50 protein-coding genes (2 of these 50 running past the window's edge) are annotated in these 57,096 nt (G+C 66.5%); 13 read left to right on the top strand and 37 right to left on the bottom strand.

The window, feature by feature from the left end; translation table 11 throughout:
• The 6 genes from HZA32_04500 to HZA32_04475 all read right to left on the bottom strand — a co-directional run.
• A protein-coding gene (locus tag HZA32_04500; protein ID MBI5423321.1) for a DNA polymerase Y family protein crosses the window boundary here: on the bottom strand, positions 1–816 show its 5' portion. 735 nt of this gene lie to the left of the window's left edge; the window shows 816 of its 1,551 coding nt (coding positions 1–816); its start codon is at positions 814–816; its stop codon lies off the left edge, out of view.
• A gap of 3 nt (positions 817–819) precedes the next feature.
• On the bottom strand, positions 820–1,467 hold the full coding sequence (locus HZA32_04495; protein MBI5423320.1) for a hypothetical protein: 648 nt from the start codon (positions 1,465–1,467) through the stop codon (positions 820–822).
• A 320-nt stretch (positions 1,468–1,787) separates the two neighbouring features.
• Positions 1,788–2,408, bottom strand: coding sequence for a repressor LexA (gene lexA / locus HZA32_04490; protein ID MBI5423319.1), 621 nt, complete (start codon positions 2,406–2,408; stop codon positions 1,788–1,790).
• A 128-nt stretch (positions 2,409–2,536) separates the two neighbouring features.
• Positions 2,537–4,840 (bottom strand): hypothetical protein, encoded by a 2,304-nt coding sequence (locus HZA32_04485; protein MBI5423318.1) that lies wholly within the window; start codon positions 4,838–4,840, stop codon positions 2,537–2,539.
• Positions 4,837–6,246, bottom strand: coding sequence for a DUF1501 domain-containing protein (locus HZA32_04480; protein ID MBI5423317.1), 1,410 nt, complete (start codon positions 6,244–6,246; stop codon positions 4,837–4,839). The genes HZA32_04485 and HZA32_04480 overlap by 4 nt, the downstream gene beginning before the upstream one ends.
• Before the next feature lie 56 nt (positions 6,247–6,302).
• Positions 6,303–7,892: a DUF1553 domain-containing protein gene (locus HZA32_04475; GenBank protein ID MBI5423316.1), complete on the bottom strand. Its 1,590-nt coding sequence runs from the start codon at positions 7,890–7,892 to the stop codon at positions 6,303–6,305.
• Between the two features lie 210 nt (positions 7,893–8,102).
• Here HZA32_04475 and HZA32_04470 point away from each other — a divergent pair, with 210 nt between their 5' ends.
• Entirely contained in the window at positions 8,103–9,203 is a 1,101-nt protein-coding gene (locus HZA32_04470) for a hypothetical protein (protein ID MBI5423315.1), read from the top strand.
• Positions 9,204–9,376: 173 nt separating this feature from the next.
• Here HZA32_04470 and HZA32_04465 read toward each other — a convergent pair whose 3' ends face one another.
• Genes HZA32_04465 through sucC form a run of 3 tightly spaced genes read right to left on the bottom strand, consistent with a single transcriptional unit; the run spans position 9,377 to position 12,043 of the window.
• Positions 9,377–9,865: a hypothetical protein gene (locus HZA32_04465; GenBank protein MBI5423314.1), complete on the bottom strand. Its 489-nt coding sequence runs from the start codon at positions 9,863–9,865 to the stop codon at positions 9,377–9,379.
• 46 nt (positions 9,866–9,911) lie between these two features.
• Positions 9,912–10,835, bottom strand: coding sequence for a succinate--CoA ligase subunit alpha (gene sucD / locus HZA32_04460; protein MBI5423313.1), 924 nt, complete (start codon positions 10,833–10,835; stop codon positions 9,912–9,914).
• 26 nt (positions 10,836–10,861) lie between these two features.
• Positions 10,862–12,043 (bottom strand): ADP-forming succinate--CoA ligase subunit beta, encoded by a 1,182-nt coding sequence (gene sucC, locus HZA32_04455; protein ID MBI5423312.1) that lies wholly within the window; start codon positions 12,041–12,043, stop codon positions 10,862–10,864.
• 243 nt (positions 12,044–12,286) lie between these two features.
• Here sucC and HZA32_04450 point away from each other — a divergent pair, with 243 nt between their 5' ends.
• Positions 12,287–12,778, top strand: coding sequence for a hypothetical protein (locus HZA32_04450; protein MBI5423311.1), 492 nt, complete (start codon positions 12,287–12,289; stop codon positions 12,776–12,778).
• 253 nt (positions 12,779–13,031) lie between these two features.
• Here HZA32_04450 and rph read toward each other — a convergent pair whose 3' ends face one another.
• The 6 genes from rph to HZA32_04420 all read right to left on the bottom strand — a co-directional run bounded on the left by rph (position 13,032) and on the right by HZA32_04420 (position 17,521).
• Positions 13,032–13,781 (bottom strand): ribonuclease PH, encoded by a 750-nt coding sequence (gene rph / locus HZA32_04445; GenBank protein MBI5423310.1) that lies wholly within the window; start codon positions 13,779–13,781, stop codon positions 13,032–13,034.
• Positions 13,782–13,935: 154 nt separating this feature from the next.
• Positions 13,936–14,982, bottom strand: a complete 1,047-nt coding sequence (gene hprK / locus HZA32_04440; GenBank protein ID MBI5423309.1) for an HPr(Ser) kinase/phosphatase — start codon at positions 14,980–14,982, stop codon at positions 13,936–13,938.
• A 110-nt stretch (positions 14,983–15,092) separates the two neighbouring features.
• The gene (lptB, locus tag HZA32_04435) at positions 15,093–15,839 is read right to left on the bottom strand and encodes an LPS export ABC transporter ATP-binding protein (protein ID MBI5423308.1); all 747 of its coding nucleotides are present in this window, start codon (positions 15,837–15,839) and stop codon (positions 15,093–15,095) included.
• A 151-nt stretch (positions 15,840–15,990) separates the two neighbouring features.
• Positions 15,991–16,539, bottom strand: coding sequence for a hypothetical protein (locus tag HZA32_04430; GenBank protein MBI5423307.1), 549 nt, complete (start codon positions 16,537–16,539; stop codon positions 15,991–15,993).
• Positions 16,536–16,952, bottom strand: a complete 417-nt coding sequence (locus HZA32_04425; GenBank protein MBI5423306.1) for a hypothetical protein — start codon at positions 16,950–16,952, stop codon at positions 16,536–16,538. The genes HZA32_04430 and HZA32_04425 overlap by 4 nt, the downstream gene beginning before the upstream one ends.
• 107 nt (positions 16,953–17,059) lie before the next feature.
• A complete protein-coding gene (locus HZA32_04420) occupies positions 17,060–17,521 on the bottom strand; it encodes an HAD hydrolase family protein (protein MBI5423305.1) in 462 nt (153 codons plus the stop codon).
• 158 nt (positions 17,522–17,679) lie between these two features.
• Here HZA32_04420 and HZA32_04415 point away from each other — a divergent pair, with 158 nt between their 5' ends.
• A complete protein-coding gene (locus HZA32_04415; protein MBI5423304.1) occupies positions 17,680–19,659 on the top strand; it encodes a ClcB-like voltage-gated chloride channel protein in 1,980 nt (659 codons plus the stop codon).
• 27 nt (positions 19,660–19,686) lie between these two features.
• Here the strand turns inward: HZA32_04415 and HZA32_04410 are convergent, their stop codons facing one another.
• From HZA32_04410 to HZA32_04365, 10 genes are all read right to left on the bottom strand, one after another.
• Positions 19,687–20,103 (bottom strand): glyoxalase/bleomycin resistance/extradiol dioxygenase family protein, encoded by a 417-nt coding sequence (locus HZA32_04410; GenBank protein MBI5423303.1) that lies wholly within the window; start codon positions 20,101–20,103, stop codon positions 19,687–19,689.
• A 91-nt stretch (positions 20,104–20,194) separates the two neighbouring features.
• Positions 20,195–20,827, bottom strand: coding sequence for a hypothetical protein (locus tag HZA32_04405; GenBank protein ID MBI5423302.1), 633 nt, complete (start codon positions 20,825–20,827; stop codon positions 20,195–20,197).
• Between the two features lie 97 nt (positions 20,828–20,924).
• Entirely contained in the window at positions 20,925–21,341 is a 417-nt protein-coding gene (locus HZA32_04400) for a hypothetical protein (protein ID MBI5423301.1), read from the bottom strand.
• 16 nt (positions 21,342–21,357) lie between these two features.
• A complete protein-coding gene (locus HZA32_04395) occupies positions 21,358–21,954 on the bottom strand; it encodes a hypothetical protein (protein ID MBI5423300.1) in 597 nt (198 codons plus the stop codon).
• Positions 21,955–22,115: 161 nt separating this feature from the next.
• Positions 22,116–22,352 carry a hypothetical protein gene (locus HZA32_04390; protein MBI5423299.1) on the bottom strand — a complete coding sequence of 79 codons (237 nt, stop codon included), beginning with the start codon at positions 22,350–22,352 and terminating at the stop codon, positions 22,116–22,118.
• Positions 22,353–22,457: 105 nt separating this feature from the next.
• Positions 22,458–22,901, bottom strand: coding sequence for a hypothetical protein (locus tag HZA32_04385; GenBank protein ID MBI5423298.1), 444 nt, complete (start codon positions 22,899–22,901; stop codon positions 22,458–22,460).
• A gap of 296 nt (positions 22,902–23,197) precedes the next feature.
• The gene (locus HZA32_04380; GenBank protein MBI5423297.1) at positions 23,198–25,255 is read right to left on the bottom strand and encodes a transketolase; all 2,058 of its coding nucleotides are present in this window, start codon (positions 25,253–25,255) and stop codon (positions 23,198–23,200) included.
• Between the two features lie 272 nt (positions 25,256–25,527).
• Positions 25,528–28,236, bottom strand: a complete 2,709-nt coding sequence (locus HZA32_04375) for a PAS domain-containing protein (protein MBI5423296.1) — start codon at positions 28,234–28,236, stop codon at positions 25,528–25,530.
• A gap of 97 nt (positions 28,237–28,333) precedes the next feature.
• Positions 28,334–29,380: a ferrochelatase gene (gene hemH, locus HZA32_04370; protein MBI5423295.1), complete on the bottom strand. Its 1,047-nt coding sequence runs from the start codon at positions 29,378–29,380 to the stop codon at positions 28,334–28,336.
• Between the two features lie 381 nt (positions 29,381–29,761).
• A complete protein-coding gene (locus HZA32_04365) occupies positions 29,762–30,073 on the bottom strand; it encodes a hypothetical protein (GenBank protein ID MBI5423294.1) in 312 nt (103 codons plus the stop codon).
• Positions 30,074–30,192: 119 nt separating this feature from the next.
• On the opposite strand from HZA32_04365, the gene HZA32_04360 reads away from it, so the two are divergent.
• The 4 genes from HZA32_04360 (at position 30,193) to aspS (ending at position 36,414) form a co-directional block, all read left to right on the top strand.
• Complete coding sequence (locus HZA32_04360; GenBank protein MBI5423293.1) at positions 30,193–31,779, top strand: 2,3-bisphosphoglycerate-independent phosphoglycerate mutase; 1,587 nt, start codon at positions 30,193–30,195, stop codon at positions 31,777–31,779.
• A 194-nt stretch (positions 31,780–31,973) separates the two neighbouring features.
• Positions 31,974–33,680 (top strand): hypothetical protein, encoded by a 1,707-nt coding sequence (locus tag HZA32_04355; GenBank protein MBI5423292.1) that lies wholly within the window; start codon positions 31,974–31,976, stop codon positions 33,678–33,680.
• Positions 33,681–33,925: 245 nt separating this feature from the next.
• Positions 33,926–34,537 (top strand): class I SAM-dependent methyltransferase, encoded by a 612-nt coding sequence (locus HZA32_04350; protein ID MBI5423291.1) that lies wholly within the window; start codon positions 33,926–33,928, stop codon positions 34,535–34,537.
• A gap of 98 nt (positions 34,538–34,635) precedes the next feature.
• Positions 34,636–36,414 (top strand): aspartate--tRNA ligase, encoded by a 1,779-nt coding sequence (gene aspS, locus HZA32_04345; protein ID MBI5423290.1) that lies wholly within the window; start codon positions 34,636–34,638, stop codon positions 36,412–36,414.
• Positions 36,415–36,543: 129 nt separating this feature from the next.
• On the opposite strand, the gene HZA32_04340 is transcribed toward aspS, so the two are convergent.
• Together HZA32_04340 and HZA32_04335 are read right to left on the bottom strand one after the other, a co-directional pair.
• Positions 36,544–37,044, bottom strand: coding sequence for a purine-binding chemotaxis protein CheW (locus HZA32_04340; protein ID MBI5423289.1), 501 nt, complete (start codon positions 37,042–37,044; stop codon positions 36,544–36,546).
• 1 nt (position 37,045) lies between these two features.
• The gene (locus HZA32_04335) at positions 37,046–38,152 is read right to left on the bottom strand and encodes a hypothetical protein (GenBank protein ID MBI5423288.1); all 1,107 of its coding nucleotides are present in this window, start codon (positions 38,150–38,152) and stop codon (positions 37,046–37,048) included.
• 926 nt (positions 38,153–39,078) lie between these two features.
• On the opposite strand from HZA32_04335, the gene HZA32_04330 reads away from it, so the two are divergent.
• Positions 39,079–41,067 (top strand): immunoglobulin domain-containing protein, encoded by a 1,989-nt coding sequence (locus tag HZA32_04330; GenBank protein MBI5423287.1) that lies wholly within the window; start codon positions 39,079–39,081, stop codon positions 41,065–41,067.
• 53 nt (positions 41,068–41,120) lie between these two features.
• Here HZA32_04330 and HZA32_04325 read toward each other — a convergent pair whose 3' ends face one another.
• From HZA32_04325 to gatC, 6 genes are all read right to left on the bottom strand, one after another.
• Positions 41,121–42,665, bottom strand: a complete 1,545-nt coding sequence (locus HZA32_04325; protein MBI5423286.1) for an MCP four helix bundle domain-containing protein — start codon at positions 42,663–42,665, stop codon at positions 41,121–41,123.
• A 12-nt stretch (positions 42,666–42,677) separates the two neighbouring features.
• Positions 42,678–43,094 (bottom strand): hypothetical protein, encoded by a 417-nt coding sequence (locus HZA32_04320; protein MBI5423285.1) that lies wholly within the window; start codon positions 43,092–43,094, stop codon positions 42,678–42,680.
• A 38-nt stretch (positions 43,095–43,132) separates the two neighbouring features.
• Complete coding sequence (locus HZA32_04315) at positions 43,133–44,320, bottom strand: hypothetical protein (protein ID MBI5423284.1); 1,188 nt, start codon at positions 44,318–44,320, stop codon at positions 43,133–43,135.
• 255 nt (positions 44,321–44,575) lie between these two features.
• The gene (gene gatB, locus HZA32_04310; protein ID MBI5423283.1) at positions 44,576–46,021 is read right to left on the bottom strand and encodes an Asp-tRNA(Asn)/Glu-tRNA(Gln) amidotransferase subunit GatB; all 1,446 of its coding nucleotides are present in this window, start codon (positions 46,019–46,021) and stop codon (positions 44,576–44,578) included.
• A gap of 122 nt (positions 46,022–46,143) precedes the next feature.
• Positions 46,144–47,601, bottom strand: a complete 1,458-nt coding sequence (gatA, locus tag HZA32_04305) for an Asp-tRNA(Asn)/Glu-tRNA(Gln) amidotransferase subunit GatA (GenBank protein ID MBI5423282.1) — start codon at positions 47,599–47,601, stop codon at positions 46,144–46,146.
• A 5-nt stretch (positions 47,602–47,606) separates the two neighbouring features.
• Positions 47,607–47,897 (bottom strand): Asp-tRNA(Asn)/Glu-tRNA(Gln) amidotransferase subunit GatC, encoded by a 291-nt coding sequence (gene gatC / locus HZA32_04300; GenBank protein MBI5423281.1) that lies wholly within the window; start codon positions 47,895–47,897, stop codon positions 47,607–47,609.
• Between the two features lie 113 nt (positions 47,898–48,010).
• On the opposite strand from gatC, the gene HZA32_04295 reads away from it, so the two are divergent.
• The 4 genes from HZA32_04295 to HZA32_04280 all read left to right on the top strand — a co-directional run bounded on the left by HZA32_04295 (position 48,011) and on the right by HZA32_04280 (position 52,828).
• Complete coding sequence (locus HZA32_04295; protein ID MBI5423280.1) at positions 48,011–48,952, top strand: proline racemase family protein; 942 nt, start codon at positions 48,011–48,013, stop codon at positions 48,950–48,952.
• Positions 48,949–50,211, top strand: coding sequence for an FAD-dependent oxidoreductase (locus HZA32_04290; GenBank protein MBI5423279.1), 1,263 nt, complete (start codon positions 48,949–48,951; stop codon positions 50,209–50,211). The genes HZA32_04295 and HZA32_04290 overlap by 4 nt, the downstream gene beginning before the upstream one ends.
• Before the next feature lie 90 nt (positions 50,212–50,301).
• Positions 50,302–51,195 (top strand): dihydrodipicolinate synthase family protein, encoded by an 894-nt coding sequence (locus tag HZA32_04285; GenBank protein MBI5423278.1) that lies wholly within the window; start codon positions 50,302–50,304, stop codon positions 51,193–51,195.
• 40 nt (positions 51,196–51,235) lie between these two features.
• Positions 51,236–52,828 (top strand): aldehyde dehydrogenase (NADP(+)), encoded by a 1,593-nt coding sequence (locus tag HZA32_04280; protein ID MBI5423277.1) that lies wholly within the window; start codon positions 51,236–51,238, stop codon positions 52,826–52,828.
• Between the two features lie 137 nt (positions 52,829–52,965).
• On the opposite strand, the gene HZA32_04275 is transcribed toward HZA32_04280, so the two are convergent.
• Positions 52,966–53,466, bottom strand: a complete 501-nt coding sequence (locus HZA32_04275; protein MBI5423276.1) for a tetratricopeptide repeat protein — start codon at positions 53,464–53,466, stop codon at positions 52,966–52,968.
• Positions 53,467–53,537: 71 nt separating this feature from the next.
• Positions 53,538–55,484 (bottom strand): threonine--tRNA ligase, encoded by a 1,947-nt coding sequence (locus HZA32_04270; protein MBI5423275.1) that lies wholly within the window; start codon positions 55,482–55,484, stop codon positions 53,538–53,540.
• Between the two features lie 130 nt (positions 55,485–55,614).
• On the opposite strand from HZA32_04270, the gene tsaA reads away from it, so the two are divergent.
• Positions 55,615–56,295, top strand: coding sequence for a tRNA (N6-threonylcarbamoyladenosine(37)-N6)-methyltransferase TrmO (tsaA, locus tag HZA32_04265; protein ID MBI5423274.1), 681 nt, complete (start codon positions 55,615–55,617; stop codon positions 56,293–56,295).
• Positions 56,296–56,319: 24 nt separating this feature from the next.
• Here tsaA and HZA32_04260 read toward each other — a convergent pair whose 3' ends face one another.
• Together HZA32_04260 and HZA32_04255 are read right to left on the bottom strand one after the other, a co-directional pair.
• Positions 56,320–56,781 carry a transposase gene (locus HZA32_04260; GenBank protein ID MBI5423273.1) on the bottom strand — a complete coding sequence of 154 codons (462 nt, stop codon included), beginning with the start codon at positions 56,779–56,781 and terminating at the stop codon, positions 56,320–56,322.
• 115 nt (positions 56,782–56,896) lie between these two features.
• Positions 56,897–57,096, bottom strand: the final stretch of a protein-coding gene (locus HZA32_04255; GenBank protein MBI5423272.1) for a cysteine--tRNA ligase. The gene runs 1,216 nt beyond the window's last position; the window shows 200 of its 1,416 coding nt (coding positions 1,217–1,416); its start codon lies off the right edge, out of view; its stop codon occupies positions 56,897–56,899.

Raw genomic sequence — 57,096 nt, 5'->3', positions numbered from 1 at the left:
GTCCTCGAACTCCATCGCAGCGACGAACTCCTGCGGCGGAGGGACGAGATGCAGCGGACGCGGCTCGCCGCCGCGGGCGCGATCCCAGAGTGCGGTGCCGGCGGTGCCGAGGCGTCGGCCGAGGTCATCACGCGTGAGGCGCGTGAGATCGCCGAGCGTGCGCAGGCCCCAGGCGTGGAGGACGCCGGCGATTTCGGTGTCAGGTTCCGCGGTCGCGAGCGGGAGTGGACTGAGGAAGGAGGATTCGGCGGAGGGATTGGTCGGGATTTCGCAGATTGCAGCCTCTCGTTTTCGTTCCTCGTTCTCAATCCGGTGCGATTCGAGAGAACGAGAAGGAGCAAAAGAACGAGAACGATTCCGCGCGGCGTAGAGGGCGATCAGGGGCGTGCGCGCGAGGCCGGCGGTGCCGAAGAGGCCGAGCAGGGCGAGGCGTGCGAGTGCGGCTTCGCAGGCGGAAACACGGACAGAGGAAGAGAGGCCGCGGGCGTCGATTGTTACGATGCCGGGAGCGGTGGCTTCGACGTGCGGGGAGACCGTGAAGGCCGCGGCGAGCAGCGCGGCGCGCGCGTCGGCTTCGGCATCGGCGAGCGGCGAGCGGATGAGGAGGTCGGCGCAGCGTGCGATGGCTTGCGGAGCGCTCATGCCCGGCTCGACGCCGACGGCAAGGGCGGAGGCGTTGAGCATGAGCACGGCGGATTTTTTCGTGGTGCCGCTAAAGAGCGCGGCGGGACGGTCGCGGTAGGCGGTGGCCGTGGCGGACTCGGCGCGGAGAACCGCTTGCAGGGCGAAGCCGGCAAGGTGGAGGACGGCGAACATGGCTCAACCGGCCGCGGCGAGGGAGCGGCGCTGGCGTTGCAGGACGGGCGCGAGGGCGGCGGCGAGTGCGGCGCGTTCGCGGGCGAGTTCGTCGAGCGTGGCGGCGTGGTCGAGTTCGAGGCGGAGTTGCGCGCTCGGCACGCAGGCGGCGGGGGTGGCGACGACGAGCGCGAGATCGGCGGGCTCGACGGCGCGTTGGAGGCGATACCACGAGGTGGAGGGGACGCGGCGGAGTTCGCGCAGCGGCGCGTGGCGGAGATCGAGGAGGACGAGGCCGAAATTGGCGTCGCGGGCGAGGAGATCGGTCGCGGCGAGCGCTTCGGTGATGCCGCCGCAGCGTGCCCAGATCAGGTGCGCGAGCAGGTCGGCGGGAAAGGACGTGGCATCGAACTCGTCGAATGCGTCGATGAGTGCGGCGCGGGTTTGCGCGGCGCGCGTGGCGGCGAGGAGCTGGCCCCAGAGGAGAGAAATGCCGCAGCTCGGAGCGGCGCCGACGATCTCGGTGACGGCGCTCAGCGGCAGGCCGCCGCCGGTGGTTTCATCGATGGCCGGGATGCCCGTCGCCAGCGCACGGCCGGCGGCGCGCTGCGCCGTGGGGAAACGGGCGGCGAGCTGCTGGCGCAGGCGGGCGATTTGATCGGACGCGGACATCGGGCGGAGAGAAGGCGGTGGCGGCGCGCGGCGAGCTCATGCGGCGCCGCAGTGAGCGGCTGAAAGACGAGCGTGCGGAGTGGTCCACTGAAGACACTGAACACACGGAAGGCGCCGAAGCGTGGGCCAGATGGGCGAGGACGTGGCTGATGCCGCCGGCGAGTGTTTTTTTTGACCACGGATTACACTGATTATCACGGATGAGCCCGATGACTTCGCAGTGTGATCTGCTAATCCGAAATTATCCGTGCAATCCGTGGTGAGATAGACGTGCGAGCGCGACATGAGCGGAAGGGCGAGCGCGGAGGAAAGAGAAAGATTCAGGCGTGGCGGCGGAGGAGGCCGACCATCACGCCTTGGATGAGGAGTTCGGTGGCGGGGAGGAGGTCCGGATACTTTGGGTTTTCGGCGCGGAGAAAGGGGCGACCGCGTTGGACGAGGTAGCGCTTGAGCGTGGATTCGCCGTCGATGAGGGCGGCGACGATGTCGCGCGGACGCGGCTCGCGCGGGGTGAGGAAGACGAGGTCGCCGTCGAGGATCGAGGCGTCCTGCATCGAGTCGCCGCGCACGCGCAGGGCGAAGACGCGGCTGGTGGCGCGCAGGCCGAGCGAGGTGGCGTCGACGGCGACGTAGCTGTCGGGCTCCTGTTCGGCGGCAGTGGGCGAGCCGGCGGGGATGGTGCCGTAGAGCGGGATGTCGAGGAGCGCGGCGCGACGGCGATGGGCGGGCGTGGCGAAGGCGCGGGCTTTGCCGGCGATGCGTTCGAGGGCGCCCTTGGCTTCGAGCGCGCGGAGGTGGCGCGTGGCGGCGAAGGGACTGGCGAAGCCGAAATGCGCGCAGATCTCGCGCAGGCTCGGGTAGTGGCCGTGCTGGCGTTGGTGGGCGTGGACGAAGTCGAGGACCCTGCGCTGTCGGTCGGTGAGAGGCGTTGCGTCTGCCATAGTGTTCAGGTGAACACTACAGGCATCGGCGCGCAAGCGGCAGGAAAAATGTAAGTCGCTGAAAATTTTCCCGGGCCGGGTCTGGGTGGGACAGCGGGTGTCCGACGTGGGCGTGCGCGCGGTTCCGGTCAGCGTGCAGCGGTGACGTATTCGTAGGGCAAGGCGGGGGCTAGGCCGAGGGGGCGGGGTTTGGCGGCGTTCTTGGTGTCGGCTTTGGCGCTGCGATTGGCGCGCGTGCCGCTGATCGAAAAGATGAGGTTGCCCGCGCGCTGGCCGGCGGGCGGGAGTGATTCGGCGGTGAGCGTGAGCTCGAGCGTGCGGCCGCGCAGGCGCGAGGCGGTGATGGAGAGGCCGGGCGGCGGGTTGATGAGTTCGGCGGCGAGCGCGTCGTAGGCGGGGCTTGGCGGAGCGAGCTCGATTTTCACGGTGAGCGGTTGGGCGGGCGCGAGGCGGGCGATTTCCGGCGAGGCGATGCGCAGGCCGGGCGCGCGCGGTGTGATTTGGGCGAGCCACTGCGCGGCGGGCACGAGGTGGCGCCAGAGGAAGGCTTGCATTGTGTCGTCGCAAGCGGCTGCGGCGTGCGTGACCGAGCGGCCGGCGAGGGTGGCGGTGCCGTGGAGCGCGAGCGGGAGCGGCGCGCTGGGCGCGAGGCTGGGGTGAGCGCTGAGGGTGAGTTGCACGGAGTCGGCGCCGGCGGGGATGCGCGCGCCGCTGAGGCGGAGGCCGTTGTTCGGCGCGTCGAGGGCGAGGTCGATGGGGCCGTCGAAGCCGTCGTGGCGCAGCGCGAAGACGGTGACGAGCGCGCTGCCGCCGGCGGGAAGGTTCACGGCGGAAGGCGTGACGCGCAGCGCGAAATCGGGCGCCGCGGTGTGGACCGCGAGGCGGTAGCCGAATTCGGGGCCGCCGCGGTGCTGGGTGTCGGCGACGGTGAGTGTATAGACGCCATCGGCGGGCAGCGTGGTGGCGAGGCGCGAGTCAGCTTGGTGCGTGAGGAGGCCTTCGGCCTTGTCCTCGGTGTCGTCGTTGCGCGCGAGGTGGTGGCCGTCGGGCGCGTGGAGTTCGAGGAGCGAATCGAGCGGGGAGTCGAGGCGGCGCGCGAAGATTTCGGCGACGATTGGCTGGCCGGCGTGGCCGGTGAAGCGATAGGTGTCGCGCTCGTCGGGCGCGGCGATACGGCCGTTGGCAACGGTGGGCAGGGGAAGGAGAGGCGGCGGCGTGGCGGGTTGCGCGGGCTCGGTGATCTCGGGTGTGTCGCCGATGGCGAAGCGGATCTGGTTGGAGGGGTGAGCGTCGCGGCGGACGGAGAGGAGCATCGTGCCGGCGGGCGAGGTGGGCGCGGGCAATTCGAGCGTGGGGGCGGGGAGATTCCAGCCGGTGAGCGCGAGCGTGACGGGTTGGCCGCGCGGGGCGCCGAGGGGGAAGACGCTGCGGATGAAGGGCAATTCACCGAGGGTGACGCGGTAAACGAAATCCTCGCGGCCGCGGTAGATGGCGTCGTGGATTTCGAGTTCGTAGGTGCCGTCGGCGGGGATCTCGCAGCCGATGACGGGATCGGGGCGGAATTGAAAATCGTCGTTGAAGGCGATCTCGCGGCCGTGTGCGTCGCGGAGGTGGAGCACGGCTTGGAACCAGCCCGGCACGGCGTCGGCGAGGTAAGGGATGAGGGCGCGCGCGTGGAGGACGCAGGTGAGTTGCTGGCCGCGGCGGGCGGTGAAACGCAGGGTGTCGATTTCGCCGGGCAGGATCTGGCCGTTGACGATGGCGGGGAGCGTGACGTCGAGGGGCGCGCTGCGTTGGGTCGCGGTCTGTTGTGCGCCCTTGCGCTGGCCGGCGGAGGTGGCGGTGACGACGGGCGGAGTGATTTCGGGGAGCGTGCCGACTTCGAAGACGAGGGGATTCGAGAGGCCGGTGGTTGTGGCGAGGCGGAGTTCGCGGGCGCCGAGCGGAGCGTCGGCGGCGACAGTGAGCTCGAGTGTGACGGATTCGGCGAGCGCGGGCGTTTTGGGGTTCGGGTTACGGCGCGCGAGGGTGTCCTGGACTTCGGTGAGTTTCTTCGCGTCGGCGGCAGTGAACTGGTTGGGATGATAGCGGCGTTTGTTGCGGAGTTGCTCGGCTTGTTCGCGGAGGTCGACGGCCTCGCGTTGGTTCAGCGGGCGCTCGTAGCCGGTGATGCGTGCGCTGATGCCCGGGCCGTTGAGGTGAACGAGTGTGGCGTCGGCGAGATGTTCGCCGCCGAGAGTGAGCGTGACGGTCGCTCCGCGCATCGCGCCGGCGGGGTAGGCGAAGGCGAGGTGCGGTGGCGGACGCGGGGCGTTGGCCGGTTGGGCGGAGAGCGATGCGAAGGCGAAAAGCGCCGAGATGAGTGTGATGATCGGAGCGAAAGAAGAGCGCGTTGGGGTCAACGCGCTCCACCTGGCGAAGACGATTCTCATGTGAGGGCGGCGAGGTTTTGGCCGGCGTTCGTCGGGACGGCGCGGAGGTCGAGCCCCTCCGGGTGCGGGAGGCGCGCGTCGGCGGCGATGCCGAGCTGGCCGTAGATTTTGGCGATGAGGTCGGAGGGCGCGACGGGAGCGGAGGCGGGTTCCTCGCCGTGTGCGTCGGAGGCCCCGATGACTTGGCCGCCGTGGAAACCGCCGCCGGCGACGAGCGCGGAGAAGACTTTGCCGTGGTGGCCGCGGCCGCCGTTCCAGGGTGCTTCCCAGAGAACTTTCGGCGTGCGGCCGAATTCGCCGCCGGCCCACACGATCGTCGAGTCGAGGAGGCCGCGTTGGGCGAGGTCGTCGAGCATCGTGGCGAGGCCGCGGTCGAACTCGGGGAGTTTGCGGCGCATCTGTTGGAAGTGCTGTTTGTGGGTGTCCCAGCCCTTGTAGTTGATGGTGATGTAGGGGACGCCTTTTTCGACGAGGCGGCGCGCCATGAGGCAGGACTGGCCGAAGGTGTTGCGACCATAACGCTCGCGGGTGGCGGCGGGTTCGTTGGAGAGATCGAAGACTTTGCCGGCGTCGCCGAGGATCATCTCGTAAGCCTCGTCTTCGCAGCGGGCGAGGGCCTTGAGTCGCGGGTCGCCGGAGCGCGCGGCGCGTTCGTAGGTGTTGAGCTGATGCAACAGGTCGCGGCGCGCGCGCTGGCGGGCCTCGTCGAGGTCGGGCGACACGACACCTTCGACGACGAAGCGGTCAGCGCCGGGATCGCCGCCGGTCGCGAACGGGCGGTAGCGGGCGCCGAGGAAGCCGGACTCGGAGAAACGGCCCTGCAGCTCGGTCAGCACGATGTAGGGCGGCAGCAGGCCGCGGTAGCCGGCGTCGTAACCTTTGAAAAGCGAGACGACCGCGCCGGCGCCGGGGAAGACGTCGCGGCCGGCGGCTTGGCCGGTTTGCACCATGTAGGCGGCGGTTTCGTGCGAGTTGTTGCCGTGGCTGAGGCTGCGGAGGAGGGCGTATTTGTCGGCTTGGCGAGCGAGGAGCGGGAGCAGTTCGCCGATGCGGATGCCGGCGACGTTGGTGTCGGCGGTGCCGGTGAGCGGGCCGCAATAGGCCGAGCCTGCGTCGGGTTTGGGGTCGAAGGTGTCGAGGTGGCACGGGCCGCCCCAGAGCCAGATTTGGATGACGGAGCGGGCGCGAGCGGTGACGACGGGCGTTGCGGGCGCGGAGGCGGCGGAAGGAAGGGCGAGGCGTTCGGCAGCCGAGGCGAAGCGGGAGCCGAGTGCGAGACCGGCGGCGCCGAGCAGGCCGAGGCGGAGGACGTCGCGACGCGTCATGGGTGCGCCGCGCAGGCCGAGCGTGCGCAGCTCGGTGTCGAGATTCCAGTGGTGCGGGTCTTCGCTGTGGTGGAGGGACATGGCGGCGGGAGCGGGAAGGGCGCTTGGGGGCAAGCGCCCCTACCCAAGAAGCGGGGCTAGTGGCGGAGGAGGAATTCGTCGCTGTTGAGCAGGGCCCAGGCGACGTCGAGGCCGGCGCGGCGGGATTGCGGATGATCGCGGAGGTAGCGGTTGACGGCGTCGCGTTCGGCGCGCGTGGGCGGACGGGAGAGGAAGGTGAGGTAGAGTTCGTCGATGGGCTGCTTGAGGCGTAGGAGCGCGGCTAGGGCGGGGCCTTGGGAGAGTTTGCGCTGGATGTGCGTCGAGTTGAGCAGGTGCAGGCGTTGAGCGGCGCTCGTGGTGGTCGTGGTGCGCTCGGCGAGTTCGCCGGTGTCGCGGGTGGGGCGGCCGAATTTTTCGAGGAACGCGCTCGTGATGCTGCCGTCAGGCAGGGCGATGGCGCGTTGCTCGGTGGGAATGAAGGTGAATGGCTCCGGGATCGCGCTGGTGTAGTTCTCATGCGTGCCGGTGACTTGGTTGATCGCGTCGGCGAGGACCTCGGCGTCGAGGCGGCGCGGCGCGTAGAACGCGAAGTGCGTTTCGGCGCGCGGGCCGTCGGTCGGCGCGAACGAGGAAGACTGGTAGGTTTGCGAGTTCAGCACTTCGCGCAGAAAGGTGCGCAAGTCGTAGTGCGCGGCGGCGAACGAGGCGGCGAGATGGTCGAGCAGCGCGGGATTCGCGGGCGGGTTGTCGGGGCGGAAATCGTCCGCGGGTTGCACGATCCCGCGGCCGAAGACCCAACTCCACACGCGGTTGGCGAGGGCGCGGGCGAAGCGCGGATTGTCGGCGCGGAGCAGCCAATGGGCGAAGGCCGCGCGCGGGTCTTGGTCGGGCGCGAGCTTCGCGGGCGAGCCGTCGGGAAAACGCGTGGTCGGAGGTGGCGCGGGGAGCGTGGGGTCGAAGTAGACGATCTCCTCCTTCCACTCGCGGGTGGGCTTGGTGGCGAGTTGCGAGAACAGCGGGGCGAAGGCGGCGAGTTTTTCCGGCGGCCAAGTTTCGACGCGCTCGCCGAGGAAGGTGAGCGCGACGACGCGTGCGAGGCCGGCGGGCTGGCGGTTGGCGGAGGCGCGCCAGAAGTTGGCGGGGCCGACGCGGAAGTTGGAGCCGTTGGCGGTGAGGAGCTCGCGGGCGAATTGGTCGAGCGGCAGACCGTCGTGCAGGGCGTCGCGAATCCAGTGGTGGTAGCACTGCGCGGCGTTGGGCCAGAGGTTGACGGGGAACTCGGCTTTCACGCGCAGCGTGTCGCTCCAGAGCATGGCCCAGTAGTCGGCGAACTCCTCGCGCGCGAGCAGGCGGTCGATCAGCGCGGCGCGTTTATCGGTGGCGCGGTCGGCGAGGAAGGCACGGGCCTCGTCGGCGGTAGGCAAGGTGCCGATGGCGTCGAGGAAGATGCGGCGCACGAACACGGCGTCGCTGCACGGTGCGGCGGGAATGAGGCCGAGCGCGGTGAGGTCGGTTTGGACGAGTTCGTCGATCTGCGAGCGCGGCGACGTGTGCGCGGCGGTTTCGTAAGGGGAAAGCGCGGGCGCGGCTGCGGCGACGAGAGTGATCAAGGCACAGAGCGCGGCGGCGAGGCGCGCGAAGCGGCGCATCGAGGTGACAGCGGAGGGGCAGGGGAGCGAGTTCACAGGTGACCGAACCCGCGCGGCGCGTGGGGCGCGCAGGTGAAGAATGACGGAACGCGCGGCGTGCGGCTACGCAGAGGCTGCGCAAAACAAGTCGGCTAATGGACCCTAGTTCGCGGAATGCTGAGTCGGGGAGAAGGCGCGCGGCGGTAACTGCGAGGCGCGTGCCGCGTCAGAGAGGTCATGTTACCCCGCGGCAGTGAGCCATTCTCCGTGATACTTCAAAACGATGCCGGCTCCGCGATCGTGCGGGAATTTTGCCTGACGGAAGTGCCGCGCGAGGGCGAGGAGGCGGTGGCGACGTTTCGGCGTTTGGCGAGGCGCGTGCGGGAGGTGAACGGAGCGGTCGCGGCGTTGTTCGTCTATGGCGCGGTCGATCGCGCGGCGGAACGCGAGCAGGCGTTGCGCGCGGGATTCGGCGAGGTGGCGTTTCCCGTCACTTGGGTCGAGGGCGCGGCGTGCGACGGGACTCCGCTCGCGGGCGTGCAGGCGATGGTTTGGCTCGGGAGAACACTGGAGCCGATCCGGCTGGGCCGGCAGGTGGTCGGCACAGTCGGTGACGACGGTGCTGCGCGGCATTGCTGGCTGGGCGGCGTTGGGCCGCAGACGTTGACCTTGGGCGCGGCGGCGCAGACGCAGCAGATGTTCAGCGCGGCTGAGCTGGCGCTGGATTTGGCGGGGTTTGAACTCCGCGACGTCGTGCGGACTTGGTTCTACAACGACGACATCCTGGCGTGGTATGGGGATTTCAATCGCGTGCGCACCGCGCACTACGCGCCGGTGCAATGGCGTTCGGGGTCGCTGCCGGCGAGCACGGGGATCGGCGCCAGAAATCCGAGGGGCGCGGCGCTCAGCGTGGGCTTCCGCGCGTGGCGGCCGAAGAGCGGCGCGGGAGCCGTATCGGGTGCGGCAGCGGCGCCGCGGGAGATCGCGTCACCGCTGCAGTGCCCCGCGCCGCGTTACGGCAGCTCGTTCAGCCGGGCGATGGAAGTCGCGGTGGGCGCGAGCGGGCGCTGGCTGACGGTGTCGGGCACGGCGAGCATTCATCCGGATGGACGCACGGCGTGGATCGGCGACGCGCGGCGGCAGGTGGATCTCACGATGGAGGTCGTGGCTGCGATCCTCGCGTCGCGCGGCATGGAGTGGCGGCATGTGACGCGAGCGACGGCGTATTACCGGCATGCGGCGGATGTGCGGCATTTCCAGGCGTGGCAGGCGCAGCACGCACATGAGGTGTTGCCAGTGGTGAACACGGCGAGCGTGGTGTGCCGCGACGATCTGTTGTTCGAGATCGAGGTCGACGCGGTGGCGTAAGGTGTGGCGAAAACCGGGCCAGGCACGGCAGACCAAGCGCGAAGAAAGTGCCTGTGGCTCTCCGCTGGCGGGTTTGGCGCTAAGTTTTCTGGAGGCCGCTTAACCTCCCGCAGCGCTTGGGAGCCGACGCAAGAGGAGCATCAGCGCCGCAGTCCTGAATCGAAGCGACAGATCTATTTCTTGGATTCGCCTTCGGTCAGGCACCACCAAATGCGCGCGGGCACAACTTGTTTGGGGGAGTTGTCGTCAAACGCTCCTTCCAACACTCCATTCGTGCCTAAAAGCCCATACCAGCGGCGGCTGCTTTCGGCTAGTTGGATGACAACTTTGTCGCCTTTCCGCGCGCCGCCTTGTTCGCGAATCGGAGGAATTTGCGCATACACTTCATCGCCCAAAACAGTGAGAAACGAGGCGTCGGCCCAGTGAACGAGATCGACGCGGCCGTCATTGTTGAAGTCCAGCGCCCATCCGACGCGGATCGCCCGGCCGGCTTCAACTGCCTGTCGCAGGGCCGCTTTCGATCCGGCGCTGATGGTGCCGTCCGGCTCCACTCTGGCCAACAGGTGGCTGGGATCTGGCTCGGCCCGGAGCAGGGGCGGCGTCGACAAGCTGACTAAAACAAGAAGGCCTGCGGCCCGAAGAAGAATTTGGAGATTTTTCATTTGGTGTGGGCCGCAGGCCGATTTCTACCCGTCCAGTCTGGGTAGACTACGCGAGTTTGACGCCGAGCTTCTTGGCGGAGCGCTCGAGGGCGTCGGCCATGTCGGAGGGCGTCACGGCGACTTCGATGCCGCACTCCTCGAAGATGGCGATCTTCGCGGCGGCGGTGTCTTCGGCGCCACCGACGACGGCGCCGGCGTGGCCCATGCGGCGGCCCTTGGGGGCGGTCGCACCGGCGATGAAGCCCGCGACGGGCTTCTTGCAGTTGGCCTTCACCCAGCGCGCGGCTTCGACTTCGGCGCTGCCGCCGATTTCGCCGATCATGATGATGCCCCAGGTCTCGGGGTCGTCGTTGAACATCTTGATGACGTCGAGGTGCGAGGTGCCATTGACGGGGTCGCCGCCGATGCCGACGCAGGTCGACTGGCCGATGTTCTTCACGGTGAGCTGCCAGACCGCTTCGTAGGTGAGGGTGCCGGAGCGCGAGACGACGCCGACGTGGCCCTTCTTGTGAATGTAGCCGGGAGCGATGCCGATGCGGCAGCCGCCCTTCGAGCCTTCGCCGGTGCCGGGAGTGACGATGCCGGGGCAGTTCGGGCCGATGAGGCGGGTCTTCTTGCCGGCCATGGCGCGCTTCACCTGGATCATGTCGCGGACCGGAATGCCTTCGGTGATGGCGACGCAGAGGTCGAGGTTGGCGTCGACACCTTCGAGGATCGCGTCAGCGGCGAAGGGCGGCGGGACGAACACCGCGGAAGCGGTCGCGCCGGTGGCGGCGACGGCGTCGGCGACGGTGTTGAAGATCGGAACCTTGTGGGAGCCGTGCTCGAAGAACTGGCCGCCCTTGCCCGGCGTGACGCCGGCGACGATGGCGGAGCCGTAGTCGAGGGAGAGTTTGGTGTGACGACCGCCGAACTCGCCGGTGATGCCCTGGACGAGGACCTTGGTCTTTTCGTTGACGATGATAGCCATTGAAGTGGTCGGTTAGCGGTGGGCGGTTAGGCGACGAGTTTGACGATCTTTTGGGCTGCGTCGGCCATGGAGTCGGCGGACTCGATCTTGAGGCCGGACTCGGCGAGGGTCTTCTTACCCGCGGCGACGTTGTTGCCTTCGAGGCGCACGACGAGCGGGATGGTGAGGCCGAGCTCGCGGGCCGCGGCGACGACGCCGGTGGCGATCGTGTTGCAGTCCATGATGCCGCCGAAGATGTTCACGAGGATGCCCTTCACGTTCGGGTCCGTGAGGATGATGCGGAAGGCCGCCTGGACCTGCTCCTTCGAGGCGCCGCCGCCGACGTCGAGGAAGTTGGCGGGGTTGCCGCCGAAGTGTTTGATGATGTCCATCGTGCTCATCGCGAGGCCGGCGCCGTTGACGAGGCAGGCGATGTTACCGTCGAGCGCGATGTAGCTGAGGTTGAACTTCGAGGCTTCGATTTCCTTGGAGTCCTCTTCGTTCAGGTCGCGGAGGTCGACGATGTCCTTGTGGCGGAAGAGCGCGTTGTCGTCGAAGGAGACCTTGGCGTCGAGCGCGAGAACTTCGCCGGCGGGCGTGGTGATGAGCGGGTTGACCTCGACCATGGAGGCGTCGGTGTCCCAGAACATCCGATAGAGATTCGTGATGAGTTTGACGGCGTTCTTGAAGTAGTCGCCGGTGAAGCCGAGTTGGAACGCCAGCTGGCGCGCCTGGTAGCCTTGGAGGCCGACGGCGGGATCGATGAAGACCTTGAAGATCTTCTCGGGCGTCTCGTGCGCGACCTTCTCGATTTCGACGCCGCCTTCGGTGGAGGCGACGATGACGGGCTTCGAGGTGTTACGGTCGAGGAGAATCGCGAGGTAGTATTCCTTGGAGATGTCCGCGGCCTTGGTGAAGTAGATCGTCTGGACCTTGCGGCCGGCGGTGCCGGTCTGCGCGGTCACGAGCGTGTTGCCATACATCTTGTTGGCGTAGTCGAGCGCCTCGGCCTTGGTCTTGGCGAATTTGACGCCGCCCTTGAAGCCGTCGGTGAACGTGCCTTTGCCGCGTCCGCCGGCGTGGATCTGGGATTTGACGACATACGGAGCCTCGCCCAGCGCCGAGAGCGCGGACTCGAATTCGGCGGGCGAACGGGCGGGCACGCCCTTCGGCACCGGCACCCCGTATTTTTCGAACAAGGCTTTGGCCTGATACTCGTGAATGTTCATGGGAAAAGAGGGGTTTTTTAAGCCACAAAAACCAGCCGAATGACACCCAAAAGATGCCGCGTCCCTTGGCCGAAACGCATCATAAGAGACCCGGGGCGTTCCCGCACGCGGAGCATAAGCCGCCGTGGGCTAAAGGTGGGCGGTGGACTGCGTCGGAAGCGAGGGCGAGCCGGGGAACAGATACGCAAAGCGGCGCAAGGTCGGTGATTGCGTTGCGCCCCGCGCCGCGCAAGATGCGCGCGTATGCATTCGCACGAGCTGCTCAAGGAGGTGCTCAAGAAGACCAGCGCGAAACAAATCGCGGGTGACATGGGCTTGTCCCTGTCGCTCATCTACAAGTGGGCCGAGCCGCCCGCCGACGAGACCGGCAGCGGCGCCAACAACCCGCTGGACCGCATCGAGCAGCTGTTGAAGATCACCAACGATGCGCGCATCGCGCAGTGGGTGTGCGAGCGTGCAGGCGGTTTCTTCATCACCAATCCGAAGACCAAGCCGCACGACATCAATCTCATCCCGTCGACGAACAACATCGTGCAGGAGTTCGCGGACATGCTCGGCGTCATCGCCGTGGCCGCGGCGGACAACCAGATTTCCAAGGAGGAGGCGAAAGCCATCCGGCGCCGCTGGGAGGACCTGAAAAGCGTGACCGAGGGCTTCGTGCGCAATTGCGAGGAAGGTAACTTCAGCGCGCTGAAGGCGGAAGCCGTCGCGCGCGACGCGAAGCACTCGGGCTGAACGCCGCGGAGATCGGGCGGGAGCGCGCGAGCGGAGAACGGTGGGGCGGTTGTCCTCAACCGCCCTCGCGTGCAGACGAGAAAAACGCGAGCGCGAGACCAGAACGCGGACGAAGGGCCGTTGAGGGCAACGGCCCCTACCACCGGCAACCTTGCGGGCCTTCGTGGAGCACACGCGGTTTTCCGCGCGAGGCGGATGATTCTCGCCTTCGGGACGGCGGCGATCACCGACAAGCCGCGAGAGAGCGCGGTGCTCAGAACTTCAACAGCTGCTTCGCGAGGAAGGCTGACTGGATGCCGGCGAGTTCCTGGAGGCCCTTGCGGGCGAGGCCGAGCAGGCCGTCGAGTTCCTCTTGCGAGAACGTGGATTCCTCGCCGGTGCCCTGCACTTCGACGAACTGGCCCTTGCCGGTCATGACGACGTTGAAGTCCACGGCGGCGTCCTTGTCCTCGATGTAGTTCAGGTCGAGCAATTGCTGGCTGTTAAACAGGCCGACGCTGACGGCCGCGACGGAATCGGTGAGCGGGTTCTCGGAAATTTTCTTCGCGTCGAGGAGCTTCTGGATCGCGAGGCGCGCGGCGAGGTAGGCGCCGGTGATGGACGCCGTGCGCGTGCCGCCGTCGGCCTGGAGGACATCGCAGTCGATCCAGAGCGTGTTGTCGCCGAGTTTCTGGAGATCGATGATGGCGCGCAGCGAGCGGCCGATGAGGCGTTGGATTTCGACGGTGCGGCCGTCGATCTTGCCCTTGGAAATGTCGCGCTGTTTGCGATCGTGCGTCGAGTAGGGGAGCATCGAATACTCGGCGGTGAGCCAGCCGCCGGTGACGCCTTGCTGGCGCATCCAGGAGGGGACTTTCGGCTCGATGGTCGCGGCGCAGATGACGCGCGTGTGGCCGAAGCCGATGAGAACGGAGCCCGAGGCGTGAGGGGCGATGTTGGCCTCGAGGGTGATGGGGCGCAGCTGGTCGAACTTGCGGCCGTCGGCGCGCGGCTGGGTAGACATGGGCGCTAGCAGACGCGTGGCTCGCGCCGGGGGCAAGGACGGAAGACGGCGCGACCGCGCACGGAGTGACGGAGAACTGCGGGCGGCGAGCGGAGCCGGAATCGGCGGACTGTCTGCTGTCCTCCGTTTTCCGTCCCTGGTTCTCCGTTGATCCTCAGCTCGGGTTCGCCGGCGGCTCTTCGTCGTCCTGAAACTGCTGCGGGACGAACGGCGTGCGTGGCTCGGCGATGCGGTGCGTCGTGGTCTTCTGTGCGGCCTGCTCCTGCATGTGCGCGATGAGGCGGTCGTTGAAAGTCTTCGCGGGGTCGTGCCCCATGATCTTCAGCGCCTGCACCATCGCGGCCACTTCGACAAGGCGGGCGATGTCGCGGCCGGGGCGCACGTAGAATTCAATGTGCGGCACCTTCACGCCGAGGATCTCGTAGAAATTCTCCTCGAGGCCGGTGCGTTCCTCGATCACCTCGGGGCTCCACTCCTTGAGCGTGACGACGATGTCGACGCGTTTCTCGAGGCGGATGCTTTTCACGCCGAACATTTCGGCGATGTTGATGATGCCGATGCCGCGACACTCCATGTAGCCGCGGTTGAGTTCGCGCGAGCTGGCGGTGAGTTCGCGTTCGTCGACGAGGCGCAGGCAGGTGAGATCGTCGGCGACGAGCGAGTGGCCGCGCTCGATGAGCGCGAGGGCGCACTCGGATTTGCCGATGCCGGAGTCGCCGCGGATCATCACGCCGATGCCTTTGATATCGAGCGTGGTGGCGTGCTCGGTGCCGGACGGGGCGAACTCGTTGTCGACGCACAGCGTGGCCGCGTTCACGAAATTCATCGTGATCATCGGCGTGCGGAAGATCGGGAGGTGCATCTCCAGCGAGACCGCGAGCATCGGGTGCGTGGCGTTGTAGTTGCGCGTGAGGACGAGGCACGGGATGCCGCGTTTCACCATCTCGGCGAAGATCTCGATCTGCTGGCGTTGCGTGAGCGTTTTCAGGAACGTCATCTCGGCGGCGCCGAGGACCTGAATGCGTTTGTTCGCGAAATATTTGAAGAAGCCCGTGAGCGCGAGCGAGGGGCGGTTGATCGAGCCCTCCTTGATGAGGCGGTGCATGCCTTCCTCGCCCGTGAGCAGCTCGAGCTGGAGCTTGGTCTTATACGTCTCGTAGAAGTGCGAGACGGTGATGCCGTTGATGGCTTTGGTGGGCATGGTCGGGGAGCGGTCAGCGATCAGCCGTCAGTTTTCAGCTCTGGAGAACGGAGGCAAGACGGTGATTTCAGGGGCGTTGAGCTGATGGCTGAGAGCTGAACGCCGACAGCTCACAGATTGAAATCCTTGCCCAGATACAGCTCGCGGGCTTGCGGGTCGTTGATGAGGAACTCGCCGCTGCCCTCGGTCATGACCTTGCCGCGGTGGATGATGTAGCCGCGGTCGACGATGCGGAGCGTTTCGCGGACATTGTGGTCGGTGATGAGCACACCGATGCCGCGCTGCTTCAGCTCGAGGATGATCTTCTGCACCTCGGCAACGGAGATCGGATCGACGCCGGCGAACGGCTCGTCCATGAGCAGGAAACGCGGGCGCGTCACGAGGGCGCGGGCGATCTCGAGGCGGCGGCGCTCGCCGCCGGAGAGCGTGTAGGCGGGCTGCTCGGCGAGATGGCTGATGCTCAGCTCCTCGAGATGGTGCTTCACGAGGGCGGCGCGGTCCTTCGAGGAGACGCCGCGGAGCGTCTCGACGATGGCGAGGATGTTTTCGGCGACGGTGAGCTTGCGGAAGATCGACGCTTCCTGCGGCAGGTAACCGACGCCGAGCCGCGCGCGGCGGTGCATGCGGAGATGCGTGGCGTCCTGGCCGTTGATGAAAACCTTGCCGCCGGTCGCGGGCACGAGGCCGACGACCATGTAGAACGTCGTCGTCTTGCCCGCGCCGTTGGGGCCGAGCAGGCCGACGACTTCGCCGGCGCGGACGCGGATGTTGACGCCGTTCACGACGGTGCGCTGGCCATAGGTTTTCACCAGGCCCTCGGTGTGGATTTCGAAATTCTCCGCGGCGGTGGCGGTCATGCGGGTAGGGTCGGTGCTTGCGGCCGGACTGAAAACGTATTCGCGAGGTGGAGCGCGTTTAACCCAACGCGCTGGTAGGTCGACGTGCGCGGGAAGCGCGTTGGGGTCAACGCGCTCCACCTTCCGCCGCCGGCTTTCGTCGAAGTTCGATTCACGGCTGCTTCGGTGCCTCCGGCGCGCCTTCGACTTTCTTGTCCTTGTCGAAACCGAGGTCCTTCACCGGCGGGCCGACGATGCGGACGTTCGTGCCGCGCACCTGACGCTCGCCGCGGAGGAGCAGGAGCTCGTCGCCGGTGTAGGTCCAGCCGGCGCCGCGGTCGGTGACGACGGGGCGGTCGCTCAGCGTGATCTTGTTGTCGCCGGGCAGCACGACGGCCTTGCCGCACGCGGCTTCGCGGTCGCCCTGGACGATGTGGACGTTGCCGATGGCGATGAGGGACTTGAAGCGTTCGAGCTTGGCGACGGTCGCGGTGGGGTCGGTCTTGCTGCGCATGGCCACGACTTCGAGGCGGTCGCAGGTGAGTTTGAGATTCGTGCCGGTGACGACGACGTGGCCGTCGAAGATCGACGTCATCTCGGCGTCGGTGCTGCGGCCGTCGTAGTTGTCGCTGGTGATGACGGTGGGCTGCGTCTCGGCGTTTTGCGCGAGGAGCGTGCCGGCGAGGGCGGCGAGGAGGAGAGCGAGGCGGGGCATCGTCATTGCAGCAGGTTCTTCAATTCGGCGCGGAACGTTACGCGCACGTTCTTGCGCATGGAAACCCTTTTCTCCCGGTGGTCGTAGGTCCACTGCTCGCCGGTGGCCTCGAGGGCGTCGGTCAGCACGCGGATCGTGCTCGGGCCGGTGGCGATTTGCGTGTCGGTGTAAATGGTGGCCGCGGGGCTGAGCAGCATCGTGTCGATGCGGTCCTGCACATCGGCGGTGAAGACGGTCAGGGTGAGCTCGCGAACGTCGATTTCCTTCGAGGAGATCAGGCGCGCCTCGGTGCCGCGGACGAGCCACTGGCGGAAGCCGTCGGGCGTGAACGTGGGCAGGCGGAAGTTCACGATCGGGGCGTCGTTGGCGATGCGCGTGCTCGTCTGGGCGGGAGCGGAGAGCCAAGTTCCTCCTGTCATGGCGAGGAGGGTCGCGCAGCGAACCGACGCGGCCATCCAGCTGGATCGCCACGGCCCGCGTTGCGGGCCTCGCGATGACAAGGCGAGGGAGAAGCGCGCGAAAAAACTCACGAGGCTGCCTTCCGACCGCGGGCGGCGAGGATTTGTTCACATACTTCGCGCACGGCGCCGTGGCCGGCGGCGCGCGGCGGGATGAATTTGGCGACCTTCAGCGCGGCGGGCATCGCTTCGCGCGGGGCGACGCCGATGCCGGCCCACGCGATGGCGGAGGCGTCGATGTCGTCGTCGCCCATGTAGCAGGCTTCGGCGGCGGACAGGCCGAGTTGAGCGGCGAGTTCCTGGAGTGCGACGAGCTTGTCGGTGCGGCCTTGGATGAGGTGGGGAATCTGCAGCTCGGTAGCGCGCGCGGTGGTCGCACCCGAGGCGCGGCCGGAAATCCACGCGAGCGCGACGCCGGCTTTGCGGAGGCGCACGAGGCCCATGCCGTCGAGGATGGAGAAATTCTTCGATTCCGTGCCGTCGGAGTGGATGCGCACGGTGCCGTCGGTCAGCACGCCGTCGACGTCCATCGCGAACAACTTGATCGCGCCCCAAGCGAGGCGGGCGGGCTTGGGCGAGGCGGAACGGCGGGATTTTTTCTGGGCGGCCACGGCGGAGCGGAGGTTGCGGGCTCCGATGCAGGCCGCCAATCCGATTTATCAAGCGCGGGAACTTCCCGGAACGGCCCGTGCGTGCACCAATCGACTTGCGCCGCCGGGTCGGGCGGAGTTGCTTCGGGTATCGCGTCGCCGGTTCGTCGTTCGGCCCGGGCGTGATGGTTTTCCCGATGTCGCAGGACTTCACTCCAGTGCCGCCTCCTCCGCCTGCCGACGCGCAGTCCGCCGCGCAGCAACAGGCCCTGGCCAAGGAGAAGCAGCGGGCGCGGCTGTCGTTCGAGCGGTTGCTGAACGTCAGCCACCAGCAGCTCATGAAGCTGCTCGCGCGGCGCCTCTGGCTCCAGGAAAAGCTCCATCCGACCGAGTGGCAGATCACGCTGTTCTGGTCGGCGCTGGCGGGTTTCCTCGGCGCGTTGGCGGCGGTGGCGTTCACGAGCTTGACGGAGGGCGTGCACGTGTTGCTGACCGGTTCGCGGGCGGGTGTCGTCGAGACGATGCGGCAGATTCCGGTGTGGGCGGTGGTGCTCGTGCCGGCGGCGGGCGGCGTGGCGGCGGGTTTGATTTTGAAACTCGGCGAGCGTTTCGCGGGCAAGCAGGGCGCGACGGACTACATGGAGGCCATCGTCATCGGCAACGGCTACGTGCCGGCGCGCGCGAGTCTGGTGAAGAGCGTGGCGGCGATGTTCACGATCGGCTCGGGCGGCTCGATCGGCCGCGAGGGTCCGCTCGTGCAGCTGGCCGCGGTGGCCTCGTCGCGGCTCGGGCGCTGGCTGGGCTTGAGCGCGCCGAAGCAGCGCCTGCTGGTGGCGTGCGGCGCGGCGGCGGGCATCGCCTCGGCCTACAACGCGCCGATCGCGGGCTCGTTCTTCGTGGCGGAAATCATCCTCGGCACGATCGCGATGGAGAGCCTCGGGCCGCTCGTCATTTCGGCGGTCACGGCGGCGTTGACGCTGCGGGTGATGACCAACGCGAGCAAACTCTACGCCGTGCCGAGCTACGAGATGCACACGGCGTGGGAGATGGTCGCCTACGTGGTGCTCGGGCTGATCGTCGGCGCGCTGGCGCCGTGGTTCCTGCGCAGCCTGCGTCTGGCGGAAGGATTTTTCCGGAGCCTGTCGCTGCCGCCGATCGTGCGGCTGGGGCTCGGCGGTTTGTGCGTCGGCATCCTCGCGGTGAAGGTGCCCGAGGTGTGCGGCAACGGCTACTCGGTGGTCGTGGACGTGTTGCAGGGCCACTACGTGTGGAGCGCGCTGCTGCTGATCGTGTGGTGCAAGTGGCTCGCCACGTGTGCCTCGTTCGGCTCGGGCGCGCCGGGCGGTGTGTTCACGCCGTCGCTCTTCATGGGCGCGGGCGCGGGCTATGTGTTCGGGCAGGGCGTGCAGATGCTCTGGCCGGGCGGCGGCATCGATCCGCGCACGATCGCGCTGGTGGGCATGGGAGCTTTTCTCTCGGCGGCCAGCCATGCGCCGGTGATGGCGATCATCATGCTGTTCGAGATGACGCTGAGCTACGACATCATCCTGCCGCTGATGGTGTGCAGCGTGGTGGCGTATTTCACGGCGAAGAGCCTCGAGGGCGAATCGATCTACAGCGAGTCGCTCAAGCGCAAGGCGGTCGAACACCCCGTGCCCGCGCCGGCCGCGGTGCCGGTGAAGGTCGGCGAACTCATGCGCACCGAGCCGCCGACGGTGGCGCGCGGGGCGTCGTTCGGCGACATCGGCCGCCTGTTCCTGGCCAATCGCGTGAACAATCTCTACGTGCTCGACGCCGACGGTCGTTACGCAGGCGTGGTCTCGTTGCACGACATCAAGCCGTTCCTGCTCCAGCCCGAGCTGGCGGAGGTGGTGCGCGCGAGCGACATCCTACGCGACGATTTCCCGACGGTGCGCGCCGACCAGCCGTTGAGCGACGGCCTGAAGCGCTTCCGCGAAGTCAGCGCCGAGCGCCTGCCCGTGCTCGACGGCGACGGCCGGTTGCTCGGCAGCTTGTCGAAGACGGACCTGTTGCTGGCGTTGTCGGAAAAGTCGCCGGCGTCGGGCGCGACCGCGTGAGACGAGAGCGGTGCGGAGGCGGCGCGATCAGGCGGGGGAGGAGGGACGCGGCGGCGGTCCGCTCAGGTGCGTGAGCCCCCAGCCGTGGCCATCGAGGTCGACGAAGCTGTGCGAATACATGAAGCCGAAATCCTCGGCCTTGTCGTAGGTCGTGCCGCCGGCCGCGAGGGCCTTGGAGACGAGGGCGTCGACTTCCTCGCGACTCTCGCAGCGCAGGCAGAACAGGATTTCGACCGCCTGGCTCGTGTCGCAGACGGCCTTGGGAGTGAATTGGCGAAACTGGGAGTGCGTCATCAACATGAGCGAGATGGAGTCGTTGACGATGACGCAGGCGGTGGCATCGCCGGTGAACTGCGGGTCCGCGGCGAAGCCGAGTGATTGGAAAAAGGCGAGCGACTTGGGCAGGTCGGCGACCGGGACATCGATGAACAGCTGTTGGATCATGGTGGCGGGGGAACAGAACTCCAACGAGCGACCGGGCCCGCAGCGGACAGGCTGGCCGCGATTTCTCCCTCGGAGCCGGCCGGTGGCTTGGTCAGCGGCAAACGCCTGCGGCGACGTCCGCGAGCAGCGCTTCGAGTTCCGGGGGAGGCAGGCGGAGTTTGGCGCGGCCGGTTTCGCGGGTGTCGACGAGGATCCGCACCGTCCCGGATTTTGGGGCGATTTCCGCCACCACAGTTCGCGCGTCCGATGCGAACGACAGCTTGGTGGTGAAGACGGGTTCCTCGGTTTCGAAAAAATCGCCCGCCCAGTCGTAGCTCGCGTCGTCGAGCAGCAGATTTCGCAGGCGGGTGGGGTCGGGTATTTCCGGATCTCCGAGCTGGCCGAGGTCGCAGGGCGGGGTGACAGTGAACTCGTCGCTGGCGAAGGAGACGCGATCACTGGCCATCGCGGTGCGGAGATTGGCGACCGAGCCGAACAAGTCGACCAAGCCGTCGATGGCGGGCGGCTTCGGCAAGACGACCGCGCCGCCGCAGGACCATCCCATCGGCGAAAGCAGTGCGCCGGTCCGGAGTTTCGGCGCCGGCACGGTCACGATGATCGATGCCGGAGCGAAGGCGACTTGCGGCGGCTTGAACTCGGGCTCGACGAGGCAGGCCATGACGATCGGGCCGGCCGTGAGCGACGATGCGATTCCGAGGATCACGAAGCGTTGTGCGGTGCGCATGTCAGGTTAACGAGCCAGCCGCGGATTTCTTAGTCCGTTTCGCCCCGCGGAGCGCCGCAGGATCGAGCTCGAACGACCTGCGGACCGGGCCGCGAGGTCAAAAGAACCCCTCGAGAAACGCCGCGGCGGCGGAGGAGATGCCGCCGATCTTGTTCGTGGCTTGGCGGTAGAACTTGAAGTTCAGCTCGGTCTCCGGGCGGCCGTCTTTCCAGTTGGAGAACGGCTTCAATTCCGCGCGGCCTAGCCGTCGCCGGGCGAGCGCGGTGCGCTTGACGGTGATGCTGACGCGCGGCGTCTGGCGCGCCACGCCGGGCTTGCGCGGTGTCGGTTCTGCCGCCGTGACGACCCCGCGCGCGACGAGGCCGACGCCGCCTTCGTTCTCCGAGTCGACGAGGTAGATCGTGTCGCCCGCCGCGATGCGCTTGGCGCCATACATCGTTTTCTGCGCGGGGAAGGTGAAAGCCGCCGCATTGGAGTCGAGACGTGGAGCTTTGATCAAATAAGAGACAGCCATGTCTGCTCGTTTGAGCTCAGCCACGACGGGGCGTAGCCCCGGAGTTGTCGGTGGCGCTCGGGATCGGCTCGGGTGCGAGCGACGCCATCAGTCGCCCGTAGATCCTCACGACTTCAATATAAACACCCGCCAACTCATTGGGTCGGGACTTATTTGTATTGTGCCCCGCAAACAGCGAGGCACATCGCTCCAACTCGAAGTCCGCAGGGAATAGCGCGAGGGCGGAGGACTCAAGGCAGCCGCGGTCTTGATCAGGATGTTCACGCCAGGACGCCAGAATGCACGCTCTCTCACTCGCAAACCGAGCTTCATAGGCCAAAATTATGCCTGACAAAGCGATTCGCTCATCCGTCGACATCGCAAATCGGTGGTCGGCAAAAAAGGCGCGATAACTGGCCAAACTCTGACCAAAGCTCTCCACAGCGTCTTTGTTCTTTTCTTTGCAGCGTTTTGCGAGCGCCGCGAGTGTGTCGACCCCCTGTGACATGTCTGCCCATTGGTCCGGAGCCGAAATGATCGGTCGCACCTCGGAGAGGATTGTCGCGGCATCAGGCTCGCCGGATTTTGCCACCGTCGCGATCGCGAATAAGAGTATGGCCTGTGACGTCTTCATCTTCCGCCGACGACGTCCAAGGTCAGACACGGAGGGGCGGAGCCCCGAGTCGGCTGAGAGGATTGGTTCGGTTTTCTGAGGCCAATGAAAATTGTCACGGTTTCAGCTTCCCGAACATTTCAATAATGATGATGGCTGCGAGGACTGCTGGATCGGCTCTTTTAGGATCTGCGAAGGGCATCGGTCTTCGTGAATAGCAGGAACAACCCGAACACCACATTCACCATCGGAACTAGCGAGAGTAGGCCCGAGAAAACCTTCGAGATGCCGACATCGACACCGCGCGGAATCGAGATGAAAACCACAGAGTAGGCGGCGAGCGCGACCATCAATCCGATGCCGAGCCAATCCCAAAGGGGCCACGTGTCTTCGCGAACGATCTGAAAGTGCAATCTCACGGGAACTGTCAGGAGTCCCACAAGGACGCACCGCACGAGAAATCCCAATCTAGTGACGCGCTCTGGGAAAAGTGTCTTCATCTTTCTTCCGCCGATCGTTTGAGGTCAGACACGAGCGGGCGCAGCCCGGTCGTTGTCTGTGCCGACTGGTTCGCCCTTCTTCTTTGACTTTAGGATCATGTCTATCGCCTTCATCAGCGGGAAAACTGCCTGGCCCAGTCCATCCAGCGTGGTGATACCGCGACGCGTGACAATGTGGACGCGATCAAAGTGCGACTGCTTGTTTCGGACCTTCTCTTCGCGCTCTAGATCAATCCATTCTTGGCGCTCGATGTCCTGATAGTCTACGGAGCGACCGTCCCAGGTAAGACGGGAGGGAAACAGCTCGAGAAGCCGGCCATCGGAAGCGCGCACCGTCACTATCGCAGCGGTCTTCTTCTGATCCACGACGGCGGAAACCTGCTCCTTGATGAGAATCGTGCAATGGGCCAAGGGGAACTTCTTGTTCCACTTGCCGAACTGGATTTCGATTCTTTCAGCGGGAGTCATTTTCCGGCGAACGTTGTATATGCCAACGCCGGTGAGGCTACCTAAAACTCGGCGGGTGCGGTTCAGTGGGTTGCGCGGTGCGTCTACGGTTTTACCGGCCGTTGGCTCATCATGAAATGAGCCGATTGGCATAGCGGTCGCCGGGGCGGTGGAAGAGCAGTGGGTGTAACGTTGGGACGATTCATTCGGAGAATGACGTCTCAAAGATTGCGCTCTTCGGACGGGCGCGGCGCGTCGGGACGAATCGCTCTACCTCTGGGTATTCCGCATTCCGCGATCCGAAATCCGCGATCGGCTCACCCCATCCACGCCGCGATGGCGTCGATGATCTTGTCCTTGCTCGGGCGGTAGACGGCTTCGAGTTCGGGGGCGAAGGGGACGGGCAAATCCAGCGCGGCGATGCGGAGCGGGGCGGCTTTGAGCTGGCCCCAGTGCTCTTCCGTCAGCTGCGCGACGAGCTCGGCGCCGAAGCCGTGGGTCTTGCGGCCTTCGTGCACGATGACGAGGCGGCCGGTGCGCGCGACGGAGGCTTTGATGGCATCGAGCTTCAGCGGCGAGAGCGCGCGAAGGTCGAACAGGTCGAAGGTCGTCTCGTATTCGTCGGCGAAATATTGGCAGGCGTCGGTGCAGTGCAGGACCATTTCGCCGTAGGTGACGATCGTCGCGAAGTCGCCGCTGCGCACGTGGCGCGGCTGCCAGATGGCGCGGTAGTTCGGGTCCCACTGCACGGGGTGTTTGCCGCGGCGATAGAGGCCCTTGTGCTCGAAGACGATCACGGGGTTGTCGTCTTCGTAGGCGGCGAGGAGGGCGTTGAAGGCGTCCTGCGGCGTGGACGGGTAGAGGGCCTTGAGACCGGGGAATGAAAGGAGCGCGGACTCGAGTTCCTGGGAGTGGAACGAGCCGAAGGTGAGGCCGCCGCCGCAGGGGAAGCGGAAGACGAGCGGGACCTTTTGGCCGGCGCGGAAGTGATAGGTCGCGGCGTTGAGGACGATCTGCGTCGTGGCGTCGGTGGCGAAGTCGGCGAACTGGAATTCCTCGATCGGGCGGTGGCCGATGCTGGCGAGGCCGATGGCGTAGCCGGTGGAGGCGGATTCGCAGAGCGGTGTGCTCAGGACGCGCGGGCGGCCGAAGTCTTTCAGCAGGCCTTCGGTGACCTTGAACGCGCCGCCGTAGGTGCCGATGTCCTGGCCGAGCACGAGCGACTCGGGGCGTTCGGTGAGGATTTTGCGGAGGGCGCGGTTGATGGCTTGGGCCATGGTCATCGCCTCCGGCGATGACAAGCTGAGAGCTGAGGGCTGAGAGCCAAGAGAGGGAATCCACGGCATCGCGGGGGCGTCGGGCGCGAAGAGGTCTTCGAGCATGCCCTCGGGTGAAATGGGCGGGAGCGCCATCGCGGCTTTGATCGACGTTTCGACGAAGTCGCGGACTTGGGCGTCGATGCGGTCGAGTTCGGCCGAGAGGCCGGCGGCGGCGAGTTTCGCGCGCCAGCGCGGGAGCGGGTCTTCGGCGAGGATTGCCTCGGCTTCGCCGGGCTTCATATAGTCGCAGGTGTCGTAGGCGGCGTGGCCGCGGAGGCGGAAGGTGTGGGCCTCGATCAGGATCGGGCGCGAGGTGCTGCGGGCGCGCTCGATCGCGGCGCCGAGCGTGCGGACGACGTGCTCCGGATCGCTGCAATCCATCGCGAAGCCCTCCATGCCGTAGCCGCGAGCGCGTTCGAAGAGGTTGGGCGAGACGAACTGTTCGCAGACGGGCGTCGAGTAGGCGTATTTGTTGTTCTCGATCACGAACACGACCGGCACGCCGAGCAGCGCGGCGAGGTTGAGGGATTCGTGGACGTCGCCGGTGGAACTCGAGCCGTCACCGAAAAACGCGAAGCCGACGGCGTTCTTGCCCGCGCGACGCTGCGAATCGACGGCGCCGACGACGTTCGAGAGCATGATGCCGAGGTGCGAAATCATCGGCAGGCTGCGCGCGGCGGGGTCGCCGTGGTGGATGTTGCCTTCGCGGGCCTTGGTGGGGCTGCCGGAGTTGGCGAAGTATTGCGCGAGGTGATCGCAGAGGTGTCCGCTCCAGATCACGTGGCCGCCGAAGCCGCGGTGGGAAAAGGAAATGACGTCGACGGATTTGTCGGCGAGGAGCGCGAGCGGGCAGATGAGGGCTTCGTTGCCTTGGCCGCCGGTGACGGTGCCGCGGATGAGGCCCTGGCGGAAGAGGTCGAGGATGCGGTTGTCGCCGGTGCGCGCGAGCTGCATCCAGGCATAGAGCTGGAGGAGCGTGGCGGTGCGGTCGCGTTCGAGGTCGGCGAGGCGTAGGTCGCGGCGTTGGAAAAGCGTGGGAGTCGCGGGGAACGTCATTGCGCTTATGACAAAAGGACGGTGCGGCGCGCGGGGGTTTGCGCGAGGAAAATTTGAACCGCCGCCGCGTCATCAGAACCCGCGTGGGGAGGTGTGCCGGGGCTAATTCCGGGGGAATTCGGCGTGCTGAGGTGACGAGTGAGCGCGAGTCCTGGGGCGCGCGCGCGAGCGCGCTGCCTACGGCGGGCGCAGGCGGGGAATGCGGGACGAGAAGGGCGGTTGAGGGCAACCGCCCCTACCGACGCGGCGAGATTCGGCGCGGGTGCGGCGCTTTATGACCCCAAGACCTGTTTGAGGATGCGACCGAGGTCGCCGACGCGGTAGGGCTTCGTCAGGTAGCCGCAGAAGCCCAGGTCGAGGAACTGGCGCTTCATGTCGTCGTTGTCGTAGCCGCTGGCGACGATGGCGCGGACCTTCGGGTCGAGTTCGAGCAATTTGCGGAAACACTCTTCGCCGCCCATGCCGCCGATGACCGTGAGGTCCATGATGACCACGTCGTGCGGGCGGTTGATGTTGAGGTAGCTGCGGTAGAGTTTGATCGCCTCTTCGCCGTTTTTCGCGAGGTCCACTCCGTAGCCCATGCCTTTGAGCATGTTCTCCGTGAGATGGCTGATCTCGGGGTCGTCATCCATGAACAGGACGCGATTGGTGCGCGTGGTGCGGTTGAGCGTCGGGCGGGACCGCGTTTCGATCACTTCCTCCTGCTCGGCGCGCGGGAGGAAAACCGTGAACGCCGTGCCGACGCCGAGCTCGGTGTCGACCGTGAGCTGGCCGCCGTGGTTCTTCACGATTTTCACGACGGTCGACAGGCCGATGCCGGTGCCGGTCTTCTTGGTGGTGAAGAACGGGTCGAAGATTTTCTCGAGATGCTCGGGCTTGATGCCGCTGCCGTTGTCGCGGACTTCGATGGCGACGTATTGGCCGGCGGCGAGCGGCGGGATCTGGTTGTTGGCGAGTGTGACGTTGCCCGCGGTGATCCAGATGTTGCCCTTGCCGTTGGGCATGGCCTGGATCGCGTTGACGATGAGGTTTTGGAAAACCTGGAGGAGCTGCGCGCGGTCGACCTGAATCGTGGCGAGATCGGCGGGGGCGCTGATTTCGACTTGGACGGTCGAGCCGGACGCGGCGATGCGCTTGGAATCCGCGAGCAGGTCGGCGGTCTTGACGGTTTGGCGCGTGCCAGTGCCGCCGCGTGCGATGGTCAGCAACTGGCGACTGAGGCCTTTGGCGTTCTCGCACGTCTTGAGGCTGGCCTCGAGGCCGGAGTAGTCCTTCTGGTCGTGGGCCAGCGACAGGCCGCCCATGATGGTCGTGAGGAGATTGTTGAAGTCGTGCGAAATGCCGCTGGCGAGCTGGCCGAGCGCTTCGAAGCGGTTGGCCTTCACGAGTTCCTCGGGCGTGAGGCCCATCTCGTCGGGATTGCGGAAGACGACGAGCGCGCCGGCGGTTTGGCCGCCGGCATCCGTGACGGCGCGGCAGCTGTAGACGATGAACGTGGGCTTGGTGCCTTCGCCGCGGGAGAGCGCGAACTCGCTGTTGAGGCCGGTCGATTCGCCGGTGGAGAGCGCCTTCTCGAGCGGACTCTCGACGGGGGCGCCGGTGAAGCGGTGGACGAGACGGAAGACCTCGCTGCCGGGCTGGCCGACGAGTTGTTCGGCGCTGCGGCCGAGGAGGCGCTCCGCGACGTGGTTGGCCAAGACGATGCGGTCGCGCGCGTCGACGACCAGCACGCCTTCATGCAGACTGGCGAGCAGTGCCGAAAAATGCTCCGGCGCGACGCCCGGGCCGGCCGAGCCGCCGACGCCTTCGGGCATCGGGGCGATGAAGCCCAGCACGCGCTGGAGCTCGCGCTTGCGCGAGATGACGCGGACGATCCCGGCGTAGGCCCAGAGATCGGTGCCGTTGCGGTGGCGGAGGCGGAGCGCGTCGAAGTAGACGGGCGCGCCGGGCTGCTTGGCGGTGAAAAAGGCGGCGAGTCCGCCGACGCTGTCCTCGGGCGGGAGGGCGCGCAGGAACGACTCGGGCTCGTCGGGCAGTTCGTCGTCCTTGAAGCCCAGCGTCGCCTTCAGCGCGGGCGAGAGCCAGCTGGCGCCGTCGGTGAAATCGAGTTCGAAGAGCGCGATGCGGCCGCGTTCGGAGAGGCCGGCGAGGCGTTCCTCGGCGCGCAGCGAGACTTCCTCGGTTTCCTTGCGGTCGGTGATGTCGAGCTGGGCGCCGACCACGCGTTGGAGCGAGCCGTTGGGCGCGAAGATTTGCGCGCCGACCGCTTGCAGCCAGACGAAGTGGCCGCGCGCGTGCTTCATGCGGTATTCGACGGAGAAGGGGCGCGAGCCGGTGGAGGAGGCGCGGCCGGAGAGTTTGTCGGGCGCGGCGGCGGAGTCGTCGGGGTGGATGAGCGCGAGCCAGGATTCGTAGGTGTTGGGCAGGCTTGTGTCGGTGTAGCCGAGCATGCGCTTCCAGGCGGGCGCGAGGTAGGTCTCGTTCTTGACGAAGTTGAGGTCGAAGAAACCCAGCGCGCTGCGCTCGGCGAGCAACGCGAGGAAGTTGTCGCCGCCCGGCGTGGCGTGGGCCGAGCCGGGCGCGCCGGACGAGGCGGGCGCGAGTGCGGCGGGGGGCGGCGCCGGGCGCGCGATGGTGGCGAAGTAGCGCGCGGGCTCGGCGCCGGCTTGTTCGAGGCGGACGATGACGTCGAACGCGGCGGCCTCTTTGGGTTGCAGGCGCAACGTGACGGGTTGCGCGAGCGCGGCGGCTGAGACGACCTCCCACTGGGCTTGCACGAGGTCGGGGTCGCGCGAGGTGACTTCGAAGACGAAGAGGTTGGGCAGGAAATCGCCGGCGAGCTCCGTGGCGCGTGCTTGCCAGAGCGCGGCGGCGGCGGTGTTGGCGAGCTCGACCCGGCCTTGCGCGTCCAATACCAGCACGGCGGCTCCCAAGGAGGGAGTCGCGGATTGCGTGTGACTCTGGGGCGAGGGGATGCTCACGACGCGACGAAATCGGTAGCAGAACGGGTGCCGTTGCCGAGCGCGGAAAGCGAGAGGGCCGGCGGTCCGGGGAAGTTTGAGCGGCGTTTTACCGGTTTCACTGCGCGCCCGTGGGCGCGCCGGCCTGTTGCCAGCGCTGCACGCGCCGGGCGAGGAAATCGATCCACACCGGCTGATCGTTGAGGCAGGGAACGTGGGTGAACTGCTCGCCGCCGGCGGCCTTGAAATCCTCGGCGCCCTCGACGCGGATTTCCTCGAGCGTCTCGAGGCAGTCGGTGACGAAGGCCGGCGTGATGACCACGATGCGCTTCTTGCCTTCCTTCGCGAGGCGCTCGAATTCGGCGTCGGTGTAGGGCGAGAGCCAGGGCTCGCCGACGAGGCGCGATTGGAAGGAGATGGACCATTTCTGCGGATCGAGCCCGGCGCGCTGGGCGAAGAGCTGCGAGGTGCGCGTGACTTGGGCCTTGTAACACGTTTGGTGAATCGGGGAGCAGGAATTACAGCAATCCGCGACGACCTGGCAGTGCGCGTGCGAGCTGTCGGCCTTGGTCAGGTGGCGCACCGGAATGCCGTGGTAGCTGAAGAGGAAATGGTCGTAGGGCTGCGCGAGGTAGGGCTGCGCGCTGGCGACGAGGGCGTCGATGTAGTCGGCGTCGCCGAAGTAGGGTTGGACGAGGTCGAGCTTCATCTGCGGCGCGATCTGCGCGGCTTCGCGCTGGACCTTCACGACGACGGTTTCCCACGACGACATCGCGTAGTGCGGGTATTGCGGGAACATCAGGACGCGTGTGACGCCTTGGGCGACGAGTTCGCGGAGGACGTCCGGGATGGACGGGCTGCCGTAGTTCATCGCGAGCGCGACAGGGATCGTGACCTTCTGCTGCAAGGCGGCCTGCGCTTTCTTGCTCGTGAGGATCAGCGGCGAGCCGTCGGGCGTCCAGATGCTCTCGTAGGCGTGCGCGGATTTCTTCACGCGGAACGGGATGATGATGCCGTTGACGAGCAGCTTGCGGAGAAAGGGAATGGCGGGCTTGTCGATCACGCGCTCGTCGCCGAGGAACTCCTGCAGGTAGCGCTTCACGTCGGGGACGGAAGTGGAGTCGGGCGAACCGAGGTTGAGCAGGAGGACGGCGGTCTTGGACATGGCGTGTGGCGCTCCAGACGTGGCGCAAACTTCCGCGAAGTCAACCGGGTGGCAGCCGGTGCGGTGGCCCGGGCAAAGGATGCGGGGAAGGCTTGCTCTGCAGCGGCGGTGCGCGATCGCAGACGCCGAGCCGGCAGGGCGGGACCGCGGGACTCGCTGTGTGGGTGGCATCGCGCTCTCGGCGGGCCCAGCGGTCCCGCCCTACCAACAAGAACTCACGCTGCCAGCACGGCGTGGGGATGCGCGTGAGGAGGCGGCAGCGCAGGTGGGCGCCGACGTCCTCGGCGGCGCCACGCAGGCGGCAGTAGTTTGTCGCCGCCGGGACGGCGGCGACCACCTTTCCGCGGTTCCCCGGCCGCTTTGCTCGCGGCTCACGCATCCTCACGCGGCCAGCGTGCGGATGCTCGCGATGAGGCGATGGACGTTTTCCGGGGCGATGCGGTCGGTGATGATTGTGTTGGAAAACTGCCGCTCGCAGTCGAGGTGCACGCCGCGCTCCGAGCCGGGGCGCACGATATCCTGCACGAAATCCATCCCGCCGCGCTGGCGAATCCAGCGGTAGTAGCGGTCGGGATCGTCGGATTCGAGGACGACGTCGAGCTTGAGCATCACCGCGCAGTAGAGGGTCAGGTCGCGGTAGCTCAGGAACCACGTCGGCGGGCAGGTCAGCTGGTCGCGGATGAGCAGCGTCATGGTTTCCTTTCTCAGCAAGGCGTGGGCCAGTCTTGGCGAGGCGTGGGCGTGGATTGCGATGACGGATTTAAAAGTTGTGCGCGCGGGCGCAACGGAGACTTTATCGGCACAATTTCGCCATGAATTCAGCGCGCAAGCCCGTCCTCCTGGTCATCCGTGATGGCTGGGGCAAGAATCCCGATCCTTCGCAGGATAAGACCAACGCCGTCGTCCTCGCGCACAAGCCCTGCGACGACATGTTGCACGCGAAGTTCCCGGTCACGCTCGTGAAGGCCTCGGGCCTCGACGTCGGCCTGCCCGACGGCGTGATGGGCAACAGCGAAGTGGGCCACGAAAACATCGGCGCCGGCCGCATCGTCGACCAGGAACTCGTGCGCCTGAACAAGCTCTTTTCCGAAAAACGCCTCGCGACGAACGCGGTCTGGCACTCGGTCGTCGCGCGCGTGAAGGCGCGCCCCGGCGCGAAGCTGCACCTCTTCGGCATCGTCTCCGACGCGGGAGTGCACGGCATGCTCGAGCATCTTTACGGCATTCTTCGCCAAGCGAAGGAGGACGGCGTCGCGCAGGTGTTCCTCCACGCCTTCACCGACGGCCGCGACACGCCGCCATCGAGCGGCCTCGGCTACGTGCAGCAGGTCGAGCAACAGATGAAGACCATCGGCGTCGGCCAGATTGCCAGCGTGTGCGGACGCTTCTGGGCCATGGACCGCGACAACCGCTGGGAGCGCGTGCAAAAAGCCTACGACATGCTCACGGGCAAGGCCGCCGTCGCCACCGCGCCGAGCGCCGAGGCCGCCGTGAAGGCTTATTACGAAAAACCGCTCAGCCCGACGCAGGTCGGTGACGAGTTCGTGCCCGCGACGTGGATCGTCGACGGCGCCGGCAAGCCCGTGGCGACCATCGCCGACGGAGATGCCGTGTTGTTCTACAACTACCGCGGCGACCGCCCGCGCGAGATCACCAAGGCGTTCGTGCTCGATCAGTTCGACGGCTTTAATCGCGGCAAGAAACTCGATCTCTACTACGCGACGATGACCGAATACGAGAAGGGCCTGCCGGTGCACGTCGTCTCGCCGAAACCGGAGAAGTTAAAAAACATCCTCGGCCAGGTCGTGAGCGACGCGGGCATCCGCCAGTTCCGCTGCGCCGAGACGGAGAAGAACCCGCACGTGACTTTCTTCTTCAACAACTATCGCAGCGAGCCGTTCCCGGGCGAAGACCGCGCGTGCCCGCCGAGCCCGAAGGTCCCGACCTACGACTTGCAGCCCGAGATGTCGGCGAGCGAGGTCACGCGTTTCGCGAAGGAAGCGATCCTCTCCGGCAAATACGGCCTCGTCGTCGTGAACTACGCGAATCCCGACATGGTTGGCCACACCGGTTCGCTCGAAGCGACGAAGAAAGCCGTCGAGGCGACGGACGCCGGCGTGGGCGAGTTGCTCGGCGCGCTCGAGCAAATGGGTGGACGCGCCGTGATCCTCGCCGACCACGGCAACGCGGAGCAGATGTGGGACCCGAGCGTCAACGGCCCACACACCGCGCACACGTTGAATCTCGTCGAGGCTTTCGTCGTCGGCGAAGGCTTCGCCGTCGGCAAAACCAAGATGCGCACCGGCGGACGCCTCGCGGACATCGCGCCGACCGTGCTCGCCTTGATGGGCCTGCCCAAGCCGGCCGAAATGACCGGCGAGAGCCTCGTGCTCGGCTGAGCCCGGCTCAGACAGGGAAAGGTGGAGCGCGTTGACCGCAACGCGCTTGCCGAGAGCGAGAATTCATCAGCGCGTTGGGGGAAACGCGCTCCACCTTCGTCTCGACGATTCTCGCCTGAACCCAATTCCAATCGCACGAGTCCGTCCGAGTTGCAGGATTGCCGCGCGCCGCTGGACCTGACGTGCTCGGCGGCGTGAAGTGCGCCCGCGTATTTCTGCTCCTGCTCGCCAGTGCGGGCTGCGCTTGGGCTTGGGAGCCAACGCTGCCGCCGCGTCCGGCCGATGCGCCGGGCGGCGCGGAGATGGCGCGACGACTCGCCGAACTCCCGATCGTCGAGCGCGAGGACGCCGTCATCGCGGAAGTCGTGCGCGGCAACGTGCCTGTTTGGTGGCGGCGGTTCGTGGACGTCCCGGTCGGGCCGGCCGTGCTGCACGTGGCGCCGGACTATCTGGCGATCGGCTCGGACGAGGATTTTTTGCGGATGCCGCTTTCCCCCGCGGCGGCGCAAGCGCTCGCGGATCGACTGGAGTGCACCCTGCCGACAGCGAAGTTGGTCGATACTATTTTTCGCGCCGCGCCGTTGAAGCTCGAGCCGCAGCCGATGCCGCCGGGTCCGGAGATGACGACCGTCGCGCAATTCGCGCGCCACAACGCGTTGATCGAAGCCGCGCGGCAGCCTCGTCGCGGGCAGCAGCCCGACGGCGTATTGGTCGCCGGTCACAAAAAGGATGTCGTGCCTTCGCCGCAGCTGGCGCAGTTGCCGGATCGCGTCGCGATCTACGGTTGGCATCGGAGCGACGGTCGGCCCATCCAACCGCTGTTCCTCGGGCACTCTGCGCGGTGGGTCGACTACAGCCACGGCGTGCGGCTCGTGGCGCGCGACTTGGGCTGGGGCAGTGGCGTGCGCCGGCTCGATGAGTTAGTCCGCGACGATCGCTGGTGGACGCTGTTCAGCGACGAGGGGCCGTTCGAGCCGATGCGTTACGGCGCGATCAAGCCGCGCGTGCCGGAGTTTGCCGGCGAAACGTGGGAGGCGCGTTTCTTCCCGGGGGGCGTGCGGGCATTGATCGGTCGGCCGGTCGCAACCGATCCTGCGGCGCCCGTGCAGGTGGTCATCTATGCGGTGCCGGCCGGCAACACGATCGAACAGACGCTCGGGCGGCGACTGCGAGCGGACGACGACTGGCATTTCGACATCCAGCATCTAGCGGCGCAGACGCGCTGGCTGCGCGCGCACGGTCATCCCAATCTCGTTCTCGCCGTCGTCGAGCCGCAGGGGAAATCGTGGACGGCGTGGACGCGCGAGATGCCGCACGCCGGCGCGAAGTTCGACGCGGTGCTCGATGAATTGCGCCGCGCCGTGCCGGGTGCGCGAATCACGCTCGCCAGCCACAGCGCCGGCGGCAGCGCGATTTTCAGTTTGCTGGACGAGCGCGAAAGTCTGCTGGACGAGGTGGAGCGCCTCGTGTTTCTCGATTCGAACTACCGCTACGATGCGGGTCGCGGCCACGCGGCGAAGCTCGCGGCGTGGCTGCAAGGCGCGCCCGATCGCGTGCTCTACGTGGCGGCCTACGAGGATTTCCGCGCGCGGCTCGAGGGGAAGGCGTTCGTCAGCGAGGCCGGCGGCACGTGGGGCCGGAGCCAGGTGATGCTGACCGATCTCGCGGGCGTGCTGGGCGGCTTCGAGCGACGCAACGACGATGGCCCGCTCGAAGATCACCGGGCGAAGGACGGGCGCGCGATCTTCCTGCTGCGGCGCAATCCCGAGGCGGCGATCTGGCACACGCGTCTGGTGGAGTTGAACGGTTTCATCCACGCGATGCGAGCCGGCACGCCCGAGGAGGCGAAAGGCTACCGCTATCTCGATCCCCGGGTCTACGGAGAGTTTTGCGCGCCGTGAGCAGATTCGGCGATCGCTCGCCTCTGCGCGCGGGAGCCCGTTCGCGGCAGTTCGAAACTTGACTGCCGCGGACGGTTGCGCGCGTATCGCGGCTTTCTCGTGACCGTTCTGTTTCCCCATTCTTTCCCGACGCCATGAAGTTCTTTGAGCGCGACGAACTTTGGGGCGAATGCGATGCGATGCTGCGTGATTACGATGCATTCATCCGCGCGCGGGTGGGGGACGGCTATCGGTATCCTCTGCGGATGCGCGACTGGGAGTTGTGGCAGGTGCTGCGCCGGCTCCCACCGGCCGGCCATCCGCACGGCGCGGTGCTCGATACGGGCGCGTTCAACACTTACCTCGGCCTGTGGCTCGCGGAGCGTTACGAACGTGTCGTCGTGTCCGATGTCTACGGCGCGCGGTTGCGCAAGGGCGTGCTGCGCGCGCTCCGCGTCCTGCCGCGCAAGCCGAACGAGGCGCCGTTCTGGCGCTGGCGTCGCGCCATGCTCGGTGCCGCGCCGGGGCTCGACATCCGCAACGTCGACCTCACCGCGATGCCCTACGCGGACAACTCGCTAGACACGATCGTCAGCATCTCGGTGATCGAGCACATTCCCGCGATCGAACGCGCGCTGGCGGAGATGTATCGCTGTCTGAAACCCGGCGGCAGCTTGCTCATCACGACCGACTGCGACCGCGACGGGAAAGGCTACGCGGATGGCGTGCGGTATTTCACGTTGGCGGAACTCGAGCGGTTGTTCGCGCCGTATCCGGTCGTTTCGGAAAAACGCGCGCCGGATTTCGCCGAACGCAACTGGTGCTACGGCCGCAACCGGCCGGTGATCACCGCCTTCATCGAGGTGCGGAAGCCCTGAGTGGTTCCGCGGGGCGCGTCTGTCATAGCGTTTCGGCGCGGCCCAAATTCTGTTTGCTCCTCCGGCGGGCGGGCCGTTTGGTTGGCCCCTTCCGTCCTATGAAACGCACGCACCATTGCGCCCAACTGACCAAGGCCGACCTCCACGCGACCGTCTCGCTCGCCGGCTGGGTCGACTCCGTCCGCGACCACGGCGGCATCATCTTCGTCGACCTCCGCGACCGCCAGGGCATCACGCAGGTGAAGTTCGACAGCGCCCTGCGCGAGCAGGCCGCGAAGCTCAAGGACGAGTCCGTCATCGGCATCACGGGCAAGGTCGAGGACCGCCCCGCCGACATGGTGAACAAGAACCTGCCGACCGGTGAGATCGAGGTCGATGCGACCGAGCTGATCATCCACAACCTTTCCGAGACGCCGCCGTTCCCGCTCGACGATGCCGGCGGCGACAAGGTGAACGAGGACCTGCGCCTCACTTACCGTTACCTCGACCTGCGCCGCCCGAAAATGCGCCGCAACCTCGCGGTGCGCCACAAGGCCACCAAGGCCGTGCGCGACTACTTCGACTCTCAAGGCTTCTACGAGGTCGAGACGCCCGCGCTCTTCAAGAGCACGCCCGAAGGCGCGCGCGAATACCTCGTGCCGTCGCGCATCCATGCCGGCCAGTTCTACGCGCTCTCGCAGTCGCCGCAGCAGTTCAAGCAGATCCTCATGGTCGCGGGCGTGGAGAAGTATTTCCAGATCGCCCGCTGCTTCCGCGACGAGGACCTCCGCGCCGACCGCCAGATGGAGTTCACGCAGATTGACGTTGAGGTCTCATTCATCGATCGCGAAGGCATCTACGCGCTCTTCGAAGGCATGTTGAAGAAGGTCTGGAAGGACGTGCTCAACCACGACCTGCCCACGCCGTTCCCGCGCATGGCCTACATCGACGCCATGAACCGCTACGGCGTCGACAAGCCCGACACGCGCTTCGGCCTCGAACTCGTCGACTTCACCGACACGTTCCGCAGCTCCGGTTTCAAGGTCTTCCAGTCCACCGCGGCCTCGGGCGGCTCGATCAAGGCCGTCAATGCGAAGGGCCTCGCCGACGCCACGCAGGGCGAGATTTCCTCGCTCGAGGATTCCGCGAAGGCGATGGGCGCGAAGGGCCTCGCCTACATCAAGGTCGAGAAGGGCGAATGGAAATCGCCGATCGTGAAATTCTTCACCGACGCCGAGAAGGCCGACCTCACCGCGCGCCTCAACATCCAGGACGGCGACCTGATCTGCTTCGCCGCCGCTCCGTGGGAGCGTGCGTGCGCGATCCTCGGCCGCATCCGCCTCGACGCCGCGCAACTGCTCGTGAAGCGCGGCAAGATGACGCTGCGTCCCGACCAGTGGAATTTCCTCTGGGTCGTCGATTTCCCGCTGATGAGCTACGACGAGGAGCGCGGCGGCTACGCGGCCACGCACCACCCGTTCACGGCGCCGGTGCAGGAAGACGCGCACCTGCTCGACAGCAACCCGAAGGCCGTGCGCGGCCAGCACTACGACGTCGTCTTGAACGGCATGGAACTCGGCGGCGGCTCGATTCGCATCCACCAGCCGGCGCTGCAGGAGAAGGTCTTCACCGACGTGCTCAAGATTCCGGCCGACGTGGTCGAGAGCCGCTTCGGCTACATGCTGAAGGCGTTCAAGTATGGCGCGCCTCCGCACGGCGGCATCGCCTTCGGCCTCGATCGCATGTGCGCGCTGCTCTGCGGCACGAACTCGATCCGCGACGTCATCGCCTTCCCGAAGACGCAAAAGGCACAGGACCTGATGAATCAGAGTCCCACGCCGGTGACCGAGAAACAGCTCCGCGACCTGCACATCCGCGTGGTCGACGAAGCGAAGTAAACGGTTCGAATTTTCGCCTCGGGCGCTGGCTGATCAGCCGGCACCCGAGGCGTTTTTTTGGCCCGAAATTGGGTCGCGTGGAATGCCTGTGCCGGCTCGTGGTGGCGGGACACCGGCCCGATTGATTTCTCAGCTGATCGCGTCGACGAGCGCGGCCGTCGTCTCAGGGGCAACGACGCGATCGATATCGAGCAGCGTCTTCACCTGTCCTTTGACCTTGGCCATGCCGAGCAGGTAGCGCGTGTCCACCTGGGTGCCAAACTCCGGCGTCGGCTCGATCTCTTCGGCGGGCACGTGGACGACTTCCTCCACGCTGTCGACGATCAGGCCCATCTGGACGTGGGTTCCGCTCGTCAGTCGCACCTGGACTACGACCACGCAGGTGCGCTCGGTGAACTCGCTCTTGAGGCCGAATTTCACGCGCAGGTCGATCACGGGGATGACGCGGCCGCGCAGGTTGATGACGCCTTTGACGAACTCGGGCATCTGCGGCACCGCGGTGATTTTCTGGAGACGGATGATCTCACGGACTTTCAGCACGGCGATGCCGTAGGCTTCGTTATCCAGTTGGACGGTGAGATATTTGCCCGCATGTCCGGACGCGGTCTGGTTCGAGGTTGGCGCGCTCATGTTAGGAATCGATGAAGTGGGCTTCGTGGACGTTGGCGGCAGCGGCCTTCGCGGCGCTGTGCGTTTGCAGTGCGGGTTTCACGGCGCGCGGCGAGGGCGCATGGTGCTTCGTGGCGGCGGGAGCGGCGCGCTTGGCCGACGGAGGTGCCGAGTGGTGCGTGGTTTCGGCGGTGACTCCGCCGACGAGACGCCGCAGTTGCTGCACGGCATCGTTCATGGACGCGGCTTGCGCGTTCAGCTCCTCGGCCGCGGCGGCGGATTCCTCGGCGCTGCCGGCGTTGGATTGCGTGATCTGGTCCATCTGCGTCGCAGCCTTGGTGATCTGGTCGATGCCTTGGTTCTGTTCGAGCGAGGCGGTGGCGATCTCGGCGACGAGCGAATCGACGCTGCGCGCTTTCTCGACGATGACGGACAGCGCTTGGGCGACGGTCTCGGAGATTTTCGCGCCTTCCTCGCCATTGCGGATGGCGACTTCGATCTTCTCGGCGGTTTCCTTGGCGGAGTTGGCGGAGCGCTGGGCGAGCGCGCGGACTTCCTCGGCGACCACGGCGAAACCGGCACCGGCTTCGCCGGCGCGGGCGGCTTCGACGGCGGCGTTCAGGGCGAGGATGTTGGTTTGGAAAGCGATCTCGTCGATCGTCTTGATGATTTTGGCAATGTCGCTGGAGGAAGCCTTGATGGCGTCCATCGCGCGGCGCATCTCGTCCACGCTGGAGTTGCCGGTTTCGGCGGCGGTGCGCGTCTCGCTGGAGAGGGTCTTGGCGGTGCTCGCGCCCTCGGCGTTGCGCTTGGTCATGGAGGCCATCTCCTCGAGCGAGGAGGTGGTTTCCTCGAGACTGGCGGCCTGCTGGCTGGCGCCGCTGGCGAGCGATTGCGCGCTGGAGGAAACCTGGCCGGCGGCGGAGGCGACCTGATCGGACGACTCACCGAGCGAGCCGGCGACGCCTTGGAGGGTGCGATTGATGCCGCGGACAATGAAGCCGGCGATGGCGAGGGCGGTCGCGAGTCCGGCGACCGAAATAACGAGCGTCTGCGTGTAGGCGCGGCGCGAGTCGGAGGCGATGGTGGTGGAAACCGTGGTCGCAACTTCCTGATTCCACTTAAGCATCTTGATGACTTGGTCGCGATAGGCGCCGAAGGCGGGCTCGACGCTTTCGTTGAGCAGGCGGGAGGCTTCCTCGCTCTTGCCCTGCGTGAAGGCCGCGATGAAAGACTCGCGTTGGCTGACGTAGTTTTGGCGGAGTTGCTGCAGTTGTTGGAAATTCTGTCGATCCACGTCGGCCGTGATCGAGGCTTCGTAGCCTTTCATCGCCTCGCCGACGGAGGCCGTGGCTTCGCGCATTTGCTCGAGGAATTTTTCACGCGCGGCCGCCTCGTTGCTCTCGTGAGCCATCAGCAGCCGCACGTGGCCGCGAAAGGCGAAGATCGCGATGTCCGCGCCGTGGTTCAGGCCGGGAATCGCGTCGTTGACGAGGCGTGCTTCGGCGTAGTTGGCGTTCGACCGGAGCGAAGCGATGCTGATGAGGGCGATCACGAGGGTGATCAGGGTAAAAATCGCCGCGTTGGCGACGATGCGCTTGGAGATGGTCCAGGAGTTCATGATGGGTTTTGGGACGAAATAGCGAAGCTCGCATCGCCTTCACCCTTGCTGACCCATGTGTTCAGCCCGGTCGAACTGGTCGTGCGCGAACGCACACCACGATACTTACCGACTGATATCGGCACAGCGGCGGAAAACTGGAGAGGGACGGGCGACAGGCAAAGGCCGGCTGTTGCCGCGCGGGACGGTGCGCGCTCGGGCGCGCGAAGCGCGAGCGGGTGCCAGAGCGGTTTGGGTTTCATGGGGGCGGCACCAGTGTCGATGCAAGAGGTGTGAAGCGTGTTGTCCGCGAACCGGCGGTCGCTCCGGGTTTGGAGTTGGCCGGACGGCGCCGGCGCTCTACGGTGCCGGCGTTGCAAACGTTGTCATTTCGGCGCGCTTTCGGCGACCCGGGCCTGTGGTCTCCGGGGTGGCGCGGACTCATTGCGGTTATCGTGCTGCTGAGCGCGGCCGTCACACCGGTTCTCGCTTACACGTTGCCGGCGCAAACCGGACGTCGCGCGAGCTTCGCGAGTGACGATGACTTTCTCGGCTACGTGGAGCAGCAGAGTTTCGCCTATTTCTGGGCGACGCAGCATCCGACGACGGGGCTCGTCCCCGACCGCGCGTCGAACCTCGATGTGTGCAGCGTCGCCGCGGTCGGTTTTGGCCTGAGCAGTATAAACGTCGCCGTGTCGCGTGGCTGGGTCACGCGTGCCGCCGCTCGCGAACGCGTGCGCACGACGCTGCAGTTTCTCGTCAATGTTCCGCAAGGCCCATCCCCCACCGGCGTCGCGGGCTATCGCGGCTGGTTCTATCACTTCCTCGACACGAATACCGGTCTGCGTTCCGGCAACTGCGAACTCTCGACGATCGACACCGCGCTGTTGCTGCTCGGTGTGATTGACTGCGCGCTCTACTTCGACGGCGCCGATGCCGCGGAAGTCGCGATCCGGCAGGCGGCGGACACGCTCGTGAACCGCGTCGATTGGGGCTTCGTGCTGCGGCCGGACAATCTCGTGGCGATGGATTGGAAACCGGAGACCGGCTACCACCCGAGCGGCTGGTCCGGCTACAACGAGGCGATGGCGCTTTATCTCCTCGGCCTCGGCGTCGCCAGCAACCCATTGCCGACCGCGTCGTGGGAGGCATGGACCGCCACCTATCAGTGGAAAATCCACTCCGGGCAGAGTTACGTCTGGTGCATCACCGGCTCGCTCTTCACGCACCAATACTCGCATTGCTGGATCGATTTCCGCGGCATCGCCGATGGCTATCTGCGCACGCACGGCGATGGCATCGATTACTTCGAGAACTCCCGCCGCGCGACGCTCGCGCAGCAGTCGTATGCGGCCGCGCGGCCGTTCACGAACTACAGTGCGCTCGAGTTCGGCCTCACGGCGTGCGACGGGCCGAACGCGACGATCGGCGGCGTGAAATACTCAGGCTACGACGGTCGCGGCGCGCCGCCCGGCCGACCGACGACGATCGACGACGGCACGCTCGCGCCGACGGCGTTGATGGGCTCGGTGCCGTTCGCGCCCGAGGCGTGCGTGCCGGCGCTGCGCCACCTCTACGACACCTACGGCGCGTCGATCTGGTCCGACTATGGCTACTGCGACGCCTTCAACATCACCGCGAACCGGTGGTTCGACCCGGACGTCATCGGCATCAGCGTCGGCACGAACATCCTGATGATCGAGAACCACCGCAGCGCGGAGGTGTGGCGCCGCCTGCTGCGCAGCCCGATCATCCAACGCGGACTGCAGCGCGCCGGTTTCACCGCGCCGCCGCCCGACAACGTGGCAGCGATCGTGTCCACGCCGACGCAGATCGCGGTCGCGTGGACGGACCGCGCCGATTTCGAAACCGGCTTCCAGGTCGAAGCATCGACCGACGCCGGAGTGACGTATGCCTCCGTGGCGACGGCGCCGGCCAACGCGACGAGCGCGAGTTTCGCCGCGCGCACTGGCACGACGTATCACGTGCGCGTGCGCACGACCAATATCGCGGGACTTTCCGGCGCTAAGGGCGCGGTGAGCGTGAGCACACCGGCGACGATCTCGATCACGACGCAACCGGCGGGCGTGATCGCGACGGCCGGACAACTCGTGACTTTGCGTGTCGTCGCGAGCGGCGCCGCGCCGCTGAGCTACCAGTGGTTCAAGGGCGGCCTCTCGCTGGCCGGCGCGACGTCCGACACCTTGACCTTCTCGAGCGTGCAGGCGAGCGACGCCGGAAGCTATACCGTCGTCGTTTCCAACAACGAGGGATCCGCGACCAGCCAGCCGGCGACGGTGACGGTCAACGTGCCGCCGCCCACGCCAGCGCCCTCGCGCGGCGGTGGTGGTGGCGGCGCGCCGACGCTTTGGTCGGTGCTGCTGCTCGTGCTGCTGGCGTTCGGTCGCGTGTTTCAGGGCGCGGGCCGGAGGCGTTCCCGCTGAATGCAAAAAGCCCGCCTCGCGGCGGGCTGGAGAGGATGGCGGCTTGGCGTCGCTTAACGGCCCGCGAGCACCGGCCGCTTGATCTCCGCCGAGCGCGCTTGCGGCGCGGGGGACGGAGTCGGCGCGCCGTGAGCGTGCGTTTGCGCCGACGAGCCGATGAGGTCGCGCAGCTGTTCGACGACGACCTTGAGTTCGCGCGACTGCGACGAGAGTTGCTCGGCGGCGGCGGCGCTTTCCTCGGCGGTGGAGGCGTTCGACTGCGTGATCTTGTCCATCGCGGCGACGGCCTTGTTCACCTGGGCGATGCCTTCGGATTGTTCGGCGGAGGCGGTGGCGATCTCGGCGACGAGGCCGTCCATCTTGCGCACCTGTTCGACGATTTCCGTCAACATGCCGGTGACTTCGGAGCTGGTGCGCGCGCCTTCCTCGCTCTTGGAAAGAGCCGCTTCGATCTTCTCGGCGGTTTCCTTGGCGGCGTTGGCGGAGCGTTGGGCGAGCGCGCGGACTTCCTCGGCGACGACGGCGAAGCCGGCGCCGGCCTCGCCGGCGCGCGCGGCTTCCACCGCGGCGTTGAGGGCGAGGATGTTGGTCTGGAACGCGATCTCGTCGATCGTCTTGATGATCTTCGCGATTTCGGCGGAGGCGGACTTGATGCCTTCCATCGCCGTGTTCATGCGCTGCATGCCGGCGGCGCCCGCTTCGACAGTGCCGCGGGTTTGGGTGGCGGCATGCTTGGCGGTTTGGGCGGCTTCGGCGTTGCGGCGCGTCATGCCGGACATCTCCTCGAGCGACGCGGAGGTTTCTTCGAGCGACGCGGCCTGCTGGCTGGCGCCGTCGGCGAGCGACTGGCTGGAGGTCGAGATCTGCACGGAGGCATCGGCGGTGCGCTCGGTGAACTCCTGCATCTGGCCCATCGCGTCGTGGAGCGGACGGCTGATGCGGCGGGCGAGCCATTGAACCAGGCCGATGCCGATGAGGCCGAGCGCGCCGGCGACGAAGGAGATCGTGACGGTGAGCTTGAGGTTGCGGGCAAGGATGCCGGCGGTGGCTTCGCCGTTGGCGTTGGAGATTTCGAAGATGTGATTGCGGAGCTGGCTGAGCGCGGTTTCGACGGTGCCGTTCGCGCGGGCGACGTCGCCGTCGAGGATTTTCATGGCTTCGTCGAACTCGTTCGCCTTGAGCGCGGCGCGGAGCCGGGTGACTGCGGCATCGTAGCCGGCGAGCGCGGAGGCGAACTCCGCCTCGTGTTTGCCGGTATCGGCGTCAGTCGTGAGTTGAGTGAGCGCCTGTGAGTTGGCGTCGACCGCTTCGCGCTGTTTCTTCGCTTCGGCGAGCTTGCGCGTCTGCGTCTCCTCGTCGCGACCGGTGACGAATTCCAGGTTGGCGAGGTGATACTTGAGCGTGGCCTCCTGCAGCGCGGCGACTTTCTGCAGTGCGGGCAGGAGGTTTTGGCTCAACTCATTGGTCTTCGCGGTGCCAGTCTTCGAGAACTCCGAGCTGACAACGCCGATGCCCACGATCAGCACGGTCAGGAAGACGTAGCTGATCGTGATGCCGGTGAACGCGCGTCTGAGATTGATGCGGGGGATGGCGCTCATGAGGGAGTCGGTTCAACCGCCGTTGATGGGAATGACGGAGCCATCGACGCTGGCGGGGCCGACGAAACCGATCGCGCCCGGAGTATCGGCGACGAACTTGCGCAGCTCGTCGGCCTTCTCGAAGAACTTCGGGGCGGTGCCGCCGCCGGTCATGGAGAGGCGGCGCCAGTGGTTCGTGAACGTGGAGGCGTTCATGTCGACGGTGGCCTTGAGGAATTCGTCGGCGAGCTCGCCCTTGAGCACGGCGAGGGTGACGCGGCCGGCGCCGTCCCAGGCAACCTTCTTGCCGAGGAAGACCGCCTTGAGCGTGGCGGCGTCGATCTTCTCGCCCGCGAGGTTCTTGTTGCCGATGACGGTGGTGGCGGCGTGGGCGGAGAGGGTGAACGCGAGCAGGGCGAGCACCGCGAGAGAGCGGGAAATGGTTTTCATGGCGGAAATCGGGTGGTGAGTTGGCCGGGAGATGCCGCTTAGAAAATGAAGGTGCTCTTGATCGCCCAGAACGACGAGGAGTCGGCCAGGGTCGGATTCGGGTTGCGGGGGGTGTTGAACACGTTGAACCGGCCGTCGATCGAGTGAAACTCGACCTTGAGAATGACGTGCTCGTTCACGTTGTAGCGAACGCTCACGGCGTAGTCCTCGAGCTGTTTCTCGGCGGTCGTCGCACTTGGGTTGGGGTGGAGGTCGCGGCTCTTCGAGTAATAGGCGCCGGCTTCCCATTTCTCGCCGAAACGGCGAGTCGCGGAGACGTAGTAGTTGCGGCTGCCGTATTTGCCGGCGGAGTTGTAGACGGGCAGGGCTTGGACGAGGGAGTCGCCGTCTTGATTTTGCCACTCCGCGGCGAAGGTCCAGTCGCCGTGGGCATACTCGGCGCCGATGGTGGTATAGGCGGGCGCGACCCGAATGAGTGCGGTAAACATGGGGGCCGCGGCGAACGGCCCCACGCCATCGACGTCGGCGAGTTTGGAATAAGAGAAGTGGAGCTTCAGGCCGCTGAGGGGCGTGCTCCAGTCGATGGCGGCGCCGCTGACGTGATCAATCGCGAGCGTTTTGACGCCGTCGGCAAAGAAGCCGCTGTCGTTGAAGAAGTCCGCGACGCCTTGATCGGTGTTCATCGCGATGTCGCCGTAGAAGATCTTGTAGTCGAAGCTGCCGGCTTTGGCGGTCGAGATCGTGCCGTAGATCATGGCGCCGTCGAACGAGGCCGAGAAGTCGCGCAGGACGGGATTGTAGAGGGAGGAGGGGAGAAAGATGAAGGGGCGGATCGCGTCGACGTCGAGCGCCTCGCCGTAGAGACCCTTGGGATACTTGATGCGGCCGGCGCGCACGCCGATTTCCTGGCGGAAGTTGTAGTCGGCGACAGCCCAGTCGAGCTTCACCTTGTCCTCGCCGTAGTTGCCGAGGCGCTGGGCGAAACCCTGGGCACCGACACGAAGGTGGGAGCCGACGGTCGTGGAGACGTTGACCGCCATCTCGCGGAAGTCCCAGGTGCCGTCTTTGGACTCGAAGGGAAAATTGTTCTTGGAGCTCTTCAGGTAACCTTGGCTGAAGAAGCCGCCGATCTGGACATTGCTGTTGCCGATGGAAACGGCGGCGGTGAGGGGATTTGCACTGAACAGTGCGAGGACGATGCTGGTGGCGCGGAGGGGGCGGTTCATGTTTTGCAGATGGAGGGTGACAGGACACCTTCCAGCGCTCCCAAAAAGAAAGGCGCCCGGTAGCGACCCTCCGGAGAGAAGGCTCGCTTGGTGCGCCCCGCTTGCAGGCCCATACGTCCTGCCCGAGAAGGCTGGTGCAGATTTTACTCTGCGGTGCACTTTCTGAAACGGCCTCTCGGGAAATTTCTGTAGGTAAAAGTATCCAATCGGCGGGATGGATTCCCGCCTCCATCAAAACACGAACGAAGTCTGGTCTCAGCCGACAAGCAGTCGCCGCAGGATGTCGTCCACGAGCTTCGGGTTGGCTTTGCCGGCGGAGAGTTTCATCACGGCGCCCTTCAGCGCGTTGATCGCCTTGGCGTTTCCGCTGCGGACTTGGTCGGCGGATTTCGCGTCGTTGGCGATGGCGGTGGCGCACCAGCCTTCGAGCGCGCCGGTGTCGGAGGACTGGCGCAGACCTTTGCGGTCGGCGACGGCAGCGGCCTGGTCGCCGGTCTGGAACATGTCGGCGAAAATCTCCTTCGCCTGACTGCTCGACACGGCGCCTTGCTCGACGAGTGCGACGAGGCCGGCGATGTGGGCGGCGGTGACTTTGCTCGCGGCGAGGGCGAGGTTGGCCGCGGCGAGGTCGCGTAGCAGGTCGTTCGTGATCCAGTTGGCGGCGGCGGTGGGCTTCGCGCCGAGTTTGACGGCGGCCTCGAAGAAGTCGGCGAGCGCGCGGTCGCGGACGAGCACGGACGCGGCGGAGTAGGGCAGGCCGAGTTGCTCGATGAAACGCGTCTGCTTCGCGAACGGGCGCTCGGGCAACTCGGCGGCGAGGCGCGTTTTCCACTCGGCGTCGATGCGCACGGGCATCAGGTCGGGGTCGGGGAAGTAGCGATAGTCGTGCGCCATTTCCTTCGAACGCATCGAGGCGCTGCGGCCGGTCTCGCCGTCGTAGAGGCGCGTTTCCTGCACGATCGTGCCGCCGCTGGTGGCGACGTTGATCTGACGCTTGATCTCCGTGACGATGCCGTCGCGGACGTAGGAAATGGAGTTGAGGTTCTTCAGCTCGACCTTCGTGCCGAGCTTGGTCTCGCCGACGCGGCGGATGGAGATGTTGGCGTCGCAACGCATCTGGCCCTTCTCCATGTCGCAATCGGAGATGCCAGCGTAGATGAGCGATTGGCGCAGCGAGGTGAGGAACGCGAAGGCCTCGTCGGCGGAGCGGATGACCGGCTCGGTGACGATCTCCATGAGCGGCGTGCCGGCGCGGTTGTAGTCGATGAGCGAGTCGTTGGTCTCGTGGTTGAGTTTGCCGACGTCTTCCTCGAGGTGGATGCGGGTCAGCTCGATCTTCTTGTGCTCGCCCATCACGGCGAGCGAGGCGCCCGGCAGCTCGATCTCGACGGCGCCGTGGCGGCAGACGGGCTGGTCGTATTGCGAAAGCTGGTAGTTTTTGGGGCTATCCGGGTAGAAATAATTTTTGCGATCCCAGCGCGTGACGGTGGCGATCTCGCAGTCGAGCATGAGGCCGGTCTTGATGATGGCGTCGAGCGCGGCCTTGTTCAGCACGGGCAACGCGCCCGGCAGCGCGAGGACGGTGGGGTCGGTGAGCGTGTTCGGCGGCTCGCCGTAGCCAGTGGCGACACGCGTGAACATCTTGGAGGCCGCCTTGATTTGGACGTGCACCTCGAGACCGATGACTGCTTCGAAATCCATTTTTAAGTTACCACGAAACACACGAAATACACGAAAAGGGACCGTGAGCCCGGAGGTTTCGTGTGGTTCGTGTATTTCGTGGTTTCAAAGGTTTGGAGTTTGGCGGTTGGCTATTGGGATTTTCACAGCGCCGGATGGCGCCGTGTCCACTCGTGGGCCTGCTCGTAGGTGTGGGCGAGGGCGAGTAGGTCGGCTTCCTTGAAGGGTTGGCCGATGAGTTGCAGGCCGATGGGCAGGCCGCCGCTCGTGAAACCGCAGGGCACGCTCGCGGCGGGCAGGCCGGCGAGGTTCACGCCGATGGTGTAGATATCGAGGAGATACATCGCGAGCGGGTCGGCCTTCTCGCCGATCTTGAACGCCGGCACCGGCGACGTCGGCGTGAGCAGCGCATCCACTTCGGTGAACGCTTGGAGAAAATCCTGCCGGATCAGCGTGCGGACTTTCTGCGCGCGCAGGTAGTAAGCGTCGTAGTAACCGCTCGAGAGCACGTAGGTGCCGAGGATGATGCGGCGCTTCACTTCGGCGCCGAAGCCCTCGGCGCGCGACTTCGCGTAGAGATCGATGGCATCGGTCGCGGCTTTGGAGCGGTGGCCGTAACGCACGCCGTCGAAGCGCGCGAGGTTCGACGACGCTTCGGCCGTCGCGATGACGTAGTAGGCGTCGAGACAGTAGCGCGTGTGCGGGAGCGAAACCTCTTTCACCTCGCAGCCGCGGTCGCGGTAAAACTTCACCGCGTCTTCCACCGCGGCGGCGATCTCGGGATCGAGGCCTTCGCCGAAATACTCCTTCGGGATGCCGATGCGGCGCGGCGCGGGGCCGGCAAGCGCGGCGCGGTAGTCGGGCACTTCGGCTTTGAACGAAGTTGAGTCGAGCGGGTCGTGTCCGGCGATGGCGCGCAACACGAGTGCGATGTCCTCGGTCGTGCGGCCGAACGGGCCGATTTGGTCCAGCGACGACGCGTAGGCGACGAGACCGTAGCGCGAGACGAGGCCGTAAGTCGGCTTGAGGCCGACGAGGCCGCAGAGTGCGGCGGGTTGGCGAATGGAGCCGCCGGTGTCGGAGCCGAGCGACGCGATGACTTCGCCCGCGGCGAGCGCGGCGGCGCTGCCGCCCGAGGAGCCGCCGGGCACGCGCGTGGTGTCCCAGGGATTCCCGGCGGGGCCGAAGGCGGAGTTCTCGTTCGACGAGCCCATGGCGAACTCGTCGCAGTTGAGCCGGCCGAAGAGCACGGCGCCGGCGTCCTTGAGTTTGCGCGTGACGGTGGCGTCGTAGGGTGAAACGAAATTCTGGAGGATTTTGCTCGAAGCGGTGAGCGGCTGGCCGGTGACGGCAATGACGTCCTTGAGACCGATCGGAATGCCATCGAGCGGACCGCGGACTTGGCCGGCGGCGCGGCGGGCGTCGGACGCGGTGGCTTGGGCGAGGGCGTCGGCCTCGTCGAAGGAGTTGAACGCGTGCAGTCGAGGCTCGAGGGCGCGGGTGCGCGCGATGAGCGACTGAATGAGTTCGACGGCGGTAAGCTCGCGGCGCGCGAGGCGACCCGACAGCTCAGCGATGGTCTGGAAATGCAGTGGGGCCATTGCGCTCACTCCACGACTTTCGGCACGCTGATCATGTTCTCGCGCTGCGCGGGTGCGTTGCGAAGCGCATCGGCGACGCTCAGGCCCGCGCGCGGCGCGTCGGCGTCCCAGACGTTTTCAATGGGGAATGCGTGCGCCGTCGGCTCGACGCCGGTGACGTCCACCTTGGCGAGCTGCTCGATGTGGTGAAGCACATCGCCCAACTGCGCGGCGAACTTGGCCTTTTCCTCGGGCGTGAGCGCGAGGCGGGCGAGTTGGGCGAGGTAATCGACGTTGAAGTCCTGCGGAGCGGACATGCGGCGCAGAGAGTGCGGGAGCGTTTTGCGGGCTGGCAACCGACAAACTTGTCATGCGGGCGCAGGGAAGAGCTTGCGCCGTGCGGGGCGCTCCGGGAGCTTCGCGCCGGGCCATGGCAGCATCGTCCGTCCAACGCATTCGCATCCTCGATTCGCACACCGGCGGCGAGCCGACGCGGCTTGTGCTCGAGGGCGGGCCGGATCTGGGCGACGGCCCGCTGGCGGAGCGCGTGGCGCGGTTTCGCGGCGAGTTCGATCACTACCGCTCGGCGATCGTCAACGAGCCGCGCGGATCGGACGTCGTCGTGGGCGCTCTGTTGGTCGAGCCGCATGCGCCGGGCTGCGATGTGGGCGTGATTTTTTTCAACAACGTCGGTCCGCTCGGCATGTGCGGGCACGGCACGATCGGGCTCGTCGTTTCGCTGGCGCACCTCGGGCGCGCGCAGCCGGGCGTCGTGCGGATCGACACGCCGGTCGGCGTCGTGGCAGCGACGTTGCACGCCGACGGCAGCGTGTCGGTGGACAATGTCCCGAGCTACCGCAAGGCCGCGGGCGTCGTCGTGGACGTGCCGGGCATCGGTCGCGTGCGCGGCGACGTGGCTTGGGGCGGCAACTGGTTTTTCCTCATCGAGGAACACGGGCAGCGGCTCGAGCTGGCGAACGTCGCCGCGCTCACCGACTACACGTCCCGCGTGCGCGCGGCGGTGAATGCGCAGGGGTTTCCCGAGGTCGATCACGTGGAATTGTTCGCGCCGTCGCCGACCCGCGGCGTGCACAGCCGGAATTTCGTGCTCTGTCCCGGCGGCGCCTACGACCGCTCGCCGTGCGGCACGGGCACGAGTGCGAAACTCGCTTGCCTCGCGGCGGACGGAAAACTCGCCGAGGGCGCCGAGTGGGTGCAGGAGAGCATCGTCGGCAGTGCGTTCCGCGGACGCTATCGGCGCGATGGGGACAAGGTTCTCCCGACGATCACGGGCACGGCGCATGTGTGCGGCGAAGGCGTGTTGCTGCTCGACCCGGCGGACCCGTTTCGCTGGGGTATTCGTCCAACATGAGCACATCGCGCAGCGTCATCGTTTGCGGCGGCGGCATTGTCGGCCTCTGCACCGCGCACTACCTCGCCAAGGCCGGTTTCGCCGTCACGGTGATCGAACGCAGCCCGGAGGGCGCCGACTCGTGCGCGCAGGGCAGCGCTGGCTATGTGTCGCCGAGCCACGTGGAGCCGATCTCGGCGCCCGGCATGGTGTGGCAGGGGCTGAAGTGGATGACGAGTTCGCGCAGTCCGTTCTACATCAAGCCGCGCCTTGATCCGGAGTTGATGCGCTGGGGCTGGCTGTTCGCGAGGAACTGCACGGAAGAGCACCGCCGCCGCGCCGCGCCGGTGCTCGCGCAACATTGCCTGGAGAGTCGGAAACTCTTCGTCGAACTCGCGGCGCAGACGGGCAACAGTTTCGAGTTCGAGGCGCAGGGCCTGTTCAATCTCTGCAAGACGCCCGAGAAACTCGCCGCTTACGAGAAGGGCCTCGCGGCGCTCGCCAACTCTGTCGGCGTCGAGGCGAAGATCCTCACGCCGCAGCAGGTGGCGCAGCTCGAGCCCGGAGCGCGCATGGACATCGCCGGCGCGGTCTATTTCCCGATCGATGCTCACATATCGCCCCGGAAGTTCATCCCCGCGCTCGTCGCCTTGCTCAAGCAACAGGGCGTGAAATTCCATTGGAACACCAACGTCTACGGCTGGCGCAGCGGGGGCGGCCGCGTCACGGGAGTCTCGACCAGTGCCGGCGAACTCACGGCGGACGAATACGTGCTCGCGACCGGCTCGTGGGCGCCGGAAACCATCCGCGGCCTCGACCTGCGGCTGCCGATGCAGGCGGGCAAGGGCTACTCGCTCACGATCGAGAAGCCGCGTTTCAAGTTGAAGAAGCCGATGATCCTCTCCGAGCGGCGCGTCGCCGTGACGCCGATGGGCGAGACGCTGCGCTTCGGTGGCACGATGGAAATCGCGGGCCACGTCGACCGCGTGCGCCCCGAGCGCATCGAGCAGATCAAGGCGGCGGCGCAGGTGTATTTCCCGGAGATGAGCGCGGCGGATTTCGACGGCATCCAGCCATGGTTTGGTTACCGCCCCGTGTCGCCCGACGGCATGCCCTACATCGGGCGCTTTGCGAAGCAGACCAATCTCGTCGCGGCGTGCGGCCACGCGATGCTGGGCGTCACGCTCGCGCCGATCACCGGTTACGCCGTGACGGAGTTGCTCTCCGGCAAGAAGCCGAGCGTCGATCTCTCGCTGACGAGTCCGGATCGATTTGGCTGACGGGAGGGCCCGCGTCCCCGCGGGCCGGCTTGCGCTAACCCAACCATAACGGCCCGCGGGGACGCGAGCCCTCCAAAGGATTCTTATCCCATGAACTGGAAAGGTGTCATCCCCGCCATCACCACGAATCTGAACGCCGACCTGTCGGTCGATCACGCAGCGCTCGCGGCGCATTGCGGCTGGATGATCGACAGCGGTTGCACGGGCATCGTGTGCTGCGGTTCGCTCGGCGAGGCGCAGACGCTGACGTTTGAAGAGAAAATCGCGGTCGTGAAAACCGCCGTCTCCGCCGTCGGTGAGCGCGCGCCGGTGGCGCTCGGCATCGCGTCGCTGACCACCGCTGAGGCCGTCGCGATGGCCAAGGCCGCGGAAGCCGCCGGGGCGAAGGGCCTCATGGTGCTGCCGCCCTACGTTTACTCGAGTGACTGGCGCGAGATGAAGGCGCACGTCAGTGCGATCATCGCCGCGACGCCGCTCTCGTGCATGCTCTACAACAACCCGCCGGCCTACAAAACGGACTTCCTGCCCGAGCAGGTCGCAGAGCTGGCGGCGGAGCATCCCAATCTGCGCGCCGTGAAGGAATCCAGCGGCGACGTGCGCCGCGTGACAGCGATCCGTGCGGCGTGCGGCACCCGGCTCGACGTGCTTGTCGGCATGGACGATGCGATCGTCGAAGGTGTTTACGCCGGCGCGGTCGGCTGGATTGCGGGACTCGTGAACGCGTTTCCCGAGGAGAGCGTCGTGCTGTTCGACTACGCGTCGCGCGGCGACAAAGCGCGTGCGCTGGCACTCTACAAGTGGTTCCTGCCGCTCCTGAAACTCGATACCGTCCCGAAGTTCGTGCAGCTCATCAAATGGGTGCAGGCGGAGGTCGGACGCGGCACGCCGCACGTGCGGCCGCCGCGTCTCGAACTGGCTGGCGCCGATCTCGCGCACGCTCGCGCCGTGCTCGCGCAGGCGCTGAAGGATCGGCCGCGGCTCTGAGCGGCTTGCGCTTCGCGGCGGGCGCGCCAACCCTCTCCTCATGAAACCCGACGGCGGCAACCTCATCGGCTTCGGTTCGAGCGGCCCCGGCGGGGCCGTGTTCAAGGCGTTCAATCCTTCGACTGGTGCGCAGATCGAGCCCGGCTTCGCGTCGGCGACCGCCGACGACGTCGATCGCGCGGTGCAACTCGCGGTCGAAGCGGCACCGGTGTGGGCGAAGCTGTCCGGCGCGAGGCGCAACGAGTTTTTGCGCCGCATCGCGGACAGCCTCGAGGCAAAGTCCGGCGACCTCGTCGCACGCGCGATGATCGAAACCGGTCTGCCGGAGGCGCGTTTGAAGGGCGAAGTCGCGCGCACGGCGAACCAGCTGCGGCTCTACGGTGAGGCGGCGGAGCGCGGCGACTGGCTCGATGCACGCATCGAGACCGCGCAGCCGCAGCGGCAGCCGCTGCCGAAGCCCGATCATCGCTCGATGTTGCGCGCGATTGGGCCGGTGGTCGTGTTCGGTTCGAGCAATTTTCCCTTCGCCTACTCGGTGGCGGGCGGCGACACGGCGTCGGCGTTCGCGGCGGGTTGTCCGGTGATCGTGAAGGCGCACCCGGCGCACCCGGGCACGAGTGAACTCGTGGGCCGGCTGATCTTGCATGCGGTGCGCGACTGCGGGCTGCCGGAGGGAACGTTCTCACTGCTGTTCGATGCGGGCTTCGAAGTCGGTCAGGCGCTGGTGAAACATCCGGCGGTGAAGGCGGTGGGTTTCACGGGCTCGCTGAAGGGCGGGCGCGCGCTCGCGGATCTCGCGGCGGCGCGGCCGGAACCGATTCCGGTCTACGCGGAGATGGGCAGCGTCAATCCGGTGTTCCTGCTGTCGGGCGCGCTCGCGGAGCGCCGTGCGGGGATCGTCGAGGGACTCTACACGTCGTCGCTCGCGGGGGTCGGACAATTTTGCACGAACCCCGGTTTGATCGTGCTGCAGCGTTCGGCGGAAGCGGAGCAATTCGTGAAGGAGCTCGCGGCGCGGCTCTCGGCGACGCTCGAGGGCGTGATGCTCACGCCGGGAATCAAGAACGCGTTCGTCACCGGCACGACCGCGCGCGCGACGCAGCCCGGCGTGCGTGTGATCGCGCGCGGCAACGCGTCGTCAGTGTGTTCGGCCGCGCCGGTTTGGTTCGAGACGGAGGCGAAATTCTTCATCGGGAATCACGAGTTTTCGGAGGAGATTTTCGGCCCCAGCTCGCTGGTCGTCTGGTGCAAGGACCGCGCGGAGATGGTGCAAGTGGCGCGCTCGCTCGAAGGATCGTTGACGGCCTCTTTGCACGCCGCGGCGGACGAGGCGAAGGCGCTGGAGACTGCGGAACTGATCGAACTGCTCGCGGCGAAAGCCGGGCGCGTGATCCTCAACGGTTATCCGACCGGCCTCGAAGTCAGTCACGCGATCGTGCACGCCGGGCCGTATCCGGCGACGAGCGACGGCGGACGCAGCACGTCGGTCGGCACGCGCGCGCTGCATCGCTGGGCGCGACTCGTGTGTTATCAGAGTTTCGCGGACGAGTTGCTCCCGCCGGAGTTGCAGAACGCAAACCCGCTCGGGCTGCGGCGGCTCGTGAACGGCGAGTGGACGAGCGCAGCGGTTTGAGGGCTTGAGCCAGGGCCGCGCCGTGGAGAGCCCGCGTCCTCGCGGGCCGGGGCGCGCGGTGCAGTGCAGGGAGGCTCTCGCGATGGAGGGCGACGGGCGGCTTGTGGCCCGCGGGGACGCGGGCCCTTCACGAAGCATCAGGTCAGCTTCGCGGCGGCGTGGCGCAGGGCGCGGCCGTAGGCGGTGAGACCGGGGTCTTCGGTCGTGTCGACGAGCGTCTCCAACGCGAGCGCGAGGGCCTCGCCGTGCTGGCCCTGCGCGTGCAGCGTCAGGGCGAGGAAGGCGTCGAACTCGCGGTTGTCAGGGAATTGGAGTTTCGCCGCGCGCAGCACTTCGGCCGAGCGCTCGAGTTGGCCGCGCGCGCGGAGCGTGGAGCCGAGGCCGATGAAAGCGTTGGAGAGTTCGTTCGGCGGCAGGCCCAGCGCGATGGCTTTTTCGTAGGCGGGCAGCGCTTGCTCGTGGCGGCCGAGCGTGTCGCAGGTCCACGCGATCTGGTAGGCGATCTCGGCGACGTTCGGATGGCGTGTGTCGAGGTCCTGCAGGCGCGGGAGGAGTTGGTTGAACTGACCGTGCGCGCGCGCGCCGACGATGGCGTCGAGTTCGTCTTTCCAGGGCGGAAGTTCAGGCGATTCGGGCATCGCAAAAAGGTAGGGCGAACCGTCCTCGGTGAGCCGCGGCTCGTCGGAACGACTCGCCCTACCGGTCGGAATCAGGCTTTCGGTGCGTTGGCGGCCGGAGCCGGTGCAGCGGGCTTCTTTTCCGGGAGGGCGCGGGTGGCGATCTCCTGTTTGAAGCGCGTGACGAGGTCGGCGATCTTGTGCACGCCTTCGTCGCCCTTGGCGCGGCTGCGGAGCGAGGCGCTGGCGAGCTCGGCTTCCTTTTGGCCGACGACGAGCACGTAGGGCACTTTCTCCAATTCGGCGCGGCGGATCTTGGCGCCGAGCTTGTCGGAGTGGGTGTCGAGCGTGACGCGGAGATCGGCGGCTTGGAACTCGGCGAGCGCGGTCTTGGCGAAGTCCATCACCTTGTCGGAGATCGGGACGATGCGGACCTGCTCGGGCGCGAGCCAGAGCGGGAAGTCGCCGGCGAAGTGCTCGATGAGCACGCCGCAGAAACGCTCCATCGAGCCGAAGGGCGCGCGGTGGATCATGACGGGCGTGTGCGCGGTGTTGTCGGCGCCGATGTAGCTGAGGCCGAAACGCACGGGGAGCACGTAGTCGACCTGCACGGTGCCGAGCTGCCACTCGCGGCCGATGACGTCGCGGACGACGAAGTCGATCTTCGGGCCGTAGAACGCAGCTTCGCCGGGCTCCTCGGTGAAGGGGACGCCGAGCGTCTTGGCGGCTTCACGGCAGGCGTTTTCGGCGAGGTCCCACTTCTCGGGGTCGCCGGCGAATTTCTTGCCGTCGGGATCGCGGAGGCCGACGCGCACGCGGTAGTCGGACATGCCGAGCGTGGTGAGCACGGTCTTCACGAGCGAGAGGCAGCCGAGGACTTCCTGCGCGACTTGTTCCGGCGTGCAGAAAAGGTGGGCGTCGTCCTGCGTGAAGCCGCGGACGCGGGTCATGCCGTTGAGCTCGCCGGATTGTTCCCAGCGGTAGACGGTGCCGAACTCGGCCAGGCGCACGGGCAGGTCGCGGTAGCTGCGCGGCTGCGAGTCGAAGATCTTGATGTGGTGCGGGCAGTTCATCGGCTTCAGGAGGAAGCCGTCGATGAGCTGGTCGTCGGGGAGGACGCGGTCCTTGCCGATGGTTTCCTTGCCGGTGCGCTCGTTGATCGTGTCGGCGAATTTCTGCGAGACGGCCTCGATGCGGTTGGACATCTCGGCGCAGGAGCAGCCGGAGTTGACCAACTGGTCGAGGTAGTCGCGTTCGACGACGGGCGGGAACTGCGAGTCCTTGTAGTAGGGGAAGTGGCCCGAGGTCTTGTAGAGCGCGAGGCGGCCGATGTGCGGCGTGAAGACCTGCGAGTAGCCTTGGCGGCGGAGCTCGGTGGCGATGAACGACTGCAGCTCCTGACGAATGATCGAGCCGGCGGGCGTCCAGAGGATGAGGCCTTGGCCGACGTCTTCGTCGATGTGGAAAAGCTTGTGATCTTTGCCGAGCTTGCGGTGGTCGCGGAGCTTGGCCTGTTCCTGCTGCGTGATGTAGGCGGCGAGCTCGTCCTTCGAGGCGAAGGCGGTGCCGTAGATGCGTTGGAGCTGCTTGTTCTTCTCGTCGCCGCGGTGATAGGCGCCGGCGATGGATAGCAGCTTGAAGGCTTTGATCTGTTTCGTGTAGCGGACGTGCGTGCCGGCGCAGAGGTCGGAGAATTCGCCGTTGGTGTAGAACGAGATTTTTTCGCCCTCGGGAATGTCGGCGAGGCGGCCGAGCTTGTAGCGTTCCTGGCCGCGCGACTTGATGATCTCGATGGCTTCTTCGCGGGAGACTTCCTTGCGCTGGAAAGGCTGGTTCTCGTCGATGACCTTCTTCATCTCCGCTTCGAGGCGGGCGAGGTCGTCCATCGTGAGCTTATGGTCGAGGTCGATGTCGTAGTAGAAGCCGGTGTCAGTCGGCGGGCCGATATCGAGCTTGGCGTCGGGGAAGAGACGCAGGACAGCAGTGGCCAACACGTGCGACGACGAGTGGCGGATTTCCTCGAGGGGAGTCATGGACATGGTGATGTGGGTTGTGGTCCTCCTTACGATTGGAGGGCCGGAACGAAAAACGACGCCGGGAAACCCGCCCGCTGTCAACGCGCGGAATTTATGCTTTGCGCCCTAAGCGGTTTTGCGGCGCTAGTGCGTCGTGCCCGAACTCCGTCCCATCGCTGTGCTCCGCACGCCGTTCGCCGAGAAATTCGGCGTGCCGCGCCAGTCCGGCCTCGTGCCGGCGGCGGAGGGACGCGTGGAGTTTTTGCCGGAGTTCGCCGCGCCGGAGTTCGTGCGCGGGCTGGAGAATTTCTCGCACGTGTGGCTGATCACGGGCTTTCACTGCAACCCGCCGTGGGACGGCTCGGCGACGGTGCGTCCGCCGCGGCTCGGTGGGAATGAGCGCGTCGGCGTCTTCGCCTCACGCTCTCCCGCGCGACCGAACGGCCTCGGACTATCGCTGGTCGAGTTGCACGCGATCGAAGCGGGAGCGTTGCGGGTGGCGGGGATCGATGCGGTGGACGGCACGCCGGTTTACGACGTGAAGCCGTATCTGCCGTGGTGCGAGGCGAAGCCGGACGCGCGGTCCGATTGGGCGAAGGACGCGCCGACGATGCGCGCGGCGAATGAAGTGGTGATTCCCGAGGAAATCGCGGCGCGGTTGCCCGAGGGCGTGGCGACGCTCGTGCGTCAGTTGCTCGCGCTGGATTTGCAACCGGCGTATCACGCCGCGGAGGCGGATCGCGTGTATGGCATGACGGTCGCGGAGTGGAATATCCGCTGGCGCGCGACGGCGGGGCGGATCGAGGTGGTGGAGGCGCGGCGGGTGTCCGTGTAGCCGGGGTCGCTGACCCCGGCTACATTACTCGAAGTGAATGGCGCCGGCGTAGGGCCAATCGTCTGCTTGCGCGACCAGGTTGGCGCGAACTGGATTCTCGCGGACGTAGAGCCACTTTTCTGCTCGTGATTCGTTGGAGCGCAGCAGGTGATCGAAAAATTCGGGCTGCCACAGCGGAGCGGAAATCGCCGAGGCGGCAAGGATGCGCTTGGCGGTCCATTCCTTCCATTTGCCGATGGTCGTGGACAGAGCGGCGGCGTCCTTTTCGCCGGTGATGAAAAAATGCACGTGGTCGGGCATCACCACATATCGGCCAACGGCCCAACGGTATCGCTCGCGAAGACCGTTCCACTCGGCACGGAGAATTTCGTGCGCCTGATCGTTGGCGAGCAGTTTGCGGCGTCCTTCGGTGCAGATCGTGATGAAGTAGACCGGTTGTGTCTCCCAGACATTGCTCAGGCGCTTCAGGTGCTTGTGCGAAGACACAGTTGAAATGCCATTCGTCGAGCGCGTTGGCTCAAGGCGAAATTGTAGCCGGGGTCGTTGACCCCGGGGGAAGGAGAAAGACCGGGGTCAGCGACCCCGGCTACATCGGCGGCGCTTACTTCTTCACCGGCTCGAGGCTGTAACCGTCTTTGCGGTCGAGCATGGACCAGCCGGCGGCGGCGAGTTCTTTGCGCAAGGTGTCGGCGGCGGCGAAGTCCTTGGCGGCTTTCGCGGCCCAGCGCTTTTCGGCGAGGGCTTTGATGTCGTCGGGGGCTTCGGCCTTGGGGGCGGCAGCGAGTTGGTTGAGCTTCGTCG

The organism is Opitutia bacterium (genome assembly GCA_016217545.1).
Lineage (GTDB): Bacteria > Verrucomicrobiota > Verrucomicrobiia > Opitutales > Opitutaceae > Didemnitutus.
The sequence above is the reverse complement of the archived record's forward strand: the minus strand, read 5'-3'. Positions and strand labels throughout refer to the sequence as shown.

Excerpts from the sequence above, each read along its gene's own strand:
- HZA32_04320 (MBI5423285.1), bottom strand. The coding sequence starts at position 43,094 with ATGAAAACCATTTCCCGCTCTCTCGCGGTGCTCGCCCTGCTCGCGTTC.
- HZA32_04450 (MBI5423311.1), top strand. The coding sequence starts at position 12,287 with ATGCATTCGCACGAGCTGCTCAAGGAGGTGCTCAAGAAGACCAGCGCG.
- HZA32_04295 (MBI5423280.1), top strand. The coding sequence starts at position 48,011 with ATGGCAGCATCGTCCGTCCAACGCATTCGCATCCTCGATTCGCACACC.
- HZA32_04340 (MBI5423289.1), bottom strand. The coding sequence starts at position 37,044 with ATGAGCGCGCCAACCTCGAACCAGACCGCGTCCGGACATGCGGGCAAA.
- HZA32_04405 (MBI5423302.1), bottom strand. The coding sequence starts at position 20,827 with ATGCGCACCGCACAACGCTTCGTGATCCTCGGAATCGCATCGTCGCTC.
- sucD (MBI5423313.1), bottom strand. The coding sequence starts at position 10,835 with ATGGCTATCATCGTCAACGAAAAGACCAAGGTCCTCGTCCAGGGCATC.
- HZA32_04465 (MBI5423314.1), bottom strand. The coding sequence starts at position 9,865 with ATGAAAAATCTCCAAATTCTTCTTCGGGCCGCAGGCCTTCTTGTTTTA.
- HZA32_04275 (MBI5423276.1), bottom strand. The coding sequence starts at position 53,466 with ATGCCCGAATCGCCTGAACTTCCGCCCTGGAAAGACGAACTCGACGCC.
- rph (MBI5423310.1), bottom strand. The coding sequence starts at position 13,781 with ATGTCTACCCAGCCGCGCGCCGACGGCCGCAAGTTCGACCAGCTGCGC.
- HZA32_04325 (MBI5423286.1), bottom strand. The coding sequence starts at position 42,665 with ATGAGCGCCATCCCCCGCATCAATCTCAGACGCGCGTTCACCGGCATC.
- HZA32_04485 (MBI5423318.1), bottom strand. The coding sequence starts at position 4,840 with ATGAGAATCGTCTTCGCCAGGTGGAGCGCGTTGACCCCAACGCGCTCT.
- lptB (MBI5423308.1), bottom strand. The coding sequence starts at position 15,839 with ATGACCGCCACCGCCGCGGAGAATTTCGAAATCCACACCGAGGGCCTG.
- HZA32_04290 (MBI5423279.1), top strand. The coding sequence starts at position 48,949 with ATGAGCACATCGCGCAGCGTCATCGTTTGCGGCGGCGGCATTGTCGGC.
- hemH (MBI5423295.1), bottom strand. The coding sequence starts at position 29,380 with ATGTCCAAGACCGCCGTCCTCCTGCTCAACCTCGGTTCGCCCGACTCC.
- HZA32_04495 (MBI5423320.1), bottom strand. The coding sequence starts at position 1,467 with ATGTCCGCGTCCGATCAAATCGCCCGCCTGCGCCAGCAGCTCGCCGCC.
- HZA32_04270 (MBI5423275.1), bottom strand. The coding sequence starts at position 55,484 with ATGTCCATGACTCCCCTCGAGGAAATCCGCCACTCGTCGTCGCACGTG.
- aspS (MBI5423290.1), top strand. The coding sequence starts at position 34,636 with ATGAAACGCACGCACCATTGCGCCCAACTGACCAAGGCCGACCTCCAC.
- HZA32_04395 (MBI5423300.1), bottom strand. The coding sequence starts at position 21,954 with ATGAAGACGTCACAGGCCATACTCTTATTCGCGATCGCGACGGTGGCA.
- HZA32_04315 (MBI5423284.1), bottom strand. The coding sequence starts at position 44,320 with ATGAACCGCCCCCTCCGCGCCACCAGCATCGTCCTCGCACTGTTCAGT.
- gatA (MBI5423282.1), bottom strand. The coding sequence starts at position 47,601 with ATGGCCCCACTGCATTTCCAGACCATCGCTGAGCTGTCGGGTCGCCTC.
- hprK (MBI5423309.1), bottom strand. The coding sequence starts at position 14,982 with ATGCCCACCAAAGCCATCAACGGCATCACCGTCTCGCACTTCTACGAG.
- HZA32_04360 (MBI5423293.1), top strand. The coding sequence starts at position 30,193 with ATGAATTCAGCGCGCAAGCCCGTCCTCCTGGTCATCCGTGATGGCTGG.
- HZA32_04400 (MBI5423301.1), bottom strand. The coding sequence starts at position 21,341 with ATGGCTGTCTCTTATTTGATCAAAGCTCCACGTCTCGACTCCAATGCG.
- sucC (MBI5423312.1), bottom strand. The coding sequence starts at position 12,043 with ATGAACATTCACGAGTATCAGGCCAAAGCCTTGTTCGAAAAATACGGG.
- HZA32_04285 (MBI5423278.1), top strand. The coding sequence starts at position 50,302 with ATGAACTGGAAAGGTGTCATCCCCGCCATCACCACGAATCTGAACGCC.
- HZA32_04410 (MBI5423303.1), bottom strand. The coding sequence starts at position 20,103 with ATGATCCAACAGCTGTTCATCGATGTCCCGGTCGCCGACCTGCCCAAG.
- HZA32_04385 (MBI5423298.1), bottom strand. The coding sequence starts at position 22,901 with ATGACTCCCGCTGAAAGAATCGAAATCCAGTTCGGCAAGTGGAACAAG.
- HZA32_04365 (MBI5423294.1), bottom strand. The coding sequence starts at position 30,073 with ATGACGCTGCTCATCCGCGACCAGCTGACCTGCCCGCCGACGTGGTTC.
- HZA32_04480 (MBI5423317.1), bottom strand. The coding sequence starts at position 6,246 with ATGTCCCTCCACCACAGCGAAGACCCGCACCACTGGAATCTCGACACC.
- HZA32_04350 (MBI5423291.1), top strand. The coding sequence starts at position 33,926 with ATGCGCGACTGGGAGTTGTGGCAGGTGCTGCGCCGGCTCCCACCGGCC.
- HZA32_04430 (MBI5423307.1), bottom strand. The coding sequence starts at position 16,539 with ATGACGATGCCCCGCCTCGCTCTCCTCCTCGCCGCCCTCGCCGGCACG.
- gatC (MBI5423281.1), bottom strand. The coding sequence starts at position 47,897 with ATGTCCGCTCCGCAGGACTTCAACGTCGATTACCTCGCCCAACTCGCC.
- HZA32_04425 (MBI5423306.1), bottom strand. The coding sequence starts at position 16,952 with ATGACAGGAGGAACTTGGCTCTCCGCTCCCGCCCAGACGAGCACGCGC.
- lexA (MBI5423319.1), bottom strand. The coding sequence starts at position 2,408 with ATGGCAGACGCAACGCCTCTCACCGACCGACAGCGCAGGGTCCTCGAC.
- HZA32_04420 (MBI5423305.1), bottom strand. The coding sequence starts at position 17,521 with ATGGACGTCGACGGCGTGCTGACCGACGGCACCGTGCGCATCCACTCC.
- HZA32_04335 (MBI5423288.1), bottom strand. The coding sequence starts at position 38,152 with ATGCTTAAGTGGAATCAGGAAGTTGCGACCACGGTTTCCACCACCATC.
- gatB (MBI5423283.1), bottom strand. The coding sequence starts at position 46,021 with ATGGATTTCGAAGCAGTCATCGGTCTCGAGGTGCACGTCCAAATCAAG.
- HZA32_04380 (MBI5423297.1), bottom strand. The coding sequence starts at position 25,255 with ATGACGTTCCCCGCGACTCCCACGCTTTTCCAACGCCGCGACCTACGC.
- HZA32_04280 (MBI5423277.1), top strand. The coding sequence starts at position 51,236 with ATGAAACCCGACGGCGGCAACCTCATCGGCTTCGGTTCGAGCGGCCCC.